We start from the raw sequence: 56,255 nt of genomic DNA on the forward strand, positions 1-56,255 counted from the left end.
CCAGCTGGCGGCGTGCCTGCTGGCCTTCGTGATCCTGTTCGTGCTGCTGGAGCGCTGGTCCCGGGGCAAGCGCCGCTTCCACCACACCTCTCACCGCTACCAGCAACTACCGGAGTACCGTCTAAGCGGTGCACGCGCCTGGGCGGCCACCCTGGCCTGCGCGCTGCCGGTGACGGTGGGCTTCCTGTTGCCCTGCCTGCTGCTGGGGTACATGGCGCTGAAGGCCGGAGACAGCGTGCTGGGCAGCGCCTTTTTCGAGTACGCCGGCAACAGCCTGCTGCTGGCAGCCGTCGCCGCCCTGATCGCGGTGGGGCTGGCGGTGGTGCTGAGCTATGGCGCCCGACTCGAACAGGGCCCGCTGACCCGCACGGCCACGCGGGTGGCCTCGCTGGGCTACGCGATTCCGGGGTCGGTGGTGGCGGTAGGCATCCTGATCCCCTTCGCCTGGGTCGACGTCCAGCTCAACCAGCTGTACAAGGCCGCCACCGGGGAGGTGATCGGCCTGATCCTCAGCGGTACCGCCTTTATCCTGATCTATGCCTATGTGGTGCGTTTTCTCGCGGTGTCGTTCAACGCCGTGGAAGCGAGCCTGGGCAAGGTCACCCCGTCGATGGACGCGGCCGCCCGCACCCTCGGCGAGACCGCCACCGGCACCCTGCGCAAGGTGCATACGCCGATCATGCGCGGCAGCCTGCTGGCCGCCGGGATCCTGGTCTTCGTCGACGTGATGAAGGAGCTGCCGGCCACCATCATCCTGCGCCCGTTCAACTTCGACACCCTGGCGGTACGAGCCCACAACCTGGCCGCTGACGAACGCCTGGCCGAGGCCTCGACAGCGTCCCTGGCCATCGTTGCCGTGGGGATCATTCCGGTGGTGCTGCTGAGCCTGGCGATGCGCCGCTCGCGCCCGGGCCAGGCCAGCGACTGACGCTGGCCCCTGCTGGATACGACTGGATACGACCCGATACGAATAGTGCCCCCCCCCCTGGTGCGCCAGGGCCAGGGGCCCTAGACGGCCTCGACGCCGGACGCCTCGGCGGGGAACACGAATACCTGGGCCGGGTCGAGACTGACCTGCACGGCCTGGCCTTCCCTCGGCAGAAAGACCCCGGGTACCCGGGCGTGCATGTGGGCCTCCTGGCCATCGATACCGTGCACGCAGAGGTGCAGCAGACTGCAACGCCCCAGCAGTCGTGCCATCAGCACGTGGCTGTGGTGGGCGTGCTGGCCGGCGCTCTCGATCTCCACCACCCTGAGCGCCTCCGGGCGCATCAGCACCTGGGCGCGGGCGCCGTCAGGCAGGTCGGTGGCGACGGGCCCCACCGCGGTATGCACATAGCCGCGCTCGGCGACGCCTTCCAGGCGATTGACGTCCCCGAAGAAGGTCACCACGAAGGGGTCGGCCGGCGCGCAGTAGAGCTCTTCCGGCGTGCCTACCTGCACCACCCGACCATCGCGCATCAGCACGATGCGATCGGCCATGAACATCGCCTCTTCGGGGTCATGGGTCACCAGCAGAGTGCCAGCGCCCACCTGCTTGAGCACGTGCAGGGTGTCATCGCGGATACGGTCCCTGAGACGCGCGTCGAGGCTCGAGAAAGGCTCGTCCAGCAGCATCAATTGCGGCGAGGGCGCCAGAGCCCTGGCCAGGGCCACCCGCTGCTGCTGGCCACCGGACAGGGTGTGCGGGAAGGCCTCGGAGTAGCCGTCCATGCCCAGCTGTGCCAGCAGCTCCAGGGCACGTTCACGGCGCGCCCGCGCCGGCATCCCCTTGAGCCCGAAGGTCACGTTGTCGAGCACGCTCAAGTGGGGAAACAGTGCCGATTCCTGGAAGGCCAGCCCCACGCTGCGCTTCTCCGGCGGCACGTGAGGACGCCCCGGTGCGGCCAGGGTCTGGCCGTCGAACTTGAGCTCCCCCTGCTGCAACGCCTCGAGTCCGGCGACGATGCGCAGCAGCGTCGTCTTGCCACAGCCCGACGGCCCGAGCAGGCACACCACCTCGCCCGGCGCGATGTCGAAGGAGGCGTCGCTGACGGCAAGCTTGCTGTCGTATCGATGCTGGATATTGCGCACAGCCAGCAGAGGATCGGCGACAACGCCTTCCTCGAAGGTCTGCTCGGAAACGGTGGCGGAGCTGGCAAGGTGTGAGGTCATGGAGGGGATCGCGTGTCGAAGGTCGGATGGACGACGGCGAAAGCCGATGGATTGGCCATGGTAACGCGAATCCTTTCGACACGCCTTCTCCTTTGCCTGTGCGATATCTCCCGCTCCAACAGGTCAGCCTCGCAGTTCTGCCGGCTCCCGAAGCAGCGGGTGCCAGGGGGCGCAGCGCCAGGCTGGAGCGCCCGATGGTCGGAGGTATCCGCCCCCGACGCAGCCCCCATCAGTACATCGATCGTGCCCCCTCCACTATGCCGAGAGAAGCACCCTACATCAGCCCAAGGAGGCACAGTGATTGACGCCGTGCCCGGGAGGTCGTTCAATACGGACACCGAATGACACGTATTATCATTCCATCCGCCACTCGAGGTCTCCGATGTCCAACGTCTCTCGTCTTGCCATCGCCATCGCCCTGGCCGGCGCTTCCGGTCTCGCCTACGCCGACGGCAGCGTCAATGTGTACTCGGCACGTCACTACGACTCCGACCAGGCCATGTACGACGCCTTCACCGAACAGACCGGCATCGAGGTCAACGTGCTGCAGGGCGATTCCGACCAGCTCATCCAGCGCATCAAGCGCGAGGGCGAGGCCAGCCCCGCCGACATCATGATGACCGTGGACGCCGGCCGCCTGTGGCGCGCCGAGGAGGAAGGCATCTTCGCGCAGGTGGACTCCGAGGTGCTCAACGAGCGCCTGCCCGAGAGCATGCGCCACCCCGAAGGCGACTGGTTCGGCTTCAGCCAGCGCGTGCGGGCGATCTTCTACAACCCCGAGACCATCGAGCCCGAGCAGGTCGACAGCTACGAGAAGCTGGCGGACCCCAGCCTCAAGGGCAAGATCTGCATCCGTTCCTCCAACAACATCTACAACCAGTCACTGCTGGCCTCGATGGTCGAGCACCACGGTGAAGAAGGTGCCGAAGAGTGGGCCCAGGGCGTGGTCGACAACATGGCTCGCGACCCCGAGGGTGGCGACCGCGACCAGATCAAGGGCGTGGCCAGCGGCGAGTGCGACGTGGCGGTGGCCAACCACTACTACTACGTGCGTCTGCTGACCTCCGACGACGCCGACGAGCGCGAGGCCGCCGAGAGCGTGCAGATCCTGTTCCCCAACCAGGAGGACCGTGGTGCCCACGTCAACGTCGGTGGTGCCGGCCTGGTCAAGGGTGCACCTAACCACGACAACGCCGTCGCCTTCCTCGAGTTCCTGGCCTCCGACGAAGCTCAGGAACTGTTCGCCGTGGGCAACCACGAATTCCCGGTGGTCGAGGGTGTCGCCGTGGACGAGGTACTCGGCTCCTGGGGCGAGTTCAAGAAGGACGAAGTCAACGTCAGCGTGCTGGGCGAGAACAACCCGGAAGCGGTCAAGATCTTCGATCGCGTCGGCTGGCGTTAAGCCCGTCCACGCCAGGCCCTCGCCGCTGACGAGGGCCTGCGCAAGAAGCACAAACGCCAAGGCCACAACGACAGGGCCCGTGCCGATCGGCACGGGCCCTGTCGTTAGTGCAGCCAATGGACCCGTCATGGGCCCAACAGCGGCAGTCAGCCGTCGGTGGACTCCAGACGCAGATCATCCGGATGCTGCCACACATCCAGGCTGCCCATACGGCGGCCGCGGTCGTTGAGGAAGGTTTCCAGCGTCACGGTGGTGTCGCTGCCGGCCCGGGAGAAGACCAGACGATCGGACGTCTCGCGGGTGGAGGTCCAGTCACTGCCCAGGCACTGGCCAAGGGCCTCACCACCGGCCACCAGGGCACCACGTGGGTCGTCACTGTCCATCCGTCCGAAACAGGAGTAGTGATCCGGGCGCTGCGCCGAGGTGATCAGACAGGAGTCGTGGAAGGCCTGGACATCGGTTTCCCAGCTGCGGGTCAGCCGAGTGTCGTCGAAGCGTCCCTTGATGTCGGTGAAATCATTGTCGGCACTGGCCACGGCCTGATTGAGGGCGTCGCAGTCGAACATCTCGGCCGCCGTCTGCGGTTGTGAGGTCGACGCACAGCCAGCCAGTGTCAGCATGGCCACAGCGGCCCATCCCATCTTTCCCCGTGTCATATCCTTGTCTCCGGCAGTGAGGCCGTGGCAACCACGACCAGATAAGCAATCCATGACCGACACCATAGCACCCGCAGTGCCATCTCGGCAGTCTGAAGACCTACTTCGCGTGACGCGAGTGACTAGGCGCTGTCCGAAAAGTCGACGAGCGAAGGTTAGACAAGGCAAAAATCGGTGAGAAAGCGCAGTTTACGGGGTGTAAATGAGCATTTTGATCCGATTTTTAACGCCGTATTACCGAGCGCAGGCACTTTTCAGACAAGCCCTAGACGGTGGTGGCGACATCCAGTTCCTTCAGCGCCTCATCCAGCATTTCGGCGAATACGGCGATGGCCAGAGGCAGCGGACGATCCTTGGCCACACACATTTCCAACTGTGCCGCAGCGATACCGCGATCCCGCAAAGGCACAAAGACAAGCTCCCCCTCGGCCAGTTCACGTGTCACATCCAGCGGATTGAGAAACGCCACCCCCACGCCCTCTCTGGCGAGCGACTTCATGCTCAGGATGCGGCCACACGCGGCAACGGCGGAGAGCCGCACGTCCTGAGTGGACAGCGCGCGTTCCAGAGTAGAGCCACGAAACATTGCCTGGTCCGGCAAGATCACCGGGACGTTCTCGAAATCCTTGAGGCGCAGCTCGCACGCCCTGGCCAGAGCGTGCCACGGCGCCATGACCGCCCCGAAACGCAATTCGAGCCGTCGCAGGGTACGCAGGCGGGGATTGGACGGCGGATTGATGCAAAGTCCGATGTCAGCCTCTCCCGACAGGATAGCGTCGATGATGGGGTCGGTAAGATCGGTGGACAGGTCGAAACGCACACGAGGATAGCGCTCCATGAAGCGCCGAATGGTCACCGGCAGCAGGCGGTCGGTCACTGACTCCACCGACGCGACCCGCACCTCGCTGGTACCGGTGCCACGGATATCGTCCAGCACCCCCAGCAGCTGACGTTCGTCCCGCTGCCACTGTCGCACCTGATAGACCAGCAGCTCGCCCGCCGAGGACAGACGCAGGCCGCGGGGAAGCCGCTCAAACAGCGGTACGCCAAGCTCGTCCTCCAGCTTGAGGATCTGGCGATTGACCGCCGATGCTGCCACATGGAGCTGGTCTGCGGCCCTGCGGATCGACCCTTGTCGGGCAACCTCATCGAAATAGCGTAGCGCGGTGGTCATCAAGGGCACGCGGTGTCTCCTGATTCGTCAGACCATGGCTGGCTCACTAATCGTTGCCATTTCGGCAACACATCTCACGAAAAACGATGATAGACGCGCACACTGACTCAGCGCTAGCTTTCACCTGAAACCCGCTGAAGAAACGCGGTTCGGCATACACCTGGACGCACACTCTTGAACGACAACAACAATGAGGCCACCCATGTCTTCTCCTCTTCACACCGATTCCGTCGATCCGGTGGATGAACGGCTGCCACTGAAGGCCGCCATCCTCTACGGCTTGCAGCACGTACTGGTGATGGCAGCCGCACCGATCACGGCGGTCTTCCTGGTCGGCCAGGCGCTGGGCTTCGGGCCTGACGTCACGGTACCGCTGATGAGCGCCACCTTCCTCGCCTGTGGCCTCGGCACCCTGCTGCAATCCATCGGGGTTCTGGGCTTCGGCGCGAGACTCCCGTTCGTGCAGGTCCCTGGCGGTGCCCCCATCGTCATCTTTCTGGCGATCGCCCAGGCCACCGATATCCAGACCGCCACCGGTGCGGTGATTCTGACCGCCTTGTTCTACTTCCTGGCACTGCCCTTCTTCACCCGAGTTCTCCGCTTCTTTCCGCCCATCGTGATCGGCACCATGCTGCTGCTGGTGGCCATCAACCTGGTCAAGATCTTCGGTGGCCTCATCGCCGGGCGCCCTGACAGCCCCGACTTCGCTGCCCCTTCGACCATTCTGCTGGCGCTGGCCACCATCGCCTGCATCGTCGTGAGTGCCAGAGTGTTTACCGGCGCCCTGCGTCGCATCTCGGTGATGATCGGGCTTGTCATGGGTGCGCTGATCGCGGCAGCCTTCGGTCACCTCAGCGTGGCGGGCATCCTCGATGGCCCCTTGATCGCCCTGCCCCAGCTCTTTCCTTTCGGCATGCCCAAGTTCGACCTGCTGGCGTCGCTGCCGCTGATCATCTTCAGCGTAGTGTCGATGACCGAGGCCACCGGCCAGACCATGGCCACCGCCGAGATCGTCGGCAAGCGAGGCGACGCCAAGGCCCTGGTTCCCAGAAACATTCGCGCCGACGCCCTGGGCTCGCTGTTCGGCGGCTGCCTCGGCACCTCGCTGATCATCACCAGCGGCGAGAATATCGGCATCATCCGGGCCACTGGCGTGCGCTCGCGCTATGTCACCATCGCCGCCGGCTGTCTGCTGATCCTGCTGGCCATGCTGGCACCTCTGGGCCGACTGGCCGCCACCCTGCCGACACCGGTGGTAGCCGGCACCGCCGTCATCGTCTTCGCCATCATCGGGGTCATGGGCATCAATATCCTGCGCCGCGTCGACTTCAATGAGCACGGCAACCTCTTCACGCTGGCCTCGGCGCTGGCCATGGGTCTGCTGCCGATCGTTGTACCGGGCTTCTACTCTGCCTTCCCGACCCACCTGCAGATCATCCTGGGTAATGGACTGGCCATGGGCACCCTCACCGCGGTGATCGTCAACCTGGCCTTCTACCACCTGGGCAGCGGCAACAGCGCCCGAGAGACCCAGCCCACCCACACCGAAGCTCCGGAGACAGATTCATGACGCTCGATCAGCAACTGCGCCAGCGACTCTCGGCCAGCGAGCTGCTGCTGTGCCCTGGCGAACTGCTTGCGAATGGAAGCATTCAGCGTGACATGGGAGTCGTGACGAGCGCCGGGCGCTTCATCGATATCGGACCCAAGGAAGCCCTGGTCGCCCGTCATCCGACGCTGCCCCCGATCGACCTGCCGGGACACCTGATGATGCCGGGGTTCGTCGACAGCCACCATCATCTGACCCAGTCACTGGGCAAGTCGCTGGTGTTCGGAGAACCCTCCGAAATCTTTCGACGCATCTGGGTGCCTCTGGAATCCAGCCTGGACGAGCGACTGCTTCACTTGTCGTCCAAACTGGCGGCGCTCGAGGCCTTGCGCGGAGGCTTTACCACTGCGGTGGACGCGGGCACCCGCAGTGCGGGGGAAATCGGCGCACTCGCCAAGGCGGCCGAAGAGAGCGGGCTTCGCTGCGTGCTCGGCATGATCTGCAATGATCGGGGCGGTAGCGCTTCGCCCCAGCAACGCAACGCCATTCTCGACCGTGCAGTGGCCCACCTGGCTGACTACCGCGACCACGCGTTGATCCATCCATCCCTGGCAATTTCCATTCCCGAAGCGGCCAGCGACGATATGCTCAATGACGTCGCCACGCTATGCCGCGACAAGGGAGCGATCTTCCAGAGCCACGTCAATGAGCACCTCCAGGCGGTCGAACGTTCTCTGGTAACGCGCTCACAGCGGCCGCTGGAGCATCTGCACGCGGTGGGCGCACTCGGCCCACAGACTCTGATCGCCCACGCCACCCTGGTCACGCCAGACGAACTCAATCTGCTGCGAGATACCGATACCGCGGTGGCCTTCAATCCGGTCGCCAGCAGCTGGAAAGGCAACGCGGTGGCGCCCGCCCTGCAGATGGCGGCGCTTGGCATCCGTTTCGGGCTCGGTACAGACGGTACCCGCAGTGATGGCTTTCGCCTGATGGATGCGGCCGAGACCAGCCAGCGAATGGCCTTCGGTCTGGCTACCGGCGACAGCTCCTGTGGCGGTGGCTGGCGCTGGCTGGAGCACGCTACCCAGGGCAGCGCCGAGTGCTGCGGGCTTGGCAGCATCACCGGCGACATCACTGTGGACAAAGCCGCCGACTTCCTGCTGGTGGACCTCGAGGTGCCTGAGATGACGCCTTCCTGGGACCGGCCCTGGGAACTTGTGCGCTACGGCAATCGGGATCAGATCGAAGCCGTGTTCACCGCTGGCCGACTGAGACTGTGGCAAGGCTGGCCAGTGGACTGGGACGCACGGGCACTGCTTGCTGAAGTCCGCGAGGTGGCTCCCGCCGCCATCAACAAGGCACCGATCCAGCGGGTCCATCCGACCTCCGAGGTGCATCGCGAGCGCCATGGAAAAGCTGGTGAAGCGACGCCCTCAAGGCAGCGAGGCAATGGGGAGCCCCGATGCTGACGACCACTACCTATGCGATCGCCGCCGTAGCCACCCTGCTGGCGTCCTTCGTCCAGGGAGCCATCGGTATCGGTTTCGCGCTGATTGTGGCCCCGGTGCTGGGAATTCTGGCACCGACTCTGCTGCCGGTGGCACTGCTGGTCCTGATGCTTCCGCTGAATCTGCTGGTGGCGCTGCGCGAGCGCGAGGCCATCGATTGGCGCGGCAGCGCCTGGATCAGCGCTGGACGATTGCCAGGCACCCTGGCCGGGCTCGCGGTGTTGATGGTGCTGAGCACTCAGGGGCTCAACCAGTTGATCGGAGCGTCCACCGTGCTCGCGGTGCTGGTCGCCCTGTTTGCTCCGGTGTTTCGACCGGGCACCGGCGCCTGCCTCACGGTGGGTGCCATCACCGGCGTCACCGAAACCGCCACCGGGGTCGGTGGCCCTCCCCTGGCCCTGCTCTACCAGCATCGACCGGGTCCCGAGCTACGCTCCACCATTGCCTGCTGCTTCGTGGTCGGCGAGGTACTGTCACTGTTGATTCTCGCCATGGCAGGTGCCGTGCAACAGACACAGCTGTGGTGGGCGCTCGCTCTTCTTCCCCCTCTGCTGATCGGAACCGTCTTGAGCCGAATCATGCACCAGCGTCTGGATGCGAAGCGCCTGCGTCAGGGCGTCCTGTTGTTTGCGCTGCTCTCCGGGCTGTTCCTGATGGTGCCGCGATAGCCAGCGTCTGTCTTTTGCGCGAGCGATCAGGAAGGCTAAGCTGACAGGGCCACTTCTCGCTCAAGGATAGGGAATGTCCGCCATCTTGCTCTGGACGCTGGTCGCCATCATCGCCACCGCCATCATCTGGAAGGGCAGCGGTCTGCTCGAACGCTCGAGCCAGCGCCTGTCGGCCTACTACCGGCTGCCGGAAATCGTTCAGGGCGCCATCGTGGTGGCGGTGGGCTCGAGCTTCCCGGAGCTGTCCACCACCGTCATCTCGACCCTGGTCCACGGCGAGTTCGAGCTCGGTGTGGCGGCCATCGTCGGCTCGGCGCTGTTCAATATCCTGGTGATTCCCGGGCTCAGCGGGCTGGCCTCGAAGTCACCGCTTCAGGCCAATCGCGACCTGGTCTACAAGGAAGCCCAGTTCTACATGATCGCGGTGGCGGTGCTGACCCTGACCTTCGCCTTCGCCGCCATCTACCATCCGGTGGAGACCTCGCCCCAGGGCGGCAGCATCCAGGGCGAGATGACCCGCTGGCTGGCCTTGATGCCGGTAGCCCTGTACGGGCTCTACCTATTTGTGCAGTACCAGGACACTCTGGATCATGAATCCGACGAGGACGTCAGCGACATCCGCCCGGGACGAGAGTGGGGACGACTGGCGCTGTCGCTGGTGGTCATCGTGGTCGGCGTCGAGGGGCTGGTGCGCGCGGCGATCAACTTCGGCGAGATCTTCGGCACCCCGAGTTTCCTGTGGGGCATCACCGTGGTCGCGGCCGGCACCTCGATTCCCGATGCCTTCGTCTCCATCCGCGCGGCACGCCAGGGACGCGGCGTCACCAGCATCGCCAATGTGCTAGGCAGCAACACCTTCGACCTGCTGGTGTGCATCCCGGCAGGCGTGCTGATCGCCGGTACCGCGGTGATCGACTTCTCGCTGGCGGCGCCGATGATGGCCGCGCTGACCTTCGCCACGGTGCTGCTGTTTCTGATGATGCGCACCCACATGATCCTGTCGCGGCGCGAGTCGATCTGTCTGCTGGTGGTCTACGCGGCCTTCGTGGTGTGGGTCTCGCTCGAGTCCTTCGGCACCATCGACCTGGTGCCGCACCTGCCCCCATCGGGCGCAGTCAGCGCCCACGCCACGACTGGATAGCGATGACACTAGGCGCCCAGACGATCGGCCAGATCGATCAACGAGGTGCAGTGGAGATCGTTGTCGGGTGAGCCATCCACCGCCTTGGGGGCGTCTTCGCCGAACTCATGGGGACGCTCGATGTAGGCGGTCTTGAGGCCGCAGCGGCGGGCGGCGTCGAGGTCGTCCTGGTGGGCGGCCACCAGCATCACCTCCTCGGGGGCCACCTCGAAGACCTCGGCCACTCCCAGGTAAGTGTCGGGATGGGGCTTGTAGGCGCGAAAGACCTCGGCGGACAGGATCAGGTCCCAGGGCAGGCCGGCGTGCTTGGCCATATTGGCGAGCAGCCCCAGGTTGCCATTGGACAGGGTGCACAGGGTATAGCCGCGCTTGAGCCGTGACAGCCCCTCGACGCTGTCGGGCCAGGGCGCCAGACGATGCCAGGCGCGGTTGAGATGGGCCCTGCCCACCTCGTCCAGTGCCAGCCCGTGGCGATCGAGCAGCTCATCGAGAATCATCCGATGCAAGTCGTCGATACGTGTCCAGCCAAGCTCGCCGGACATCACCCTGTCCATGGCCGGCCGATAGCCCGCGCGCCAGGCTCTGGCGAAGTCCGCGGGCGTCATCGATGCCGATGCAGCAGGCGACGTGAGCAAACCCAACGCCTCGACCTCCCGGGCGATGCTCCCGTGCCAGTCGACCACAGTGCCGAAGATATCGAAGGCGAGTATCTGCGGGCGTACCGGTGCTGTCGTCATGGTCGCTCTCCTTGTTTCGCGGCCGGTGGGTCTTGTCCAAAGTCGTAGCGGTACCCTACGGCGGGTACCAAGGCTTGGCCTAGCGCTTTGGGTCTGCCGCCCCGGGCGCCAACCTCGCCCTGAGCGACTCGGCAAGAAAGTCGAGAAACAGGCGTATACGCACGACCTGACGCATGTCCTGGTGGGCCAACAGCCACAGGTCCACCGCCAATGCCTCCAACTCATCTCCTACCTGTTTCAAGCCGACATCAGCATCGCCCAGATAACGAGGAAGCACCACCGCCCCCAAGCCACGCCTGGCGGCCTGCTGCCGCCCCAGCAGGCTATCGCAACGGAAGCGGACCATGGCTCGTTCGACCTTGTCTTCCATCCAAGCCGCCAGCGCCGCATCGTCGGGGCGCTGTCCCTGATCGATCCAGGCGGTAATATCTCCCGGCTCGGAGATCTCGCCATCGCGAGCCACGTAGATCGCCTGGCGGATCGAACCGACTCGCCGACCGACCAACGTCTCGGGTGGCTGGTTGGAGGGCCGAATCGCCACCTCGGCGTCGCGAGCGGCCAGATCATAGAGGGCATTGGAGACCGAGACATCAAGCACGATGGCGGGATGGCGTTGCTGGAACGCCTCGAATACCGGCATCAACAGCCCCTGCAGCAAGGAGTCTGTCAGGGTGACGCGAATGACGCCCTCCAGCCGTTGATCCCGCCCCTGGATGCGGCGCGTCACCCCTTCTACCTCCTGGTGCACGCGTGCTGCCGCCTGCGCCATCTCTTCCCCTGCCAAGGTGGGCTGGTAACCACCGGGTGAGCGCTCGAACAACAGCACCCCCAGGCGCCGCTCGATGTTTCGCAGGCGCCGAAACACGGTGGCGTGGCTGACGCCAAGCTGGCGTGCCGCCCCTGAGAGAGAGCCCGAGCGCGAAATCTCGAGCACCGTCCTCAAGTCGTCCCAACTGTTCATTTTTGCAAAGCCTGCCGACAAGAATAGGGAATTTCGTTGCACAAGTGTAAGGCATAGCCTGAACCACACCCACCGCAACGGAGTCGACCATGAATGTCCTGATCGTTCACTGTCACCCTGAACCCCAATCCCTGAACGGCGCCTTGACCGCCATCACCGCCGACACTCTGATCTCCCAGGGCCATAGGGTGGTCATCAGCGACCTGTACGCTGAAGGCTTCGATGCCATTGAACACCCTCGCCACTATCGCAATCGCCAGGATTCGCAGGTATTTAACGCACTGACGGAGCAACGCCACGCCTTCGAAGGCGGACAACTTCCCGACGACGTGGCAAGAGAAATCCAACGGCTGGAACAGGCAGAGCTGGTGATTTTTCAGTTTCCACTGTGGTGGCATGGACCACCGGCCATGCTCAAGGGCTGGTTCGATCGCGTGATGGTGTACGGAGGGATGTACTCTGGAAGTCGCCGCTATGATCACGGGCGACTCAAGGGCAAACGCGCTATCTGCGCGGTGACGACGGGATCGCCGGCGGAAGCCTTCGAGCCCGCCGGCAGAGCGGGAGACATTGTTCGGCTGATGTACCCCTTCCACTGTTCCCTGTATTACCTGGGCCTCGAAGTGCTGCCACCACAGCTCGCCTTCGGCATCCAGGGCGGCGGCCTCGCCTATCAGGAGGAGACCGCATTCTGCCGGCACCTCGAAAGCACCAAGGCCGACTGGCGGGCCAGGCTCAAGGGCCTGGAAGGGGAGTCGACGATCCCCTTCTCAGGGTGGGATGACTGGAACGAGCAAGGTCGGCTGGGCCTGCGTCATCCTCTGCGATGGCGATAGAAGCTCCGACTCGGCGCTCCAGCATCCGCGGCAACGCCTCAGTGCGCTTCATCCCAGTTGTCACCGCACTCGGCCTCGACGATCAGCGGCACGTCGAGGCTGGCGGCGTTCTGCATGCGCGTCTTGACCTCTTCCATGAAGGCCTCGGCCTGGTCCTCTCTGACCTCGAACACCAGTTCGTCATGGACCTGCATCACCATCCAGGCGTCGAAGCCGTCGCTGCCGGCCTGGTCTGCGAGCCAGGCGTCCATATCGATCATCGCGCGCTTGATGATGTCCGCCGCGGTGCCCTGCATCGGTGCGTTGATGGCGGTGCGCTCGGCGCCCTGGCGCCGGGCACGGTTCTGGGAGTGGATCTCCGGCAGGTAGAGCCGGCGTCCGAACACGGTTTCGACGTAGCCGTCTTCGGCGGCCTGGGCGCGGATGCGCTCCATATAGCGGGCGACCCCGGGATAGCGATCGAAGTAGCGGTCGATGTAGGTCTTGGCCTGGCTCTGCTCGATATGCAGCTGGCGGCCCAGGCCCCAGGCGCTCATGCCGTAGATCAGGCCGAAGTTGATCGCCTTGGCGCTGCGCCGCTGCTCGCCGTTGACCTTGTCCAGGGCCACCCCGAACACCTCGGCGGCGGTGGCGGCGTGGATGTCCTTGTCCTCGGCGAAGGCTGACAACAGGCCCTTGTCGCCGGACAGGTGAGCCATGATGCGCAGCTCGATCTGGGAGTAGTCCGCCGCCACGATGCGATAGCCCGGTCGTGCCACGAAGGCCTGGCGGATGCGCCGTCCCTCGTCGGTGCGAATCGGAATATTCTGCAGGTTGGGGTCGGAAGACGACAGCCGCCCGGTGGCGGTCACCGCCTGGTGGTAGCTGGTGTGAACCCGGCCGGTGGCCTTGTTGACCAGCTTCGGCAGCTTGTCGGTGTAGGTCGAGCGCAGCTTGGACAGGCCGCGATGCTCGATGATCACCTTGGGCAGCGGGTAGTCCAGCGCCAGCTCCTCGAGCACCGCCTCGGCGGTGGAGGGCGCGCCCTTGGGGGTCTTCTTGATCACCGGGATGCCCTGCTCCTCGAACAGGATCTGGCCGAGCTGCTTGGGCGAGCCCAGGTTGAACTCGCGCCCGGCAAGCTCATAGGCGCGGGCCTCGAGCTCGCGAATGCGCTCCCCCAGCTCCCGGCTCTGGGTGTGCAGTAGCTCCGCGTCCAGCGCCACGCCGTTGCGCTCCATGCGCGACAGTACCCGCACCAGCGGGCGTTCGAGCTCGTCGAGGACCTCGGCCAGCCGACCGGTGTCGTCCACTCGCGGGCGCAGCGTCTGGTGCAGCCGCAGGGTGATGTCGACGTCCTCGCAGGCGTAGGGCGCGGCCTGTTCCAGGGCGATCTGGTTGAAGGTCAGCTGCTTGGCGCCCTTGCCGGCGATGTCCTCGAACTTGACGGTGCCCTCGCCCAGGTACTTGAGCGCCAGCGAGTCCATGTCGTGGCGGGTGGCGGTGGAGTCGAGCACATAGGACTCGAGCATGGTGTCCACCAGGGGCCCCTTGACCGGGATGTCGTAGCGCGCCAGCACCGAGATATCGTACTTGAGATTCTGGCCGATCTTGGCGATCGCCTCGTCGGCCAGGAGCGGCGCCAGCGCCTCGAGCACCGCCTTGCGATCGAGCTGGGCCGGGGCATCGAGATAGTCGTGGCCCAGCGGAATGTAGGCCGCCTCGCCGGGCGTCAGGCACAGGCCGACACCGACGATGTCGGCCTCCATGTAGTTGAGGCTGGTGGTCTCCAGATCGAAGCAGAAGGCCTCGGCAGCGGCCAGTCGCTCAAGCCAGGCGTCCAGCTCGGCCTGTTCGAGGATCACCGTATCCTGGCGCTCGCTGGAAGGCGTCGCCTGGGCCTTGTTCTTGTTATCGCCTTCGCCTCCGTTGTCCCCCTCGGGGGTGTCGGAACCACCGGCGACATCATCGACGCCTTCATCCTGGCCTGCCAGCAGCTCCGACAGCCAGTTCTTGAACTCCAGGCGTTGATACAGCGTCTTCAGCGCCTCGCGATCCGGCGCGGCGATGGCCAGATCATCGAGGCCGAGCTCCAGCTCGCAGTCGGTCTTGATGGTCGCCAGTTCGTAGGACAGGTAGGCCTTGTCGCGGTGCTCCTCGAGCTTCTTCGGCAGCGTCTTGGCGCCACGAAACGACAGCGTCTTGACCTTGTCGAGATCGCCGTAGATGACGTCGAGCCCGCCTTCCATGCCCTGCAGCAGGCCGATGGCGGTCTTCTCGCCCACTCCGGGGACTCCGGGGATGTTGTCGACCTTGTCACCCATCAGCGCCAGGTAGTCGATGATCAGCTCCGGCGGCAGGCCGAACTTGTCCTTGACCCCGTCCACGTCGAGGGTCTCGCCCTTCATGGTGTTGACCAGGGTGATATGGCCATTGACCAGCTGGGCCATGTCCTTGTCACCGGTGGAAATCACCGCGTCGCGACCGGCGTCGGTGGCCATCTTCGCCAGGGTGCCGATGACGTCGTCGGCCTCGACCCCCTCGATGCACAGCAGTGGCAGGCCGAGCGCACGCACGCACTCGTGCAGCGGCTTCACCTGAGCGCGCAGGTCGTCGGGCATCGGTGGCCGCTGGGCCTTGTACTGGTCGTAGAGCTCGTCGCGGAAGGTCTTGCCCGGGGCGTCGAAGATCACCGCCATGGGACTGTCCGGGTAGTCCTTGATCAGCCGCTTGAGCATGTTGATCACGCCCTTGATGGCGCCGGTGGGCTGACCCTCGGAGGTGGTCAGCGGCGGCAGAGCGTGGAAGGCACGGTACAGATAGGAAGAACCGTCGACGAGAACGATGGGGATTGAGGCCATGGATCGGCGTCCCTGTAAGGATAAATGACTACGATGCCACCCATGATACGCATCCCTATCGTCTTTTGCCGGACGCTTTTGCGACCCTCGACGCGGTCACGGCCATCGCCCTGTCCTTGCGTCAGCCCCTGGCCCGCCCCACGCCCGCCCCCTGTGCCGGCCATCAGGCGTCGACCTGGGGCATCGACCTTGTTCCTTTACTTTGCGAGGGGAACCTGTGCCGACGTATCATGGTCTGATCGAACAGTGTTCCCTTTGCTTTGCCAACCGCTCATTCTCCCATCCTGGAGACCCACCATGACGATCACCCGCATTGCGAGCGCCCTCCTGCTGTCGCTGGCCCTGCTGGCCGCCGCCGCGCCGGTGCTCGCCCAGGCGCAACCCGACATCAGCGTCCGCCAGGAAGCCAACCAGACGCTGCGCGAGTACCGCGTCAACGGCAAGCTGTACGCCATCAAGGTCGAGCCCAAGGATGGCAGCGCCTACTTCCTGGTCGACCGTAACGGCGACGGCAACTTCGAGCGCCAGGGCGGCGACAACGTCGATATCCCCGGCTGGGTCCGCTGACCCAAGGCCGCTGCCTGGGCGGCGCGCCCGCCGCTGCGTCACCTAGCTGTTGATGCCCGTCTGGCAAGCGGCGCGAAAGCCCGCTGAGACCACTCCCGTAGATCACGTGCAACTCGGTGCCAAGTCGCTACAATAGGCGCCTTGGCAACCCCGGGCGAGACGATTCATGGCCGTATTCACTCCGCTTGACGACGCACAGGTCGCAGGCTTTCTCAGCCGTTTTGACGTCGGCGAACTGACGAAGCTGCAGGGCGTGCCCGCGGGCACCGAGAACAGCACCTTCTTTGTCACCACCGACCGTCGCGAACTGGTGCTGACGCTGTTCGAGCAGGGAGAGCACGAAGAGCTGCCGTTCTTCGTCGAGCTGCTCGACTTCCTCGACGAGCACCGAATCCCGGTGGCCGGGCCGATTCACGACCGTGACGGTATCGCCCTGCACGAGCTGGCGGGTCGGCCGGCGCTGCTGTTTCCGCGCCTGCCGGGTGCCCACCCCAGCGCGCCCGACGTGACCCAGTGCCGGGCGCTGGGGCAGGCGCTCGGCGAGATGCATCGTGTCTCCCGCCACTTCGGTGGACACCGTCCCAATCCTCGCGATATTCACTGGCTGTCGGCCATGCACCACAAGGTGCTGGTCTACCTCTCGCCCGAGGACCAGGCGCTGATGCAGGACGAGGTCGACGCCTATCAGGCCGCGCTGGAAAGCGCCGAGCCGCTGCCCCAGGGCGCCCTGCACGGCGACCTGTTTCGCGACAACACGCTGTTCGACGGCGAGCGCCTGGGTGGCATCATCGACTTCTACAACGGCTGCACCGGCGACCTGCTGTTCGACCTGGCCATCGTCATCAATGACTGGGCCACCGACGCCGACGGTCGCCTGGTAGCCGAGCGCCACGACGCTCTGCTCGAGGCCTACCTGGCCGAACGCCCGCTGACCGCTACCGAGCGCGAACTATGGCCGCTGATGCTGCGCCTGACCGCCCTGCGCTACTGGCTATCTCGCCTGCTGGTGGTCTACGTTGACCCGCCGGCCCACGACCTGACCCCCCACGACCCCGAACAGTTCCGGCGCATCCTGCTTGCGCGCCTGGAACATGGAGCCCTGCCCTTGCCAGATATCGAGGCCCGCCCGTGAGCCACAAGCCCGACGCCGACTCCGCCGTGCAACGCGCCCGCCGCACCTGGAACATCGACCAGTGGGGTAGCGGCTACTTTGACGTGGACGAGGACGGACAAGCACTGGTCCGCCCGCTAGGCGAGGTCGAACCCGGCCCCAGCCTGCCGCTGCGTGGCCTGGTCGACCAGATCCGCCAGGCCGGCCTGCGCCTGCCGGTGCTGATCCGCTTCACCGATATCCTGCACGACCGGGTCGAGCAGCTGTGCGCGGCCTTCGACCAGGCCATGGGCGAGGAAAACTTCGAGAGCGGCTACACCGCGGTGTACCCGATCAAGGTCAACCAGCAGCGTCGAGTGGTGGAAGAGATCCTCGCCACCAACGAGCGCGGGCGCGACCGGGTTGGCCTGGAGGCCGGCAGCAAGCCGGAACTGCTGGCGGTGCTGGCGCTGTCCGGCGATGGCCCCTCGCTGATCGTGTGCAACGGCTACAAGGATCGCGAGTACATTCGCCTGGCGCTGATGGGCGAGAAGCTCGGCCATCGGGTCTATCTGGTGGTGGAGAAGCTCTCCGAGCTGCCGATGATCCTCGAGGAGGCCGAACGCCTGGGGGTGACCCCGCGCATCGGTCTGCGTGCCCGACTGTCCTCGGTGGGCCGCGGCAAGTGGCAGGACACCGGCGGAGAGAAGTCCAAGTTCGGCCTGACCGCCGGCCAGATCCTGACCGTGGTCGAGCGCCTGACCGAAGCCGGGCGACTCGACAGCCTGCAGCTGGTGCACTTCCACCTGGGCTCCCAGATTGCCAACATCGGTGATATCCAGCGTGGCCTGCGCGAGTGCGCGCGCTTCTACCAGTACCTGCGCCAACTGGGCGCGCCGGTGGACACCGTGGACGTGGGCGGTGGTCTTGGCGTCGACTACGAGGGCACCCACTCGCGCAACTTCTGCTCGATCAACTACTCGATGCTCGAGTACGCCCGCAACGTGGTCTACGCCTTCAATCAGGTGTGTGCCGCCGAAGGTCTGCCGCAGCCGCATCTGATCAGTGAATCCGGCCGTGCCCTGACCGCCCACCACGCGGTGCTGATCACCAACGTGATCGGCGAGGAAAGCGTGGACACCGCGCCGCCGACCGAACGCAAGAGCGACGACCCCGAGGTCGAGGCGTTGTGGCGCACCCTGGACTTCCTCAAGCGCGAGCCTGAACCGCGTGGGCTGGTGGAGGCCTGGCACGACCTGATCCAGGACATGGGCGACCTGCACGACCGCTTCGTGCTGGGAGCCGCCGATCTGGCCGCCCGCGCCGAGGGCGAGAGCGTCTACTTCGCCGCCTGCGCCGCCCTGAGGTCACAGCTCGACCCACGCAACCGCGCCCACCGCGAGATCCTCGACGAGCTGGCCGAGAAACTCGCCGACAAGCTGTTCGTCAACTTCTCGCTGTTTCAGTCGATGCCCGACGTCTGGGGCATCAAGCAGATCTTCCCGGTGCTGCCGCTGTCCGGGCTCGACCGTCGCCCAAGCCGCCGTGGAGTGATTCAGGACATCACCTGCGACAGCGATGGGCGCATCGACAGCTACGTCGACGGCCAGGGGGTCGAAACCACCCTGCCGCTGCCGGAGTGGCGCGAAGACGACGAGCGCCTGCTCGGCTTCTTCATGGTCGGCGCCTACCAGGAGATCCTCGGTGACCTGCACAACCTGTTCGGCGACACCGACGCCGTCGATGCCTCGCTGGATCGCGACGGTAGGTGGCGCCTGACCAACCTGCAGTGGGGCGACCGGGTCTCTGATGTACTGGGCTACGTCAACTTCAACGCCGACGTGCTGCGCGAACGGCTCCGGGTCCAGCTCACCCGCAGCAACCTCGACCCACGCGAACAGCGTCACTTCCTCGATGATCTGTCAGAAGGGCTCGACGGCTACACCTACCTGGAGTGAGCCGATCCGCACGCCTCACTCCGTGTGAGCCTTCGCCCGGCGATGCCTACAGGTATCGCCGGGCGCCTGCTATTGGGGACTTGAGCTCTTGCGCCTGGCCCACGCTCGTGGCGAGATATGCATGAAGCCAGAGACATCTTGACCACAGGAGGACAGCGCCATCGCATCCCCGGCCCCCCATCGCCGAGACTCACAGCCCCGAGACTCACAGCGCAGCATTCCCCCCACCATGATGGCGGTGGTCACCACCGGCAACGGTGGCTACGACAAGCTCAGCTATCAACAAGTCCCGACCCCGACGCCGGGCCCCGGAGAGGTGCTGCTGCGGGTGCTCGCTGCCGGCGTCAACAACACCGAGATCAATACCCGGCTCGGCTGGTACTCCGCCAGCGTCAAGAGCGACACCCGGGCATCGGCGGACGCCTTCGATGACAGCGCCGAGAACGCCGCCGACTCCGAGGATGGCGGCTGGAATGGCGCCACTCCCTTTCCATTGATTCAGGGCACCGACTGCTGTGGCGAGGTAGTGGCCCTGGGCGCGCCGAAAGAGGAAGGTGCCAACGCCTCGGTCACGGCGGACCTGCTGGGCAAGCGGGTACTGGTACGCGCCTGCATGCGCACCAGGGGCTTCGATCACTGGGACTCGGTGTGGATGGCCTCTGACTTCGACGGAGCCTTCGCCCAGTTCGTCAAGGTGCCCGCCAGCGAAGTGTTCCCGGTGGACTGCGACTGGAGCGACGAGGAACTCGCCACCATCCCCTGCGCCTACGGCACCGCAGAGAACATGCTGCACCGCGCTGGTGTCAGCGCCGGCGACCGGGTGCTGGTCACCGGTGCCTCGGGAGGTGTCGGCTCGGCGGTGGTGCAGTTGGCCAAGCGCCGGGGCGCCCACGTCACGGCGGTGGCGGGCAGCGCCAAGCACGAGGCGATCCGCGCCCTTGGCGCCGACCGCCTGCTCGACCGCGACGATGACCTGCTGGCAAGCCTCGGCGAATCGAGCATCGACGTCGCGGTGGATAACGTTGCGGGCAAGGGCTTTGGCGGGGTGCTGGAGGTGCTCGACCGCGGCGGCCGCTACGTCTCCTCCGGTGCCATCGCAGGGCCGGTGGTGGAGCTCGACATGCGCAAGCTGTACCTCAAGGACGTGCGCCTGATCGGCTCCACCGCCTGGGACGAGCCGATATTTCCGGACCTGATCGGCTACATCGAGCGCGGCGAGATTCGTCCCCTGCTGGCCAGGACCTTCCCGCTTGCGCAGATCGTCGAGGCCCAGCAGGCCTTTCTCGAGAAGCAGCACGTGGGCAACTTCGTGCTGCTGCCGCCGCTGGACTGACGCCGAAGGCGTCGGGACTGCGGGTTAGCCAGGCGTTAACCGAGCACGCGGGTCTCGAGGGCGTGGCGCTGGCCGCTGGGCAGTGTCAGTTCGAAAGCCAGGGTCGCGCCCTTCTCCAGCTTGCCGACACCGGCCGGGGTGCCGGTCAGCACCACGTCACCCGGGGCCAGGGTGAAGTGCTGGCTCATCTCGGACAGCAGCGCCGGGATCGCGAACAGCATGTCTCGGGCCACGCCGTGCTGGCGACGTTCACCGTTCATGTCGAGGCTGAACTCGATGGCCGACCAGTCGAGCGGCGCCTCGATGGGCACGAAACGCGACAGCGGGCAGGCGCCGTCGAAGGCCTTGGCGATCTCCCACGGATGGCCCTTCTTCTTCAGTGCCGACTGGACATCACGCAACGTCAGGTCCAGCGCAAGCCCGACCCCGACCACTGCCGCCTCGGCCTGCTCTGGCGTGGCCTCACGCAAGGTCTCGCCGATCAACAGCGCAAGCTCGGTCTCGAAGTGTACGTCGGAGCGCTCGAAGGGACCGCCGATCGGCTCTTCCAGGGGCACCACACTGGTTGCCGGCTTGATGAACAGCAAGGGTGCGTCGGGTACCGGGTTGTCGAGCTCCTTGGCGTGCTCGGCGTAGTTGCGTCCAACACAGACCACCTTGCCAAGTGGCTGGGAGAAGGCGTCACCGTCGACAAAGCTCGGGACGAGAGACATGGCAGGCTCCTGAAGGCATGAAAAGGATAGGAAACGACACGGCCCAGCGAACGGGGTCGCGTGGCATGCAAAAAAGGCGCGCCCAGGGCGCGCCTTTCGAGTCTATCCCAGCCATCGCGCTCATCGCGAGCGGTGGCGACCGTCGCTTCAGGGATTGAAATCGCTGCCAGGCTCGTGGGCCAGGAAATCCGGGCGACGGCGGTTGGCCGCAAACGGCTCGACGCAGCGGTTGTCGACGCGGTTGTAGACAAAGAAGGCATTGCTGCGCGGATCCGGCGACATGTTGGCGTTGGAGCCATGCAACGTGTTGCAGTCGAACAGCAACAGCCCACCAGCGCTGCCCTTGGGCGCCTCGATACCGTTGCGATCGATCAGCTGGCGCAGGGCCTCCTGACTCGGCACCCCGATCTCCTGCTTCTGCAGCGACTTCTCGTGGTTGTTGTCCGGCGTCTCGCCGATGCACGGCACGAACACACGATGGGAGCCGGGAATCAGCATCAGCGGACCGTTGAACTCGTGGTTGTCGGTCAGCACGATGGAGGCACTCACCGCGTGCATATCGGGCATGCCGTCCTCGGCGTGCCAGGTCTCGAAGTCCGAGTGCCAGTTGAAGCCCTTGCCCTCGAAGCCTGGCTTGTAGTTGATGCGCGACTGGTGGACGTAGCTCTCGCCGCCGAGAATCTGGCGAGCGCGGCCGACCAGACGTTCATCATTGGCCAGGTGGGCGAACACCCGGGACAGATAGTGCACGGCGAACAGCGAGCGGATCTCCTTGCCGCTCGGCTCGACGATGCTGTAGTCCTTGCCCCGATAGGCGTCGTTGTCGAGCAATGCCTTGAGTTCTTCGCGAAGGCGTGCGAGCTCTTCGCCACCGAGGAAGCCGGGCTCAAACAGAAAGCCCTTCTGCTCGAACTCGTCGAGTTGCTGCTGGCTCAGCGGCCCCTGGTCGGCGCTGCCCTTGACCACCGGGCCCTGGCGGTCGACCCACAGGCTGTCCATCGGTTCGGGCAATCGCGTCGGGTAGCGGGTGGCGCGAGCCTGGCCGCTGTCGAGCCCGGCGAAACGTTGCCAGTCGAAACGCTGCTGGTCTTGTGGGTCCAGGTTGCTGCGATGCTTGGTTTGCGGATTGGACGATGTCTGCACTTCCATCCGATCACCCTCCCTTGGTATTGATCAGCTTTCAGATTCGAACTCGTACCCGCGGCGCTACTTACCTGTACACCAGCGACTTACCTGTACACCAGCGACGGCCCAGAAATGCTGCGCCACACAGGCGTCACCGACCGTCAAAGGCCATATCACCGACTGCATCAGGGGCAGCATTCAAGGCCACATCACAGGGTGCATCTAAGGCTGAACTCGAGGCTGCATTCAAGGCTGAATTCAAGGTATAGCGCCGCCCTGAAGGAGAAGGCTATCTCCCCGAGCCCAAGCTACAAAAGCCGCCTCTTGAATTCAACCCTTGCACAACTTGCGTCCAACTTTCAGCGATGCGTCACTCCTGCTACCTCGCCGGGGACAGGCTGTGTCTCGGTGAAGTAGCGCCAGGCGCCGGAGCCTGGCAGCGATGTTGGTGCCAGGTAGAGCGGTGCAGCGTCGCGATCCTGGGGGCAACCGGCGAAGGCGCTACCCGGCAGCAGCAGCCAGTCGTGGCGATTCTGATGGCCGAGGTCGGACCCTTGGCCAAGCTCGCCGCAGTCGATGTCTTCCAGATCCTTGTCCACCACCAGCATCCAGCGCCGCGATGGTGCCTCGGCGAGCCAGGCCATGGCGGCAGGAAGCTCTTGCTCGATGGGCGTCATGTCGCCGAAGTGAACGCTTGGCGTGCGCGAATGCAGCAGGATCTCCTCATCGAAGTTCAACAGCGCGATCTCACCGGCCGGCCCCACCAGCTCCGCCACCCTGGCCATCATGTCCCGGGGCGAGCGCTCCGGGTCCATCCAGACGTAGCCTTGGGTACTCCACCACCCCCACAGGCACCACAGGAACAGGGTCACGGCGACCAGGCCTCGGCGCGGCCTCAACACAAGCGCCAGGCACAGAGCCAGGCCCCCCAGCGCCAGCCACTCCCACCAGGGAGTGATCCCGTAGCGATGGGCCAGACGCTCCAACGGCGCGACATCGCAGAGCCCTAGAAGGCCCGCCAATCCCAGCAGCCCGCCAAGCAGGATGACGGCTCCAAAGCCCGCGCGATTGAGGCCGATCCGCCTGGCAAGCGCCGGCAGCAGTGGCGCCAGCGCCAGCACCATCAGCGGCAGGGTCGGCAGCATATAGACGCCGCGTTTACCCGGTGACAGCGAGAAGAAGACCACGATCAACACCACGGCGCTTACAGGCAGCAGCGTACGCGCATCACCGCGGCGAATGCGTCGCCACCAGTTGGGAAAGGCCCAGGGGAAGGTCAGCACCAGCGGCATCCAGGCCCAGGGCAGCACCTGGGCGATGTAGTAGTACCAGGGGCGCAGGTGAGCCCAGGCGTCGGCGTAGCGCTCACCGGTCTGCTTGAACAGAATATTGTCACGATAGGCCGCCAGGCTCGGGTCGTCGCTCAGGCTGGTGATCAGGATCATCGGCAACCCCCAGGCCAGCACCACCGCGAGCAGGCACCCCAGTCCCTCGAGAAGGTCGCGAAGGCGGAGCGACGTCAGCCGGCCAGCCCCCCTGTTACCGCTGACACCGCCGCGCCCCAACCACCACCAGGCGGGCAGCAGCGCCAGCGGCAGAAAGCCCACCCCCTTGGTCAGGATGCCGGCCCCCATGGCCGCAAAGCCCGCCCGCCACCACCAGCGAGAGGGCCCCAGCAGGGCATGGCGTAACAGTCCGTAGGCGCCCAGGGTGGTAAAGAAGGTCAACAGCATGTCGATCTGGGCGGTCTTGGCCTGCAACACAAACTGCAGGGTCGCCAGGGTGGCAATGCCCGCCAGCAGACCAATGCGCGGGCCGTATAAACGCCGACTCAGATCCACGATCAGCGCCAGGGTGCCGAGCCCGGCCAGCAGCGACGGCAGCAGAAAGCCGATTCGCATCGAGCCGGTCAGCCAGATGCCCAGGGCGCTTGCCCACATGAAGATCGGCGGCTTGTCAGCGTAGAGTTCACCGCCGCGATGGGGGATCCAGAAATCTCCGGTCACCAGCATCTCGATGGCATTCAAGGCGAAACGGGGCTCATCGGCGGGCCAAGGGTCGCGCCAGCCGAGACCGAGTGCCAGCAGCAGGACGGCGAAGGCGCAGAAGGCCAGCCAACCGGCCCAGGACAGGCGAAGAGGCATTCTCAAGGGGGGCATGACGCTATCCTCCGGCACGCAACGACGTCGATTCGATGGAAGACGGCGCCGGTTCGCCCGGCCGCTGCGAGGATCTGCCGATGGTATTGTTGCGCAGCAACATCACATTGCGCAGATAGATAAAGAGCCCGGCCCCCTGCCCAAGAATAAACACCGGGTCTCGGCGATGTATGGCGTAGACCAGCAGGGTCACCCCCCCGGCCAGGCTGAGAAACCAGAAGGCCACCGGCACCACGCTGCGTTTCGCCCTCTCACTGGCGATCCACTGCACGACAAAGCGCGCCGAGAACAGCGCCTGGCCGAGAAAACCCACCGCCAACCACCAGGACAGCGTCATTGCGACGGCCCTGCGGCGGCCTGGTTCAGGGTAACGCTGCTGCTTGAGGCCGTACTGCCAAAGACGACACGGGGCAGGACAACATCGAGACCGTCAGGCATCGGCTGCTGCCGACCAGTTTTGCTGACGGTGGTGTCCGTCGCAAAGGCCAGCTCCCCATGCCACAGCGTCGTCCCGACCCGAGGCGGGTCGAGCGCATCATCGACACCACGACAGTCCACCGGTAGCCGGCAGCGATGTTGCAGCCAGCGCACTCCGACCAGATCGATGATGCCGACCCACAGGCGGTTGCCGAGACCATAGTGGGAACGCCCCGCCCCCCGGGGGCGGTGATTGACGGGGCGGGACAGACAACGCCCGCCCTGGGCAGTGACCAGGGCGGGCAGAAAGCGATGCATATGATCGAAGTACGGTAGCGAAAGAAACGCCTGCCGGCGGATCACCTTGAGACCACAGCCGCTATCCGGCGAGCCATCGCCGAGCAGTCGTGCTCGAACCGCGTTGGCCACCCTAGAAGACAGCCGCTTGAGCGCGGAGTCCTGGCGCGTGACGCGATGGCCGCCCACCAGGTCCACCCGCGCCGCCTTTGCGGCTTCCAGCAACGCAGGAATATCGGCGGGGTCATTCTGGCCATCGCCGTCCAGGGTCGCCAGCCACTCGCCTCGGGCATGCCTCGCTGCCTGCCATAGGGCGGTGCTCTGACCCGCGCTATCGCAATGGCGAAGTGGCCTCAGCGAGTCCTGACGGTGCGCCCGCGTCACCAGCAGCGGCCAGGTATCATCGTCAGAGCCATCGTCTACCACGATGACCTCGTAGGCCTGGTGCGACAGCGCCCGTTCGACTTCATCGAGCAGCGTGGGCAGGTTGGCGGCTTCGTTATGGGCGGGGATAACTACCGACAGGGTTATAGCGTGCATGGGATTCGCCTCGGACTGGGGAATACCGTCACCTTGCCCGGCGATACTTAAGCCACCCTTAATTCATAAATGCCGCCCTTGGTCACGACGTCACCGAGACGTCACCACGCTCACAGCGTCGCAGGAGCCTCCAGGCGAGACACCTTCATCGATCTCCTGTGCGAGACGACGTGCCACCGCATACTCGATGTCCGAAAACCGTTCCACCTGAGGTACCCTGAAGGCACCACTGCATCGAGGTAGCCATGTTGCGTTTCCAGCAAGAGGACCCCGCCGCCCCCGCCATGGCGGCGATGATCCGCGCCCACCGCCGCGGGCTGAAGAAACTGGCGCCCACCTCGCCGCCGGAAAGCCGCCATGCCCTGACCCTGGATGAACTGAAGGCGCCGGAGGTGACCCTGTGGGGGCTGTGGGAGGATGACGATCTGGTCGGCTGCGTCGCCCTGAAGGAAGTCAGCCACGACCATGGCGAGATCAAGTCCATGCGGACGGCACCAAGCCACCTTCGCCGGGGTCTGGCCTCCTTGATGCTCGACAAGGTGATCGAGGAGGCCAGACTGCGTGGCTATCGCCGGCTGAGCCTGGAGACCGGCTCACAGCCGGGCTTCGCTCCGGCTCGCCAGTTCTACACGCGTCACGGCTTTACCCCCTGTGCGCCCTTCGCCGGCTATGTCGAGGATCCCAACAGCGTCTACATGACCTTGGCCGTCATCGATGACGGGCGGGATGACGGCCTGGATGGCGAGCTGAAGGAGGCCAGCCGATGAGCGCAAGTGATGACGCCAGTCCCGACAACAGCGCCACACCGTTGCCCCTCGACAGTGCCGACACCCGCGAGCTGTCCTGCGCCGAAGCGGTAACCTTCGACAGTGGCGATACTCGCTGTCGCGGCTGGTGGTTTGAAGGTGTCGACGATGGTGCGGTGGTGGTCATGGCCCACGGTCTTGGTGGCACGGTGGCAGGCGGCCTTGTCGGCTACGCCCAGGCCCTGCATCACGCCGGCCACAGCGTGCTGGTCTTCGACTATCGTCACTTCGGCCGCTCCGACGGCGAGCCTCGCCAGCTGCTCGGCATCAAGCGCCAGCAACAGGACTACACGGCCGCCATCGACTATGCCCGGAGCCGGGCACCGGCCCTCCCGCTGGTGCTTTGGGGTACGTCATTCTCGTCGGCCCATGTCATCACTCTGGCGGCTCGTCGCGACGATGTCGCCGCGGTCATCGCCATGAACCCGATGCTCGACGGCCGGGCCTCGTCGCTGCTCAAGCTCAAGGACGCAGGGCTTGGCACTTTCCTGCGCATGACCGGGGTGGGGCTCGCCGACCTTGCCAGGGGCTGCCTCGGCCGGGCTCCTTGGTACCTGCCACTGGCCGGCGAGCCGGGGACCCTGGCCGCGCTCTCCGCCCCGGACGCCCTGACGGGGATCCTGTCGTTTGTCGATGACGACTTCGACAATCGCATTGCACCACGCGCCCTGCTGGGGCTTGGGCTCTACCGTCCGGTCACCCGGGCCCGCCAGGTTCACTGTCCGGTGCTGCTGCAACTTTGCCTGCGTGACAGCGTCGCGCCGATCGCCCCCGGCTACCGGCTGGCCGAAGCACTGGGATCACGGGCCACTCTCAAGACCTACGACACCGGCCACTTCGAGATCTACGAGGGTGACTGGCGGGCGGCCTTCGCCGACGACCAGCGGGAATTTCTCGCCCAGGCGCTGGCGCAGTCGCCGGCGCCAGCGCCCACGGCCCACGCCACCGAATCGCCTCAGCACACTCCAGACGAGACCGACCCGCCGCCCGCCCGGTAGCCTGGCTATACTGGCGACGACACCTGACTGGCCACGCCCGAGGGCATGCGAATGCGCCACTACCCCTGCCAACGCTGTGACAACCGCCTGTTCTTCGACAATACCCTCTGCCTGGTATGCCACTCCGAACTTGGCTGGTGCCCGGGTTGCCATGCCCTGGTGACGGTCGATCTCCAGCCCGATGGTCGCTACCGTTGCGTCGACGACACCTGCGCTACGCTACTGGTCAAGTGCCACAACTATTCCGTGGAAGGGGTCTGCAACCGCATGATCACCAGCGAGGAGGCCGACCGTGGCATGACGCTGTGTGACTGCTGTCGCCACAACCAGGCCATCCCCGACCTGTCGGTGCCCGGTCATCGTGAACGCTGGGCCAAGCTCGAGAGTGCCAAGCGCCGGCTTTTCTACACCCTCGACCTGCTGGGGCTGCCCCACGAGGTAGATGGCCGCCGCGCCAACCCGCCGCTGGCCTTCGCCTTCCTCGCCGACGAAGTGGCGGCGGAAGGCGACTGGCACTCCAGCGACGAGGGCATGCCGGTGTTCACCGGTCACGCCGGCGGACTCATCACCATCAACGTCAAGGAAGCCGACGACGTCGAGCGCGAGCGCCTGCGTAACGACTTCAATGAGGCCCACCGCACCCTGATCGGCCACTTCCGCCACGAGATCGGACACTATTACTGGGAGTTGTTGATCAAGAATCGGGACGAGCCTGCCTACATCGAGGTATTCGGTGACCACAACAACCCCAGCTACAGCGAAGCCCTCGATCGCCACTATCAGCAGGGACCACCGAATGACTGGCGCGGCCGCTTCGTGTCGGCCTACGCCACCATGCACCCCTGGGAGGACTTCGCCGAAACCTTCGGCTTCTACCTGGACATGGTCGCCATCCTCGATACCGCCGGACACTTCGGCATCACCCCCACCGGCTTCGACGAGGACCTCGAAGCGATGTTGACCACCTTTCGCCGCCTGAGTCTCGGCTTCAACGAGATGAATCGCGAGATGGGGCTGCTCGACCTGGTGCCCGAGGTGATCACCCCGACCATCGCCTGCAAGCTTTGCTATATCCACGACATGGTGCTGGCAGCGCGACGACAGCAGTGAACCGCCCGGTGCCCACCTAGCACCACCATGCGCCCCTCCCTTTCCAGGAGGGGCCGCAATGCTTGGCAAGGTCCGGCTTGGCTAGATCCGGCCTGGCAAGATCCACCTTGGCTAGATTCAGCAGTGGCTCAGGGCAGGCGGGCCATGGGATACCTGGCCCGCCTGGCTTCACGCCTGGTCGCTGGCCGCCAGTAGCTCGCCATCGCCCAGGTCATCGAGGGTCGGGAAGTAGGTGCGGGCGATCGCCGTATGCAGCTCGGCAAAGCCCTGTTGCAGCACGTCGATAAAGTCGTGCAGGGCCTCGGGGGAGCGCACCAGGGCACGGACGTCGGCCTCGGCCACATCGGCCAGCACCAGCGTCGCCGTGGCCAGGGCGCGCTCATGTCGTGGCAGCGAGCGCAGCGCGCGAATACTGTCCTTGAGACTGCGCGACACCGAACGCGGGAACAGGGAGTCCTGCACCAGGAAACGCAGCACGTCGGTGGCCCTGACCCGGCAGCGCACGTGCTGTCGATACATCTGGTAGGCCGTCAACGACTTGAGCACGCTCATCCACTGCAGGTGCTCGAACGGACGAATCTCGTCGCTATCACGCTGCAGCAGGTTGGCCGAGCGCACATCGATGATGCGGGTGATCATGTCGGCCCGTTCGAGCTGGCGCCCGAGCATCATGAAGGTCCGTGATCCACCGTAGCTGAGGGTGCCCTCGATCAACCCGATCAACGTCTGACAGCCACGAATCACCAGCTTCAGAAAGCGCTCTCGGCGTCCCGGGCCGAGGCCCGCATCGGCATGGGCACTGGCGGTCATGTAGAGCTGGTTGATTTCTTCCCATACCTCCCGCGGTACCACGTCCCGCGTGGTGCGCAGATTCTCGCGGGCCTGGGCAAGGGCGGACAGGATCGAGCCGGAGTAGCGTCGGTCGGCACACAGGAACTGCACCACGTTGCGATCGTTGGGCTCGTCGTAGAGGGTCTCGAACACCTCGGCGCCCCCGGTGATATCGACCATCGCCGCCCATCCCAGCGGTTGGCGGTAGGGCATGTCGAGCATCAGGTGACTGGAGACGTTGATCAGCCGGGCGGTATCTTCGGCACGCTCGATGTAGCGGGCCATCCAGTACAGGTTTTCGGCGACTCTGGAAAGCATCAGCATGGTCTCAGTCCTCCCCCGTCTCGACGATCCAGGTGTCCTTGCTGCCGCCCCCTTGGGACGAGTTGACCACCAGCGAGCCCTTGACCAGGGCCACACGGGTCAAGCCACCGGTGGTAACGTAGGCACCGTCCTGGCCCGACAGGATGAAGGGGCGTAAATCGACGTGGCGCGGCTCGGGCCGGCCATCGAACAGCGTGGGGGTGGTGGACAGGTTCAGCATGGGCTGAGCCATGTAGTTGCGTGGGTTCTCCTGGATCAGCCTGGCGAAGGCATCACGCTCGGCCTGGGAGGCCTGAGGCCCCATCAACATGCCGTAGCCGCCGGACTCGTTGGCGGGCTTTACCACCAGTTCATGCAGGTGCTCCAGCACATAGCGGCGGTCTTCCTCGAGCATGCACAGGTAGCTCGGCACATTGGGCAGCAGCGCCTCCTGATCCAGGTAGTACTTGATCAGTTTCGGCACGAAGGCGTAGACCACCTTGTCATCGGCGACACCGGCCCCCGGGGCGTTGGCCAGCGCCACCTTGCCGCTGCGCCAGGCCCGCATCAATCCGGGTACGCCCAGTACCGAGTCCTTGCGAAACGCCTCCGGGTCGAGGAAGGCGTCGTCGACGCGGCGGTAGATCACGTCCACACGGGTCAGCCCCTGGACGGTGCGCATGTAGACCACGTCGTCGTCATCGACCAGCAGATCCGGCCCCTCGACCAGCTGCACGCCCATCTGCTGGGCCAGGTAGGCGTGCTCGTAGTAGGCCGAGTTGTAGATACCCGGGGTCAGCACCACCACCTGGGGATCGTCCCAATGGCGTGGCGACATGCCCGCCAGCATGTCGTAAAGCTGGGGCACATAGTCGTCGACCGGATGAATCTTGCCCGAGGCGAACAGCTCCGGCAGCACGCGCTTGGTCACGTTGCGATTCTCGAGCATGTAGGACACCCCGGACGGTATCCGCAGGTTGTCCTCCAGCACGTAGACGGTGCCGTCGCCACCACGCACCAGATCGGAGCCGCAGATATGCGCCCAGACCCCGTGGGGCGGATCGATCCCTACACACTGGGGGCGAAAGTTGACGGATTGCTCGAGCACCGCCGCCGGCAGCACGCCATCCTTGACGACCTTCTGGTCGTGGTACAGGTCGTCGATGAACAGGTTGAGCGCCTCGACCCGCTGCTTGAGGCCTGCCTCGGTGCGTCGCCACTCGTCGGCGGGGATGATGCGAGGCACGATGTCGAAAGGCCAGGCGCGGTCGATCATGCTGCCCTCGGAATACACCGTGAAGGTGATCCCCATGGTGCGAATGGCGATCTCTGCTGCGTTTTTGCGCTCTTCCAGCTCGTCAGGAGCAAAGCCCGCGAGCACGTTACACAGCATCTTGGCCGCCTCCCGCGGCATCCCGGGCGTCGCCACCAGTTCGTCATAGAACCCTGCGCAGTCGTACTGCTGCCAATCCACATGGCTCATCGGCACACCCTCGATTGTTTTCGGCATCCGGCGACCCGACAACGACGATGGCACCCCCGCCTTCGACCGTACCGGGTCCCTCCTTGCTGTATAGCAAGCTCTGTACCAGGCCGCCGAGAATAGGACACAGCGCCGCGCCTTCTCGCCGGACCGACGGGCGCAATTGAGCAGTTTGGACAAAAAGCGACCACTTGCTCCTGCCGAAAGTGCGCCACGAGCCAGCAAGAAGGGGCAGCGAGCACCGATCTGGTGCAATCCGGGCGGCACCTGACGAGCGTGAGCGGCAGCTATCATCAGCCCTTGCGACGCCGGTCGAAACCCCCTGTTGCTGACGACGCCCACCTTTCGAGCTTGAGCAATCAGCAGGAGTCGGGTACATCTTGTCGCCACGGTTCGGGGGGGATATCGTCACCTTCTGCAACATTCGCCTACACCCAGGAGCCTCCTCGCTTCCCATGCCTGCCTCTTCTCGTTCCGCCCTCCCTGGCTCGTGCGCACCGCTGTCCTGCCCTGCTCAAGACAGCGGCGCCAGGCGGTGCCGTGTGGCCAGCCTTGGCAGGGGTGTCACGGCGGGATCCGGCAGATGATCTATCGACTTCGCCACACCACGCGCTACCACTACAGCGAGATCGTGACACTCAGCGAGAACGAGGCCTGCCTGATGCCCCGTGAGATGGCCTACCAGCAGGTTGCCTGGGCGCATTTGTCGATCTCGCCGGGCGAGTCGCTACGCCAGAGCCGACAGGACGCCTTCGGCAACCATATCGCGCTGTTCGCGGTCGACACCCCCCATACCCAGCTCGAGGTCACGCTGGAGGCGCAGGTCATGACCTCGCCTCGCGCCACACCGCCGCAGGCCATCATGGGCTGGGAGCGGTGTCGAGAGCGGTTGGCAGACCGCCACCAGCCAGGTTTCCGCGAAGCACAGCCGTTTCTTGAAAACTCCGCCTATATCGAGCGCCGCCCGCTGCTCGCCGCCTGGGCCGAAGACTGTTTTCCCGCTGGTGGCGATCTGGTGGACTGCGTGGAGCGCTTGAACCGTCGCATCTATGAGGAATTCCGCTACGACAGCGAGTTCAGCGACATGGAGACGACACCGTCCCAGGTGCTCCAGCATCGCCGTGGGGTATGTCAGGACTTCGCCCACCTGGCCATCGCCACCCTGCGCTCGGTGGGTCTGGCCGCGCGCTACGTCAGCGGCTACCTCGAGACGCTACCGCCTCCAGGACAGCCTCGACTGATGGGCGCCGACGCCTCCCACGCCTGGTTCTCCGTGCTGATACCCGGCTGGGGTTGGCTCGACTTCGACCCCACCAACGGTGTGCGCGCCGGCGAACGACACCTGTTGCTTGGCTGGGGCCGCGACTACGAGGACGTGGCGCCGCTCAAGGGCGTGGTGACCGGTGGTGGGCGCCAGCGCCTCGAGGTGGAAGTGGACGTTGTTCCCGCCGGGGAAGTCGCGGCCACCGGACCGACCTCCGCCAGCCCTGGCGATCACCCGGCAGCGCCGATAGCCGGCTGATTCGCTGTCCTTTATATTGCGCAGGCTCTGCCCGGCCTTGCCCTGCCCTGCCCACCGTCTTCTCAGGAGAGATTCCATGCAGGACCTGTTGATCTGGATTGCCACCGGCTTCGGCCTGGGCTATTCCCCCTGGGCGCCGGGGACGGTCGGCTCCCTGATCGGACTACCGGTCGCCTGGTGGCTGTTCCGGCTGCCGCTCGGCACGCGCCTGGCCGTTACCCTGACGCTCCTCGTGCTGGCCGTTCCCGTCTGCCACTTCGCTTCGCTGTGGCTGGGCGGCGGCGACCTGCCCCAGATCGTGCTCGACGAATGGGTGGCCCTGCCCATCGCGGTGCTGGCCTTCTCGCGCTACCGACGACGCATCATCCTGCCGCTGGGCTATCTACTGTTTCGCCTGTTCGATATCTCCAAGCTGTCTCCGGTACGCGAGATCGAAGGTATTGGCGGGGGACTCGGCATCGTCGCCGACGACGCAATGGCGGCATTGTATGCAGCCCTCACCCTGATACTGCTGGTGCGCCTGACCCGCCGCTACTGGCAGCGAGATCCCGAGCAGTCCTCTTAAGCCAATAGCGGCCTGCCAATGCCGAGCGCTGCTTCCTATATCCACAGCCCTGACACAAAAAAACCGCCCTCGACGGGCGGCCAAACGGGACAGGGGTCTATCGAAACAGTGACCGGGGGAACTCGTGCCCGGCCTCTGGCGACCAGTGCAGCAGATGTTGCACTGGCGTCAGTCACTCAGCATCGGTTATTCAGGGATCAGCACGCTGTCCACCACGTGGATCACCCCATTGCTGGCCTTGATGTCGGACTCCACCACGGCGGCATTGCCTACGCTTGCCGAGCCTTCCTGGGCGTCGATGGCCATGTCGGTTCCCTGCAGGGTGGTCACCTCGGATGACTCCTCCAGTGACACTTCTCCTTCCACCATGTGGTAGGAAACGACCTCGACCAGACGTCGGTGGGAGGCCTTGTCGTCGCTCATCCACTCATCGAGTTGTCCTGGCTGCAGGGTGCCGAAGGCTTCGTTCGTTGGAGCAAAGAGCGTATAGGTTTGATCTCCCTGTAGCGGCTCGTCGAGGCCAGCCTTCTCGACAGCATCAAGCAATGTCGAGAAACGTCCGTCGGCCTGGGCGACTTCGAGCAGATTGCGTGAGGGATCCTGCTGTTGCTGCTGATCCGCTTCGGCCACCCCGCCAGCGAGCAGCGCTACGCCGAGCACGCAGCTCGGCAGGAACGACGTTGCGGCAGACATTGCTTTTTTCATGCTCTCGCCTCCTTGCGGTGATTGCTCCGAGATGTCGCGTCGCCACTGCGCGCCTTCCGGGAACCTCTCTGTCGGGGCTGTTCAACCAGGACGACGCAGTTCATGTACAAAAATTAGATCAAGAACAAGTAACGTACAAGAAAAAGTTTTACGACAGCTTTCGTCACTCTGATCATCAAGGCGTCATCTTTTGACGTCATGATATGGGCGCTGCTCGGAAAGACGGTAATGACGGCGAAATGTCGATACGCTTCCGGCGACAGAAAACCTATACAATACTTGCATATCAAGCCTGGCGATGAGAACCTTTCGTACCGTTGAGGCTCGGCCAGGAGGGCCATACGCAGCCTCGCTTCCACAACGGAACGAACGACGGCACGTCATGCGCCAAGGAGGGCGACCCGTGTACTACCCGATTTCCTGTACCCGCTGTGGCCACGACCTGGCCAGCACACCGGGACCTGTAACGGCTCAGCCCAATGACTGGGAAGAGCTGAACTGCACCGAGTGCGGTGAGTTTCATGCCACCCTGGGCGCCTGGGAAGAACAGCAGACGCCCGACCGCCTGCGCTTTCTCAACAAGTCTCGCAGCCTGATGATGGCCATGCGACGTGAGCACGATGCCTTGATCGAGCAGCAGCACACCAAGGGAGAGCGAGTCGCATGATCACCGTCGCCCTGGACCTGAGCTGCACCATCTGTGGCCACTCCCGCTTCACGCTGCCTGTTGGTCAAGACGACGGCGACAGCGTTCACTGCGCCAACTGCACCGCCTACAAGTGCAAGGCCATGGACCTGGAGCGCGCGCTAATGGCGACTCTGCCAACGTCCATGCCTGCAGTACCGACTTCCTCTGGCGCCGCCCAGGCGGTACCCGCCTGAGCGATGGCTTGAGAGACAGCGTTTCAGCGCCCCGCTTTTCGCCGACGCGTCCTGGCGATTCACGCCGCCCCTTCCGGGGCGGCGTTTTTAATGGAAGGCAGCGTAGCCGCGTCTTTGCTTTCTTCCTTTCCCCCCTTGCCACCATGGCGGCGACCATCGAGACCGCTATCGAGGCAACTATCGAGGCCAGTGCGGGCCACGGCCCAGGTTTGGGGTATCATTCGCCCGCTAGCGAACGGCCGTCAGGCTTCAACCTCCCCTAGAAGAGGACCAGCCCTCCGCGGTAACGCCACGCTCGCCGGCACTCTCACGCCCCCTGGACACGTGGCTCATGACGAGCCGGAGACCCCATGCAAGAGACCGCCCTTACCGACCCTTCTCCCAAGGCAAACCGTTTTGCCCGCACCCGCGCACTGCCGACCATTGCTCTGTGCGCCCTGATCTACGCCTCGACCCTGGCCGTCGGCTACCACATCAACGCGGCGGTGTTGACGATCCTCAGCATGATCGTGCTGTGCCTGCTGCGGATCCCCGTGGCCATCGCTCTGATCAGCGCCGCCATGCTAGGCGCGCTGCACGCCGGGCTGTCGATGAACGACGCCATCGGCGCCTTCAATGACAACCTGCTGGTCGGCGCCCAGGTCGGCCTGACCTACGTGATGATCGGCGCCTTCGCCGTGGCGCTGTCACGCTCGGGCCTGCTCGAACTGCTGGCCGATGCTATCTCGGCGCGCCTCGGCAGCGACGAGCAAAGTACCCGCAAGGGCGTGAAGTGGACGCTGTTCGGCCTGTTCATCGTCGCCTCACTGATGTCGCAGAATCTGGTGCCGGTGCACATCGCCTTCATTCCGATCCTGCTGCCTCCGCTGCTTGTGGTGCTCGATCGCCTGCGAGTCGACCGCCGCGCCGTGGCCTGCATCTTGGCCTGCTCGATCAGCGCCAGCTACCTGCTGCTGCCCACCGGCTTCGGTGCCATCTTTCTCAACGAGATCCTGCTGGCCAACGTCAACAGCGTCGGCGCGGACTACGGGCTGACCGCCACCGCCGACATGGCCCCCAAGGCCATGGCACTACCGGTGCTGGGCCTGGTCGCGGGGCTGCTGGTGGCCGTTTTTATCAGCTATCGCCGCCCGCGCGACTACGTCACACCAAGCACCGCCGCCGCCGCCAGGCCCGCCTCGCCGGCTCGCCTGAAGCCGCTACAGCTGGTCATCACCTTGGGAGCCCTGGCGGTGGCCCTGGTCTTTCAGCTCAAGTTCGACTCGCTGTTGCTCGGAGCCATGGTCGGTTTTCTGATCCTGGGGGTCTCCGGTATCTTCCGCTGGCAGGAGCAGGATGACGTCTTCACCGACGGGCTGCGGATGATGGCGCAGATCGCGGTCATCATCACCGTCGCCTCCGGCTTTGCCGGCGTGCTGACCGCCACCGGCGAAATCGAGCCTCTGGTAGCGGCGTCGGCCGAACTGATCGGCGGCAACATGGCGCTGGGCGCAGCGGTGATGCTGGTGGTGGGACTGTTCATCACCATCGGCTTCGGCGACTCCTTCGCCAGTGTGCCGATCCTGGCACCCATCTACCTGCCGCTGGCGCTGACCCTGGGCTTCGACCCGCTGGCGGCGATGGCCTTGCTGGGCGCCTCGGCGGCCCTGGGCGACGCTGGCTCGCCGGCCTCGACCATCACCCTGGGCGCCACCGCCGGGCTTAACGCCGATGGCCAGCACGACCACATTCGCGACAGCGTTATTCCGACCTTCCTGCACTGCAACATCGGCATGCTGGTGTTCGCCTGGATCGCCGCCATGGTGCTGTAATGCGCAGCACCTGACACCAAGCCTCGCAGCAATGGCAAAGGCCACCCCTCGGGTGGCCTTTTGCACGGCACCAGGCCAAGCGCAGATAACAGGGCGCGGCCGTTCAGGCCAGCGACTGCGACTCTGCCACCTCGATCAAGCGCCGGACCGCCGGCAGGCTGGCGTCCCTGCGCCAGACCAGCATCAGCGGCAGCACTATATCCAGATCCTCCAGGGGAAAGCTGACCACGCCTTCCGGGGCCCCGGCCATGGTCATTTCCGGCAATATCGTGCAGCCCATGCCCGCCGCCACCAGGCACAGCATGGTGGCGTTGTCGGTGCCTTCCTGCACCACGTGGGGGGTGAAGCCACGTCGCTGAAAGGCATGGATCAGCTTGTCGTGATAGACCGGTGTCGCGCTGCGCTCGAACCAGATGAAGTCTTCACCGGCCAGGTCCGCCAGTCGAGAGGGGGGATGCTGCGCCAGGCGTGATCCTTCGCTGGCTACCAGCACAAGACGATCTTCATAGAGGCAGTGGCTGTCGAGCTGATCATCATCGTCAGGGGGAAAGAACAGCATCCCCGCGTCCAGCTGATGATGGCGCAGCGCCTCCACCTGGGGCGCGGACAGCAGCGACTGTACCTTGAGGCTGACGTCCGGGTAACGCTGGCGATACCCGTTGAGCAGCTTGACGATCTGAGGCACCCACAGGTGCATGACGGTGACGCCCAGACGCAGCTGTCCGAGCTGTCCATCGGCAATCCGACGAGCATCGAGCTTGGCTGTCTCGAACTCTCGCAACAGTCGTCGCGCTTCGCCGTGAAAGGCAACCCCCGCAGCGGTCAAGCTTACGCCCTGCCGTGATCGCTCCAGCAGGGTGGCTCCCACCGACTCCTCCAGCAGCCTGAGCTGGCGGGTCAAGGCCGGCTGGGCCAACGGGATCTTTCTTGCCGCGCTGGAAATCGCGCCCTCCTCGACCACCGTCAGAAAGTAGCGCAGCTGCTTGAAGTCCATGTTCGATCCTTGTTGAGTGGGGCCACCACGCCAGTACCAGGATTCACCCAAGTCGACGGCTCATACGGCAAATCCATACAATAAAAGCATGGAAATATAAAAATAATAATATTTTATCTATGACATACCGCCAACCATGATGAAGGACACAATCAACAAGCGTCCGGAATCTCATGACCCAGCCTATCGACCCCACCTTCTTCGACGACCAGCACAGCAGTCTGACCGAACTGCGCCAGCACTTTCATCGGCATCCGGAGCTCGGCTTCAAGGAACACGCCACCTCCGCGCGTGTCTGCGATGAACTCGAGCGGCTCGATATCCCCTTCGACCACGGCCTGGGCGGCACCGGTGTCGTGGCCACCATCAGAGGGCTTGGCCCTGACAACGGTCGCCGTATTGGCCTGCGCGCCGACATGGACGCGCTGCCGATTCAGGAGGCAAGCGACCACGGCCATGTCTCCGAAGTGCCTGGTGTCATGCATGCCTGCGGCCACGATGGCCACACCACCATGCTGATCGGCGCCGCTCGCTACCTCGCCCGCCACCGCGATTTTTCCGGCACCATCCAGCTGGTGTTCCAACCGGCGGAAGAAGGCCTGGGCGGTGGACGAGCGATGGTCGAGGAGGGGCTGTTCGAGCGCTTCCCCATGGATGCGATCTACGGCCTGCACAACTGGCCGGCTCTGCCCCTGGGGCAGGTGGCGATTCGCCCGGGCCCGATCATGGCCGCCACCGATCGCCTGGATATCTGCATCCGCGGCAAGGGCGGCCACGGCGGGGTGAACCCACACCTTTCTACCGACCCGGTCAGAATGGCCGGCGCTCTGATCCAGGCCCTGCACAGCGTGGTCTCGCGCGATGCCGACCCGCTGTCTCCAGCGGCACTGAGCTTGTGCGGCATCAAGGGAGGTGAACTCGACGGCTTCGCCATCATTCCCGACGAGGTCCGACTGAGCGGCACGGTGCGAACCCTCGACAGCGCTACCCAGGATCGCATCGCCGAGGCCATCCAGCGCACCTGCGATGGTGTGGCGGCGACCTACGGCGGCGAGATAGACGTCGATCACCAGCGCATCTTTCCGGCCACGGTCAATCACCCGGCCGCGACCGACCACGTCATCGCCACCGCGAAGGAACTGCTGGGAGAGACCGCACTGGAGCGCGACGTGAATCCCAGCCTTGGTGGTGAAGACTTCGCCTTTATGCTCGAAAAGTGCCCGGGAGCCTACTTCTTCCTCGGCAGCGCCGAATCGGACACCACCCCGCCGCTTCATAACGCTCGCTACGACTTCAACGACGCCATCATTCCCGTGGGCAGCCGACTGCTGGTTGCCATCGCTCTTGGCGCCTTGAACGACCATCGCTGAGGCGATGCCGACAACGACCACACTCAACAACAAGAGGTCTTCCCATGAACCACCAAAAAGGCATGCCTTCCAAGGGCCTGCTGATCTACTTCGTGCTGTGCACCCTGGCCATGGTGTGGCCGGGTGCGCTGATCGCCAATCGCATCGATCCGATGGTGCTCGGCATGCCGTTCTTCATGTTCTGGTACGTGGCCTGGGTCTTCGCGCTGTTCGTGGGCCTGTTGATCGCCTATCGCAAGGATACCGGCGAGGAGGCAGACCATGAGTGATTCTCTGCTGATCACCGCCATGACGGTGGGCTATCTGGTCATCGTGCTGCTGGTGGGCCTGCGCGCAAGGCGTGGCCAGGGCTCCTCGCTGGAAGGCTACGTGGCGGGCGGTCGCCATATGGGCCTGCTGGTGCTGTTCTTCATCCTCGGTGCCGAGATCTTCTCCGCCTTTGCCTTCCTCGGTGCACCTGGCTGGGCCTACAGCAAGGGCGCCCCGGCGTTCTATATCATCGCCTACCTGACGCTGGCGGTAATCGTGTGGTGGCTGATCGCGCCGCATATCTCGTGGCTGGGTCGCCGCCACGGCTTTCTGACCCAGGCCGAGTTTCTGTCGGCCTGCTACCCCACTCCAAAGAATGTGCTGGGCCTGGTCATCGGTGTCGTCAGCGTGCTGGCGATGATTCCCTACCTGACCATCCAGATCGCTGGTGCCGGCATGCTGTTCGAAGCGGCGACCTCCGGCACCATTCCGTTCTGGCTGGGCAGTCTACTGGCCTGCGGCGTGGTGGCCGCCTACGTCTACGCCAGCGGCCTTCAGGGCATCGGCTGGACCAACCTGATGCAGGGCCTGATGATGGTCGTCATCGCCTGGGCGCTGGGGCTGACCACGGCCGAGCAGTTCTTTGGCGGCGTCGGTGAAATGTTCCAGCAGATCAAGGACCAGGCGCCGGAATATCTGACCATGCCCGGCGCCACCGGGATGGGCTGGGGCGCCTTCTCCACTGCGGTACTGGTCAGCGCGCTGGGCTGCGTGATGTGGCCTCACATCTTCATGAAGTTCTACAGCGCCAAGGACGTCAGGACGCTCAAGCGTGTCTTTGTGCTCTACCCGCTCTACAGCTACCTGCTGGTACCGCTGCTGATCATCGGCTTCGCCGGCATCGTGCTGCTCGCCGACACGCCACTGGATTCGCCTGACCGGGTGCTGCTGACCATCGTGGTGGAACTCGCCGACCTGCCCGCCTGGGTGATCGGACTGGCACTGTCCGGCGCCTTGGCGGCGGCCATGTCGACCGCCGCCAACCTGGCCCACACCTCGGCCACCATCCTGGTACGTGACGTGGTCCAGTTCACGCCCAGGATGCGCGCCCTGCCCGAGCACAAGGCGCTGTCACTGACGCGCTACGGGGTCATCGCGATATCGCTGATGGCGTACCTGCTGGCACTGGCCAACCCCGGCTCGCTGGTCAGCCTGCTGCTCGGAGCCTACGGCATTATTGTGCAACTGCTGCCGATGCTGCTGGGTGCCCTGTTCTGGCGTCGCGCGTCCCAGACCGCGGCCTTTATCGGGCTGAGTGTCGGCGCCGTCATCACCCTGCTGCTGCAATTCGGCATCGATGCGCCTTTCGGCTGGCACCCGGGCTTCTGCGGGTTGGTGGTCAACTCGGCGATCTTTGTCGTCATCAGCCTGATGCGCAAGTCGCGCGAGTCTCGCTCGCCGGTCGAGTGCCTGTCACCCCAGGTCTGATAGACCCTCGTCGATGACCTGCTCCAAGCGCCAGCGGCCCGATACCGGGCCGCTGGTGTCGTGTCAGGTGACGCTGTCGCCCCCCGTGGCCACCCTCGCGTGTCTTCTCGTTTCCCCTCGTGGTCAGCCCCATCATTGATTTTATAGACACCTGGTCTAAAATCATTGCATGACCAATCCGACGATAGCCAGGCGCCGGGGGCGACCGCCGAAGACCGACTACAGCGTCGGCGCCACCCAGGGCGACGCCAGAGCGGCGCTGATCGCCAGCGGCCTCGAGACCCTGACCGAACACGGCTTTCTGAGCGCGGGGCTCGACGGCATGCTCAAGCGTGCCGGGGTGCCCAAGGGTTCCTTCTATCACTACTTTGCCAGCAAGGAAGCCTTCGGCCAGGCGGTGCTCGAGCGCTACGCCCGCTATTTTGCCGACAAGCTCGACCGCCATCTGCAAGACGATTCCCGGCCACCACTCGAGCGCGTGCAGGCCTTTGTCGACGATGCCAAGGCCGGCATGGCACGCCACGACTATCGCCGTGGCTGTCTGGTGGGCAATCTCGGTCAGGAGGCGGCTGGCTTGCCGCCGGACTACCGCGAGCGGCTGATCGCCACGCTCGCCGACTGGCAACGACGTCTCGCCGCTTGCCTGGAAGAAGCCCGCCACCACGGCGATATCGCCTCCGACAGGGACCCTGACCGGCTGGCCGAGGCCTTCTGGATCGGCTGGGAGGGCGCCATCATGCGCGCCAGGCTGGAACGCAGCCCGCGCCCGATCGATGTGTTCACCGACAGCTTCTTTTCGGGCCTGGACACCCAACGCCAGGGTCGTCCGTCGCCATGAACTGAACTGAGCCGACCTGACTTGACAATAGTCCGACACTGAACCGAGAGCCCGCTCCTGCGGGGTCGTATACGGCGCCCTGATACTGCTTGCGCCAATTTATAGACAAACCGTCTAAAAAGGAGACCGCCATGTTCGACGCCATCGTGATCCGCAAGGAAGGCGACACTCAGAAGGCCGCTATCGAGTCACTGGATGACCAGGCCCTGCCCGAGGGCGACGTGACCGTGAACGTCGACTACAGCACCCTGAACTACAAGGACGGGCTGGCCATCACCGGCAAGGGCCCGGTGGTCAAGTCCTTCCCCATGGTCCCGGGTATCGACCTTGCCGGCGTGGTGGAAGCCTCGCAGCACCAGGACTTCCAGCCGGGTGACCGGGTGGTCCTGAACGGCTGGGGCGTTGGCGAGAAGCACTGGGGCGGGCTGGCCCAGAAGGCTCGGCTGAACGGCGACTGGCTGATCCCGCTGCCCGAAGCCTTCAGCACCAGAAACGCCATGGCCATCGGCACCGCCGGCTACACCGCCATGCTCTCGGTACTAGCGCTGGAGCGCCACGGGGTGACCCCGGACCAGGGCGAGGTGCTGGTCACCGGCGCCAGCGGTGGCGTCGGCAGCTTTGCCATCACCCTGCTGGCCAAGCTGGGCTACGAAGTCGTTGCCTCCACCGGCAAGGTCGAGGAGGCGGACTATCTGAAGGCACTGGGCGCCACCTCGATCATCGACCGCGTCGAGCTCGAACAGCCCGGAAAGCCCCTGGCCAGGGAACGCTGGGCGGGTGCCGTCGACAGCGTCGGCAGCCACACCCTGGTCAATGTGCTGGCCTCGACCCGCTACGGCGGCACGGTGACCTCCTGCGGCCTGGCCCAGGGCATGGACCTTCCCGCCACGGTGATGCCCTTCATCCTGCGTGGCGTGACCCTGGCCGGCATCGACAGCGTGATGCAGCCCAGAGAAGTTCGCCTGGAAGCCTGGCAGCGCCTGGCCGAGCTGATGCCTGAAGAGCGTCTCGACGACATCGCCAGCGAGATCCCGCTGAGCGAGGCCATCACCACCGCAGAGCGCCTGATGGAAGGCAAGGTCAGAGGCCGCGTGGTGGTCGCCACCCGCTAGGCCCGATGACACGTGCCCTGCTGGCCGTCGCCGGCAGGGCGCCTGATGTTGCTTTCCTCGGCGCTTTCTCGGGCCTTACCTGACGCTAACCTAACGCTTACCTGGCGCTGTCTTGGCTTCCTGCCGGCTCGCCTACAGGCACCAACACACCAACGCATATTCCATATGCGGAATTTTATTTCTACATAAGGAATTTTCTTGACGCCCTCAGGGTCGCTTCCTAGGCTGGTTTGAACTTGACGAGGAATCAGCCATGAGCACCGATGGGAATTTCATCAACAACGACTTTGTCAGCGTCCCTCAGGCCAGCATGATCCCGGTCTACTGCCCCGCCACGGGAGCGATGGTGGGCGAGGTACAGGCCGCCACCAACGCCCAGGCGATGGAAGCTGTCGAGGTCGCGGCCAGGGCCCAGAAGCACTGGCGCAGGCTGACCAGTGCCGAGCGGGCGGTACATATGCAGCGCCTGGCCGACGCCCTGATGGAGCGTCGCGAGGCCATTGGGCGGGCGCTGGCCGAAGAGTCGGGAAAGAGCCTCGAGGACGCCACCAACGAGGCGGTATACGCGGCCGATATCACCCGCTACCACGCCGAATGGGCGCGACGGATCGAGGGCGATATCGTGCCCAGTGACACCCCTGACGAGAGCCTGCTGCTCACTCGGGAGCCGATCGGCGTGGTGGCCTGCCTGATTCCCTTCAACTACCCCGTCTTCACCCTGCTGCGCAAGATTGCACCGGCGATGATCACCGGCAACAGCGTGATCGTGCGCCCGAGCAACAACACTCCGCGTTCGGCCTTCGAAATTGCCCGGGCCGTCCAGGCGGCCGAGATCCCGCCGGGGGTGGTCAACATCCTGAGCATGGACCACGCCACCGCCGAGGCCGTGTGTACTCACCCAAGGGTCGGCATGATCACCCTCACCGGCAGCGTCGGCGCCGGCCGCAAGGTGCTGGAGTACTCCCAGGTCAATATCGCCAAGTCGTCGCTGGAACTGGGTGGCAAGTCACCGGCCATCGTCGAGCCCGACGCCGACCTCGAGCAGGCCGCCCGTCAGATCGTGGCCTCCAAGACCACCAACTGCGGCCAGCTGTGTACCGCCATCGAGCGAGTCTACGTGCATCAGTCCATCGCCGAGCCCTTCATCGCCCTGCTCAAGGCCAACATGGAGGCCTGCACCTTCGGCAATCGTGCCGAGGACCCCAGCCACATGGGCCCCCTGATCAACGAGAACACCCGCCTCAATGTCCACCAGATGGTCGAGCGTGCCATCGACGACGGCGTCACCCTGGCCACCGGCGGCGCGATTCCCCCTGGCCCCGGACACTTCTACCCGCCGACCCTGCTGACCGACTGCCGCCAGGACATGGAGATCGTCCAGGAAGAGATCTTCGGCCCGGTACTGCCGGTGCTGACCTACGCCAATGTGGATGAAGCCCTGGCGCTGGCCAACGACCACCAGTTCGGCCTTGCCTCGGTGGTGTTCACCGAGAACTACCGCACCGCCATGAAGGTGGCCCACAACATCGAGGCAGGCGAGGTCTACATCAATCGCACCCCATCGGACCCCTACCAGGGCTACCACGCCGGCTGGAAGCGTTCGGGCCTCGGTGGCGACGACGGCAAGCACGGCATGCTGGACTACACCCAGACCCGGCTGGTGGTATTGAACTACTGACGCCATCCCGCGCCACCCCACACCCAAGCCCATCACCGCCGCGTCTACGCCGGGCGGTCGGCCGCTTGCTGCCCTTCTCAGAGGACTCGCCGTTCATGAAAGTCGTCAGTTGTGAAAGCCATGTGGTCGCCACACCTCCGCCCCACATCGGCGGCATGTACTGGATCTTCGTCAAACTGGGAACCGCCTGTGGCATCGAGGGCGTCGGCGAGGTCTATGCGGCGACCTTCCACCCGCAAGTGGTGGTCGCCGCCATCGAGGACGTGTTCGAGCGCTACCTGAAGGGACGGGATCCCCACCATCTGGAACGGCTGTATCGCGAGACCTACTCGAGCGGCTTCACCCAGCGCCCGGACCTGACCATGATGGGGGTGCTCAGCGGCCTCGAGATGGCCTGCTGGGACATCGTCGGCAAGGCGGCCGGCCAGCCGGTACATGCACTGATCGGCGGCAAGCTCCACGATCGGCTGCGCTCCTACACCTATCTCTACCCCCGTGCCCCCGGCGGCGACTATGACTACGACAATGTCGAGCTGGCGGTGGAGTGCGCCCTGGAGCAGAAGGCCCTCGGCTTTACCGCGCTCAAGTTCGATCCGGCGGGCCCCTACACCGCCTACTGCGGGCATATGCTGTCACTGGAGGCGCTGGAAAAGAGCGCAACCTTCTGCCAGCGCATCCGTGAGGCGGTCGGCAACGGCTGCGACCTGCTGTTCGGTACCCACGGCCAGATGACGCCGGCCTCGGCGATCCGCCTGGCCAAGCGCCTCGAACCCTTTGACCCGCTGTGGTTCGAGGAGCCGGTGCCACCCGGCCAGAGCGAGGCCATGGCCAGGGTCGCTGACCATACCTCCATCCCGGTGGCCACCGGTGAGCGGCTGACCACCAAGTACGAGTTCCATGACCTGCTGCGCCACCAGGCCGCCTCGATCCTGCAGATGAACCTTGGCCGGGTCGGCGGCATCCTCGAAGGCAAGAAGATCGCCGCCCTGGCCGAGGTCCACTACGCCCAGATAGCGCCCCACCTGTACAACGGCCCGGTGGGTGCGGCGGCCAGCATTCAGCTCGCCGCCGCCACACCCAACTTCCTGATCCAGGAGAGCATCGGCACCTGGGACGGCTTCCACGCCGAGGTGCTCGAAGCCAAGATCGAGTGGAGTGACGGCTTTATCATTCCCTCCGATCGACCGGGGCTCGGGGTGGAACTGGACATGGCGGTGGTCAGGGCCCACTCACCCTACACCGGCAAGCGCCTGCACCTGAGCATGGACGCCACGCCCTACGATGTCGTCCAGCAGTCCTGCACCCGCTGGAAGACCCGACCGGAGGCCTGAGGCGATGGACTACGACTTCATCATCGTCAGTGCAGGTTCCGCAGGCTGCGTGCTGGCCCACCGGCTGAGTGCCAGCGGACACCACAAGGTACTAATCGTCGAGGCCGGCGGCCGTGACAGCTCCCCCTGGCTTCGGGTGCCGGTGGGCTTTGCCAAGACCTACTATCACCCCGGCTACAACTACATGTACTACAGCGCCGAGGAGCCGGCGTTGGCCAACCGGCGGATCTACACACCCCGGGGCAAGGTCCAGGGAGGATCGGGCTCGATAAACGCCATGATCTATGTGCGAGGCCAGCCATCGGACTTCGATGACTGGGAGCGCGCGGGTAACCCGGGGTGGGGCTACCAGGCGCTGTTGCCCTATTTCAGGAAACTCGAGCAGCACCCTGCGGGCGATACCGAATTCCACTCGAGCCAGGGACTGATCGGCATCACCCCGCTCAAGGAAATCGCCCATCCGATCTGCCAGTCCTACCTCAGGGCTGCCGATGAACTCGGCTACCCGCTCAATGACGACTTCAATGGCGCCTCCATCGAAGGTGCCGGCCTCTATGAGACGAACATCCGCCGAGGCCGTCGCGATTCCAGCAACACTGCCTACCTGAAGCCGGCGCTCGAGCGCTCCAATCTCACCCTCAAGCACGTCAGCCAGGTTCAACGGGTGCTGTTCGACGATCAGCGTCGCGCCAGCGGCATTGAATACCGAGAGCAAGGCCAGTTGAAGACCCTGCGCGCACGCCGCGAGGTGATCGTCTGCGCCGGTGCGGTGGACTCGCCAAAGCTGCTGATGCTCTCGGGACTCGGGGACAGCGAGAAGCTGCGACAACACGGGATCGCAGCGCTCCAGCAGCTGCCCGGCGTGGGCCGAAACCTGCAGGATCACCTGGCCGTCAGCTACTTCTATCGCGCCAACTGCCGGACCCTGAACGACGACTTCAACTCTCTACCCGGCCTGACCAGGGCAACGATGAGGTACCTGATCAATCGCAGCGGCCCGCTGGCGATGAGCGTCAACCAGGCCGGCGGCTTCTTTCGCGGCCATGCCGACGAACCCGTGCCCAATATCCAGCTCTACTTCAACCCGCTGTCCTATCGCATCCCGGCACCGCCGGACACGACACTGACCGCGGATGCCTACTCAGGCTTCCTGCTGGCCTTCAATTCCTGCCGTCCCGACAGTCGTGGCACCATCGAGCTGGCCAGCGCCGATGCCAATGAGCCGGCGGTGATCCGGCCGAACTATCTGGGAACCCGGCGAGATCAGGACGAGGCCATTCAGGGCAGCCGGCTCATTCGCGCGCTGGCCGAAACGGCGGCCCTGGGTGCCGTCATCGACGCCGAGGTCACTCCGGCGGATGCCGTCCACGATGACCAAAGCATGTTAGAGTACTTTCGCGCCAACGCAGGCTCCATCTATCATCTGTGCGGTACCTGCGCCATGGGGCCCGACCCTCGCGAGGCGGTGGTCGATGGCAGTCTCAGGGTGCATGGCGTGTCCGGGCTCAGGGTCATCGACGCCTCGATCTTTCCCAACATCACCTCGGGTAACCTCAATGCACCGGTGATGATGGTGGCGGAAAAGGGGGCCGACCTGATCCTTCAGGACCACCCGATCTGAACGACGCCCAGGAGCCACATCGCCCCTGGGTCTGACCGGACGAGTCATCTGCATTCGTCCTCGCATTCGCGTTTTGGAGACCGCGGCTGATCATGAATTCGGAAAGGACCTCGGAAAAGACCAAGGCTCCGGCGGTCGATCATAGCGTCATGATCCTGGACCTGCTGGCGGCCACCAGCTATCCCATGACGCTTTCGGAAATCTGTGACGCTACCGGTATCTCGCCGGCCACCGGTCACCGTGTCATCAACGCCCTGCTTCACCACCAGCTGGTGGCCCAGGATCCAAGCCGCAAGAAGTCCTACTGCATCGGCTCACGCATCTTCCAGATATCCTCCACCATCTATAACAAGCAGAGCCTGATACCCTACTTCTATCCGATCGCGGAAATCCTGAAAAACGAAATCCACAAGACCATCTTTCTGTGCGTGCCCATCGGCAACAAGGTCGTGGTGGTGTCCAAGATCGACGGTGCCAGTGGCGCAAGCTTCAACCTTTACGTCGGCAAGACCATGGCGTTGCACGAAGCCGCCAGTGGCAAGATCATCCTGGCGATGCGCGACGAGGACTCCTGGCAGGGCTATCTCGCCGACGAGCTTGGTCTTGCTCCCGAGAACAAGGGGGTGAAAGGCGTCATGGCGGAACTGGGGCGGGCCCATCGGCTCGGTTACGCCACCTCCAACGGCGCGCCTGAGCAGGGCGTCAGCTGCATCGCCGCACCGGTGCTCAACCTGCGCAACGAGCCCATCGCAGCGATCAGCGCCGCCATCAGCAGCGACACCCTGAGCCCCCAGGACGCGCGCCGCTACTCCAAGAACCTGGTGCAGGCCGCGCGCCAGCTGTCGTCCCGCGTTGTCTGACGTCCCGCGTCATCGGACACCCGCGGCACCGCTGCCGCTGGATCGCCTGCCGCCCTTGAGTGCGCTGAAGGGATTCGAGGCCGCGGCGCGACTATCAAGCCTGCGCGCCGCAGCCGAGGAGCTGCACCTCTCCCACCCCGCCATCGCCAACCAGATACAGCGTCTGGAGCAGAGCCTGGGGACGAAACTGTTCGCCCGCCGGGGTCGGCATATCGAGCTCACAGAGTCCGGTCGACGTTTCTACCCTGTCGTGCGCGACGCCATGGAAGCTCTGATCCAGGGCGCCGAAACACTGCGTCGCCAGCCCTGCCTTGAACCCCTGCGCGTGCAGGTCTATGTGACCACCTCGATCCGCTGGCTGGCCCCACGACTGGCACAATTTCACCAGCGCTATCCCGAGACCGAACTGAGGATCAAGACCTACAGCCTGGACTGGACCTTCGACAGCGCCCACGCCGATATCGCCATCCTCTTCCGTGATGGCCCGCTGCCCTCTCGACTTGACTGGACACCGCTGTTTCCCTCGACGCTGACCCCTGTGTGCAGCCCGTCGCTGGTGATGGGGCATTCGTTGCCGCTATCCCCCGAGGCGCTGCAGGCCTTCCCCCTAATCAGCGTCTACACCGAGAGCTGGAGCTGGCAGGGCTGGTTCGACACCCAGTCGCCTTCTGCCACACGGCCCGCGCCGCCACGCGCCCTTCAGGTCGACACCCTGGCCGCGGCGCTCGAGATGGCCGCCCGAGGTGAAGGCGTCGCCCTGGTCAATGGCCCCTTCGCCGAGGATGACCTGGCGACGGGTCGGCTGATCAACCCGGCGGGCAAGGTACAGCCCGCCAGCGGCGAATGGGGCATCGCCTACCCCTCCCATCTGGCCGACGATCCGCGAGTGGAGGCCTTCAGCACCTGGCTGCTGAGTCAGCGGGGCTGAGTCGCCTTCACTCAACAAAAGTGACCAATCACCAAGAAAAGATGAATTGTCGTCTGCCCCCGCCGTGCCTAGCGTGAAGCCTACCTGCAGCATTTCATCCGCCACCGCGCAAGGATCTCACTGCAAGGTGATCGGCTCACCGGCATGAGATGACATCCCATGAACATCGGCTTTATCGGACTTGGCAACGTCGGCGGCAAGCTCGCCGGCAGCCTGCTGCGCAACGGCTATCACGTCACGATCCGCGACCTCGACCCCGAGATCACTCGACGCTTCATCGACCAGGGCGCTGCCGCCGCCAGCAGCCCCAGAGCAGTGGCCGAGGCCAGCGATATGATCATCACTTGCCTGCCATCTCCTCGCGCCTGCAGCGCGGTAATGGAAGCCGAGGATGGGGTCATCGCCGGGCTCTCTGCCGGCAAGGTGTGGCTGGAGATGAGCACCACCGATGCCCAGGAACTGGTACGCATCGCCGCCAGGGTCGCCGCCACCGGCGCCCTCGCCATGGAGACACCGGTCTCCGGCGGCTGCCACCGCGCCGCCACCGGCAACATTTCGATCTTCGCCGGCGGTGATCGCGACACCTTTGAACGGGTGTTGCCGGTGCTGACCACCCTGGGGCGTCGGGTCCTGCACACCGGACCTCTGGGCACGGCCTCGATGCTCAAGGTACTGACCAACTACCTCGCCACCGCCAATCTGTGTTCGGTGGCCGAGGCCTTGACCGTGGCTCGCAAGGCCGGCCTGGACATGAACACCACCTTCGAGGCCATCCGTATCTCCTCGGGCAATTCCTTTGTCCACGAGACCGAATCCCAGGTCATTCTCAACGGTAGCCGCGATATCAGCTTCACCATGGATCTGGTGCTCAAGGACGTGGGCCTGTTCGACGCCCTGGCCAGAAGCCTCTAGGTGCCCCTCGAGATATCGCCGCTGCTGCTCGACATCTTTCAGGATGGCCAAGAGCGCTATGGCTCCCGTGAGTGGTCATCCAACATCATCCGGCGCCTCGAGGACGACTGCGGCGTCGAGGTGCTCGGCGACGGCTTCCCCGCCGAACTGACCGACACCGAGCCGGAAGAGGTCGGCCATGAAGTGGTCGTGCGCGGCAGGTCCGGAGAAAGGGCTGCCAGGCTGACCGCGACGGCATACGCCGGTCTTGATCATCATCCGAGCCAACGAGGACCTCGCCATGCACTACAGAGAACACTTCTTTATCGATGGCCGCTGGCACACGCCCAGCGACAGCGAGCGCTTTGGCATCCTCGACCCTGCCACCGAGAATCTGTGCGCCTCGGTGCCAAGAGCGCACCGAGCGGACATCGACGCCGCCGTCGAGGCGGCGCGGCGCGCTCTGCCCGACTGGTCGGCGACCCCCGCCGGGCAACGGCGCGAGATACTTCTCGCCGTCGCCGACGAGATGCAAAGGCGCCACGCAGACCTGGTCGAGGCGCACGTCATCACCCTGGGCTGCCCGGTCCAGATCACACCCGCCATGCACGTGGATGGCCCCATCGAAGGCATGCGCTACTACGCCGAGCGGGCCTTGCGTTTCGAAGAGATCGAACGCCGCAATGGCGTCGCCATCGTCCGCGAGCCGGTCGGCGTGTGCGCGCTGATCAACCCCTGGAACTACCCACTGCATCAGCTGGTCGGCAAGCTGGCCCCGGCCCTGGCGGCAGGCTGTACCGTGGTCACCAAGCCGGCCGAACAGACGCCTCTGCAGGACTTCATCATGGCCGAGATCTTTCACAGCGTCGGCCTCCCCGCCGGGGTCTTCAACCTGGTGACGGGCTCCGGCAGCGAGATCGGCCCTCTGCTGGCGAGCCATCCCGAGGTCGACATGGTGTCCTTCACCGGCTCCACCCGCGCCGGTATCGAGGTGGCCATCAACGCCGCCGCCGGGGTCAAGCGAGTGTGTCAGGAGCTGGGGGGCAAGTCGCCGCTGATCATCACCGCGGACGCGGACCTGCCCCGGGCGGTGCGCTTCGGGGTGGAAAACGTGATGGCCAACAGTGGCCAGACCTGCGACGCCTTCACCCGCATGCTGATACCACGCTCACGTCTGGCCGACGCCGAACGCATCGCCCTAACGGTCGCCCGGGAGCAGGTGGCAGGTGACCCGGCGGACACCGCCACCACCATGGGGCCGCTGGTGTCCCGACGCCAGCGCGACAGCGTACGCCAGCACATTCAGCAGGGTATCGCCGAGGGAGCCCGCTTGATGCTGGGTGGTACCGAGGCCCCTGAGGGGCTGGAGCAGGGCTACTATGTTCGCCCCACCCTCTTCAGCGACGTCAGCAACCACATGGCAATCGCACGATCAGAAATCTTCGGCCCGGTGCTGTGCATGATTCCCTACGACGACCTGGAACAGGCCATCGAGATCGCCAACGACACGCCCTATGGGCTGTCTTCCGCCGTCTACGCCGCCAGCGCCGAAGCCGCCCTGCCCATCGCCCGCCGCCTCAAGGCCGGCCAGTGCTACCTGCAAGGGGCGGAATTTTCCTTCGATGCCCCCTTCGGCGGCTACGGCCAATCCGGCAACGGTCGCGAATGGGGCGAAGAGGGCCTGGAGGAATATCTGGAAACCAAGGCCATCCTGGGGGGCTGAGGGCTTGTCACTACGCCTCTCTCTGAAAAAGATCTGAACAAGACTTTGCCCAAACTTCTGACATTTGGTCAGGTTTCCACCCAATCGACTCCGTAGCCGTACATGCCAGCCATTAGCCGCCAGGATGATTGCCATCTCCTTCCATTACTGGCTCTCGCCAGTCGGCGGCTGATATCCCATGAACCACCAGCACGACCACAGCTACAAACTGCTGTTCAGCGAACCTAGAGTCATTCGAGACCTCCTGACAGGCTTCATCAAGGAGGACTGGATAGCGCATCTCGACCTCGACTCACTGGAGAAGGTCAGCAGCAGCTTTGTCAGCGACGACTTGCGCGATCGGGAGTCCGACGTCATCTGGCGCGCACGCTTCGGCGATGACTGGATCTACGTCTATCTGTTGATCGAATTCCAGAGCACCATCGATCCCTTCATGGCGCTGCGCATCATGACCTACGTGGGCCTCCTGTATCAGGACCTGATCAAGCAGCAGAAGCTCTCGCCCCACGCCAGGTTGCCCCCGGTGCTGCCCGTCGTGCTCTACAATGGAGAGAAGCGTTGGAACGCCGCCGTCGACGTATCGGACCTCGTTCAGAGCGTGCCCAGGGAGCTGGAGCGATACCGCCCACGAATGCCCTATCTTCTGCTGGACGAAGGCGCCATCGTGGACTCGGAGCATTGGTCGCCGGAGGCACGCAACGTGGTAGCCGCCATATTTCGACTGGAACACCACCGTGGCACCAGGGAGGCGGTCGAACTGATCGGGTTGCTGGCAAGATGGCTCGAAGCGCCGGACCAGACTCGTCTGCGCCGTCACTTCGCCATCTGGATCAAGCGCGTGCTGCTGCCCAACTGGATACCCGATAGCGAAGGAACCGAGTGGCAGAATCTCAACGAACTCAATGAGGTACACAACATGCTGGCCGAGCGTGCAAAACGATGGCCCGAGCAGTGGAAGCAACAGGGTCTTGAAGAAGGCCGCCAGGAAGGCCGCAAGCAAGGACGTCAGGAAGGACGTCAGGAAGGACTGCAGGAGGGCGAACAAAAGGGCGAACAGAAAGGTGAACAGAAGGCTCGCCTGGAGGTCGCCCGCAACATGATCGAGCGGACTCAGCTGGACGACCAGACGGTGGCGGATCTGTCGGGGCTGGACATCGCGCAGGTGAGGACGCTGAGAGACGAACTCAAACGCTAGGTGTGAAAACCCGCCAGGTTGTTCACGGAACGGGCCAGCCGGCCAACGCGAGACTGATCATTCAGGAAGGCATGTGGTCGGTGCCAGTTGTACTGATGAAGCCAGGCGCGCAGCTGCTGGCCTCGCTCCTCCGAGCTCCGTAAGACCAGGGATAGGCCCACTCGCGCTTGAGAATACGTGCCACCGTGCTTTAGCCAATCTCCAGCGCCTGGGCAATCTGCCAATAGGTCTAGCGTTGCCGGCGGCGCTCGGCGATCTGTTCCACCGGCGTTGCGTCTGATGCCAAAGCACTTCGAGCAGGGCGTGCGCGGACGCAGTTTCCGAGTACACCGCCTTCAATGCGGTTTTTCCTAGAACCGAGGTTCATCCGCGACCCGACACCTAGGCGCTGTCCGAAAAGTCAACGAGCGAAGGTTAGACAAGGCAAAAATCGGTGAGAAAGCGCAGTTTACGGGGTGTAAATGAGCATTTTGATCCGATTTTTAACGCCGTATTACCGAGCGCAGGCACTTTTCAGACAAGCCCTAGCGCCTGTTGCGGCCCTTCCATGTATCCAGCCATCGGCGTAGACGGTGCCAACGGTGATTTACAGCTTCACCGGCACTATCGAGGCCACCTTCAACTTCCTCCATCACCGGGTCGAGATGGCGCCGCCTGAAGCGCACCCAGGCTCGCCACAGGAAAGCGACAGCGCTTCCCATCAGCACCAGAAAACCGTATGTAAACCAATTGAATGGCTTGTCATTCGGGCCTTCGACCGACTCAATCGAGACAGCATTAGGAAAGATGGAAAAGAATTGGTTGCGCCAACCGTAATGCATGATAGATACCCATTGTGGATCCGCCCGCGTCGAAATTCGGTCACTGGCCTCCGTATAAAGATTGGCGGTGTCGAACTTGAAGTAAGGTGGCCAGCTCCAGCCGGTATCCTCATTGCGATAGACGATCGCTTTACCACTGGGGAAAACTGCTTGTATGAACTGAACATCACGATTTTCCAGCGTATTGGTCAAATCATCCGGATCAGACCAAAAGATGCGCGTCCAATCATTGATATCCTGTCGCTTCTCGTAGGTATCGACGATACGAACGACGTCATACTGGGGAAGGCTATAATGCATAACCGCTCCGACCATCAGCCAGAAAACACCCCAGAAACTCCACTTCACGATTGCCATTGACTGCCCCCTAGAAAAAATTGATAACAAACACCAAAACAGTCATCAACGTGACGGGAAAGATATAAATCAAGGATATCAATATAGGCCGCCAGCGGCGACGATACCGACGCATCGATCTGCGCACAAAGACTCTCTCGTCACCCGCTGAAGAACGCCTTTTCCATTCATCTTCAAGCCCCTTGCGCCAACGAAAAAAAAGGTAAACATTGACAATGATATAGCAGAACGTCATAAGCACCATGACGACCAGGATCAGGCGAGCAAAAGCAATCACGCATTATTCCTTGTTACTGCCAAATAGCATGGCGCGAGCGGAGTCTTTATCGGAGATATACTCACGAACAATAGCATCGACGGAAAAATCTCTGACCTCACGCGGCCAGCTGCGGTAGCGGCGATAGAACTCATCCTTGTGACAGATGTAGAGCTGTAGAACGTCATTCGGAACCAGTTCCGCCAGCAGCATATTGACCAGATCCTTCACCGGCGTATCAGCAGCACGAAGGGTGGCAAAGTAGGCGGGATGACTTATGCCAACCTTTGGCCTTGTTCCACCGGCCTCTGCCCACCGGACAATGGACGCCAGCCCTTCATACTCCATGGGTAGTGAGACACCACTGCGGGCCGCAAGACGACGTAGTCGAGACCCGGCATGTCCAGTTGAATCAACAGATTTTTTCTCCAACTCCAGACCAAGCATAAGGTCCAGCTTTCGGCGCAGGACAGCAACACCCTCATCGCCTGGAAACTTGACGACAGTCTCGACGAGCTCGTTGTCGCTCAAAAAACGGGCCACATCACGTCGATCATCGAGCAGCATTACAAGCGCCGACGGCAGCTGGCGCCGGTACTTCTCTTCGCGCACAACAACACTCGGCTTCTCCATATCTTGAAAGATATACAGACCGCCAAACAAAGACGTCCAGAAATTCCTCTGCTCGAAGACAGCATGCTGGAGCTGGACCGGGTTCCGCGTGACATCACCAGTACAACGAGCAACTTCGATCATTTCGTTGATCAGTTGTTCATTGAACCAGCCATCCTTCTCATCGTGGAAACGATCCACCAGCCTGGCAAGGTGGCCCGCCTTGGCAATGGTGCCATTCGTCGTGTCCGCAACCACCTTGATTTGACGAATATCGAAAAGGTCCCGGGGGCTCTCGACACTGAAAACAGAATTCTCCAATTCACCGGCTATGGCGTCGGTCGCTGTCAAGGCAAATAGTTGTCGTTCGTTCTCTCTGATAAATCGGTTCAAGATTTGTCGACTGGTGGAAAAATGGGCGTTGAGCAAGGGGCATCGGCCTTGTTCGTTACTCAATAGAATGAATTGACGATTGACTCCGCCATGATTCAAGTACTGATGATCACCCAACTCTGAACCAACTTCCGGGGAATACCCGGAAACATCAACATGAAACTCGGAAAGCTGGGTGGTCGCACCAGTCAGGTGCTCGAGTGCTCTGTTGTAGCGATCCACCAACACAGGCGAGTCGACGTGGAAAAGATTGGAATACATCAGACCACTTTCGATCAGCCGCTGCATAGGATCACCCTCTGCCATCCTGGAAGCGACGCTGAGCTTCTTGACGACGTTCCATATCACGTACCAAGGCATCAATCGCTGCTTCATCGGAGCTTCCTGCATAGCGAAACTCGCTGTCGGCGTAGCGATTGATTTCCTGAAGGACCATGTTTGAAGTGATCGGGACACGAAGCTCTGAAATCATCGCCTTCTTCGTTTCATAGTCCTTGGCCAGAAAGACATCCGGAACCTCCATCCACTCATCAGGTATATCGAAATCCATCGAGCGAACTTTAACCGCGTCGCTTATGTTTTTTATTGCGCGGCCGGTAAATCTCTCATCAACCTGCTGAATCTCCCTCAGATATGTCCCCAAAGCAGCAACTGAATCAATATCGCCGAATTTCTCGAAAAGTCGTTCAAAAAT

General features: G+C 64.1%; 52 protein-coding genes and 1 pseudogene (2 of these 53 cut by a window edge). 32 read left to right on the top strand and 21 right to left on the bottom strand.

All coding sequences use genetic code 11. The features are described 5' to 3' along the window. Window positions 1-928 carry the 3' portion of an ABC transporter permease gene (locus KUV74_RS04995; RefSeq protein WP_231498506.1) on the top strand. The gene continues 728 nt to the left of window position 1, outside the view, so only the last 928 of its 1,656 coding nucleotides appear in the window; its start codon lies off the left edge, out of view; its stop codon occupies window positions 926-928. Window positions 929-1,008: 80 nt separating this feature from the next. Here the strand turns inward: KUV74_RS04995 and KUV74_RS05000 are convergent, their stop codons facing one another. After that, on the bottom strand, window positions 1,009-2,154 hold the full coding sequence (locus KUV74_RS05000) for an ABC transporter ATP-binding protein (RefSeq protein WP_222515751.1): 1,146 nt from the start codon (window positions 2,152-2,154) through the stop codon (window positions 1,009-1,011). A gap of 382 nt (window positions 2,155-2,536) precedes the next feature. On the opposite strand from KUV74_RS05000, the gene KUV74_RS05005 reads away from it, so the two are divergent. Then, entirely contained in the window at window positions 2,537-3,556 is a 1,020-nt protein-coding gene (locus KUV74_RS05005; RefSeq protein WP_222515752.1) for a Fe(3+) ABC transporter substrate-binding protein, read from the top strand. A 146-nt stretch (window positions 3,557-3,702) separates the two neighbouring features. On the opposite strand, the gene KUV74_RS05010 is transcribed toward KUV74_RS05005, so the two are convergent. Together KUV74_RS05010 and KUV74_RS05015 are read right to left on the bottom strand one after the other, a co-directional pair. After that, on the bottom strand, window positions 3,703-4,212 hold the full coding sequence (locus KUV74_RS05010; protein ID WP_146164618.1) for a hypothetical protein: 510 nt from the start codon (window positions 4,210-4,212) through the stop codon (window positions 3,703-3,705). A gap of 265 nt (window positions 4,213-4,477) precedes the next feature. Beyond that, window positions 4,478-5,386 carry a LysR family transcriptional regulator gene (locus KUV74_RS05015; RefSeq protein ID WP_261395131.1) on the bottom strand — a complete coding sequence of 303 codons (909 nt, stop codon included), beginning with the start codon at window positions 5,384-5,386 and terminating at the stop codon, window positions 4,478-4,480. A 202-nt stretch (window positions 5,387-5,588) separates the two neighbouring features. On the opposite strand from KUV74_RS05015, the gene KUV74_RS05020 reads away from it, so the two are divergent. From KUV74_RS05020 to KUV74_RS05035, 4 genes are all read left to right on the top strand, one after another. Beyond that, complete coding sequence (locus KUV74_RS05020; RefSeq protein ID WP_108131132.1) at window positions 5,589-6,956, top strand: uracil-xanthine permease family protein; 1,368 nt, start codon at window positions 5,589-5,591, stop codon at window positions 6,954-6,956. Beyond that, window positions 6,953-8,407 carry an amidohydrolase family protein gene (locus KUV74_RS05025; RefSeq protein ID WP_108131131.1) on the top strand — a complete coding sequence of 485 codons (1,455 nt, stop codon included), beginning with the start codon at window positions 6,953-6,955 and terminating at the stop codon, window positions 8,405-8,407. The genes KUV74_RS05020 and KUV74_RS05025 overlap by 4 nt, the downstream gene beginning before the upstream one ends. Next, window positions 8,401-9,114: a sulfite exporter TauE/SafE family protein gene (locus tag KUV74_RS05030; RefSeq protein WP_197037042.1), complete on the top strand. Its 714-nt coding sequence runs from the start codon at window positions 8,401-8,403 to the stop codon at window positions 9,112-9,114. Before KUV74_RS05025 ends, KUV74_RS05030 begins: the two co-directional genes overlap by 7 nt. 73 nt (window positions 9,115-9,187) lie before the next feature. Then, complete coding sequence (locus tag KUV74_RS05035) at window positions 9,188-10,255, top strand: sodium:calcium antiporter (protein WP_124804999.1); 1,068 nt, start codon at window positions 9,188-9,190, stop codon at window positions 10,253-10,255. An 8-nt stretch (window positions 10,256-10,263) separates the two neighbouring features. Here the strand turns inward: KUV74_RS05035 and KUV74_RS05040 are convergent, their stop codons facing one another. Then, complete coding sequence (locus tag KUV74_RS05040; protein ID WP_222515754.1) at window positions 10,264-10,992, bottom strand: haloacid dehalogenase type II; 729 nt, start codon at window positions 10,990-10,992, stop codon at window positions 10,264-10,266. A gap of 79 nt (window positions 10,993-11,071) precedes the next feature. After that, entirely contained in the window at window positions 11,072-11,953 is an 882-nt protein-coding gene (locus tag KUV74_RS05045) for a LysR family transcriptional regulator (protein WP_222568347.1), read from the bottom strand. Between the two features lie 89 nt (window positions 11,954-12,042). On the opposite strand from KUV74_RS05045, the gene KUV74_RS05050 reads away from it, so the two are divergent. After that, window positions 12,043-12,789, top strand: coding sequence for an NAD(P)H-dependent oxidoreductase (locus KUV74_RS05050; protein WP_222515756.1), 747 nt, complete (start codon window positions 12,043-12,045; stop codon window positions 12,787-12,789). Window positions 12,790-12,827: 38 nt separating this feature from the next. Here KUV74_RS05050 and polA read toward each other — a convergent pair whose 3' ends face one another. After that, on the bottom strand, window positions 12,828-15,629 hold the full coding sequence (gene polA / locus KUV74_RS05055) for a DNA polymerase I (protein ID WP_222515757.1): 2,802 nt from the start codon (window positions 15,627-15,629) through the stop codon (window positions 12,828-12,830). Between the two features lie 297 nt (window positions 15,630-15,926). Between polA and KUV74_RS05060 the strand changes: the two genes are divergently transcribed. The 4 genes from KUV74_RS05060 (at window position 15,927) to KUV74_RS05075 (ending at window position 20,577) form a co-directional block, all read left to right on the top strand. Continuing rightward, on the top strand, window positions 15,927-16,196 hold the full coding sequence (locus tag KUV74_RS05060) for a DUF2782 domain-containing protein (RefSeq protein WP_222515758.1): 270 nt from the start codon (window positions 15,927-15,929) through the stop codon (window positions 16,194-16,196). 166 nt (window positions 16,197-16,362) lie between these two features. Then, window positions 16,363-17,328: a homoserine kinase gene (locus KUV74_RS05065; RefSeq protein WP_045992627.1), complete on the top strand. Its 966-nt coding sequence runs from the start codon at window positions 16,363-16,365 to the stop codon at window positions 17,326-17,328. After that, window positions 17,325-19,244: a biosynthetic arginine decarboxylase gene (speA, locus tag KUV74_RS05070; protein WP_222515759.1), complete on the top strand. Its 1,920-nt coding sequence runs from the start codon at window positions 17,325-17,327 to the stop codon at window positions 19,242-19,244. The genes KUV74_RS05065 and speA overlap by 4 nt, the downstream gene beginning before the upstream one ends. Window positions 19,245-19,473: 229 nt before the next feature. Continuing rightward, a complete protein-coding gene (locus KUV74_RS05075) occupies window positions 19,474-20,577 on the top strand; it encodes an alcohol dehydrogenase family protein (RefSeq protein WP_222515760.1) in 1,104 nt (367 codons plus the stop codon). Between the two features lie 35 nt (window positions 20,578-20,612). Here the strand turns inward: KUV74_RS05075 and KUV74_RS05080 are convergent, their stop codons facing one another. From KUV74_RS05080 to KUV74_RS05100, 5 genes are all read right to left on the bottom strand, one after another. Then, window positions 20,613-21,290, bottom strand: a complete 678-nt coding sequence (locus KUV74_RS05080) for a fumarylacetoacetate hydrolase family protein (RefSeq protein ID WP_108131123.1) — start codon at window positions 21,288-21,290, stop codon at window positions 20,613-20,615. Between the two features lie 147 nt (window positions 21,291-21,437). After that, complete coding sequence (gene thpD, locus KUV74_RS05085) at window positions 21,438-22,439, bottom strand: ectoine hydroxylase (RefSeq protein WP_083970389.1); 1,002 nt, start codon at window positions 22,437-22,439, stop codon at window positions 21,438-21,440. A 335-nt stretch (window positions 22,440-22,774) separates the two neighbouring features. Next, complete coding sequence (locus tag KUV74_RS05090; protein WP_222515761.1) at window positions 22,775-24,574, bottom strand: ArnT family glycosyltransferase; 1,800 nt, start codon at window positions 24,572-24,574, stop codon at window positions 22,775-22,777. Between the two features lie 4 nt (window positions 24,575-24,578). Next, window positions 24,579-24,911, bottom strand: a complete 333-nt coding sequence (locus KUV74_RS05095; protein WP_045992623.1) for a lipid-A-disaccharide synthase N-terminal domain-containing protein — start codon at window positions 24,909-24,911, stop codon at window positions 24,579-24,581. Further along, complete coding sequence (locus KUV74_RS05100; RefSeq protein WP_124805009.1) at window positions 24,908-25,828, bottom strand: glycosyltransferase family 2 protein; 921 nt, start codon at window positions 25,826-25,828, stop codon at window positions 24,908-24,910. Before KUV74_RS05100 ends, KUV74_RS05095 begins: the two co-directional genes overlap by 4 nt. 245 nt (window positions 25,829-26,073) lie before the next feature. On the opposite strand from KUV74_RS05100, the gene KUV74_RS05105 reads away from it, so the two are divergent. From KUV74_RS05105 to KUV74_RS05115, 3 genes are read left to right on the top strand one after another with little or no spacing between them, the layout of a single operon-like run. Beyond that, complete coding sequence (locus KUV74_RS05105) at window positions 26,074-26,595, top strand: GNAT family N-acetyltransferase (protein WP_108131119.1); 522 nt, start codon at window positions 26,074-26,076, stop codon at window positions 26,593-26,595. After that, window positions 26,592-27,632 carry an alpha/beta hydrolase gene (locus tag KUV74_RS05110; RefSeq protein WP_124805010.1) on the top strand — a complete coding sequence of 347 codons (1,041 nt, stop codon included), beginning with the start codon at window positions 26,592-26,594 and terminating at the stop codon, window positions 27,630-27,632. The genes KUV74_RS05105 and KUV74_RS05110 overlap by 4 nt, the downstream gene beginning before the upstream one ends. A gap of 51 nt (window positions 27,633-27,683) precedes the next feature. Next, the gene (locus KUV74_RS05115) at window positions 27,684-28,742 is read left to right on the top strand and encodes a putative zinc-binding metallopeptidase (protein ID WP_124805011.1); all 1,059 of its coding nucleotides are present in this window, start codon (window positions 27,684-27,686) and stop codon (window positions 28,740-28,742) included. A gap of 168 nt (window positions 28,743-28,910) precedes the next feature. On the opposite strand, the gene KUV74_RS05120 is transcribed toward KUV74_RS05115, so the two are convergent. Both KUV74_RS05120 and KUV74_RS05125 read right to left on the bottom strand, forming a co-directional pair. Further along, window positions 28,911-29,897 (bottom strand): alpha-E domain-containing protein, encoded by a 987-nt coding sequence (locus tag KUV74_RS05120; protein WP_231498416.1) that lies wholly within the window; start codon window positions 29,895-29,897, stop codon window positions 28,911-28,913. 4 nt (window positions 29,898-29,901) lie between these two features. After that, on the bottom strand, window positions 29,902-31,359 hold the full coding sequence (locus tag KUV74_RS05125; RefSeq protein WP_222515762.1) for a circularly permuted type 2 ATP-grasp protein: 1,458 nt from the start codon (window positions 31,357-31,359) through the stop codon (window positions 29,902-29,904). 583 nt (window positions 31,360-31,942) lie between these two features. Between KUV74_RS05125 and KUV74_RS05130 the strand changes: the two genes are divergently transcribed. Together KUV74_RS05130 and KUV74_RS05135 are read left to right on the top strand one after the other, a co-directional pair. Beyond that, a complete protein-coding gene (locus KUV74_RS05130) occupies window positions 31,943-32,881 on the top strand; it encodes a transglutaminase family protein (RefSeq protein WP_222515763.1) in 939 nt (312 codons plus the stop codon). Between the two features lie 76 nt (window positions 32,882-32,957). Then, the gene (locus KUV74_RS05135) at window positions 32,958-33,446 is read left to right on the top strand and encodes a phosphatidylglycerophosphatase A (protein WP_045992618.1); all 489 of its coding nucleotides are present in this window, start codon (window positions 32,958-32,960) and stop codon (window positions 33,444-33,446) included. Between the two features lie 186 nt (window positions 33,447-33,632). Here the strand turns inward: KUV74_RS05135 and KUV74_RS05140 are convergent, their stop codons facing one another. Next, entirely contained in the window at window positions 33,633-34,151 is a 519-nt protein-coding gene (locus tag KUV74_RS05140) for a fasciclin domain-containing protein (RefSeq protein ID WP_108448412.1), read from the bottom strand. 403 nt (window positions 34,152-34,554) lie between these two features. Here KUV74_RS05140 and KUV74_RS05145 point away from each other — a divergent pair, with 403 nt between their 5' ends. The 3 genes from KUV74_RS05145 to KUV74_RS05155 all read left to right on the top strand — a co-directional run bounded on the left by KUV74_RS05145 (window position 34,555) and on the right by KUV74_RS05155 (window position 36,844). Further along, window positions 34,555-34,818 carry a hypothetical protein gene (locus tag KUV74_RS05145; RefSeq protein ID WP_045992616.1) on the top strand — a complete coding sequence of 88 codons (264 nt, stop codon included), beginning with the start codon at window positions 34,555-34,557 and terminating at the stop codon, window positions 34,816-34,818. Then, window positions 34,815-35,033 carry a hypothetical protein gene (locus KUV74_RS05150; RefSeq protein ID WP_108448410.1) on the top strand — a complete coding sequence of 73 codons (219 nt, stop codon included), beginning with the start codon at window positions 34,815-34,817 and terminating at the stop codon, window positions 35,031-35,033. The genes KUV74_RS05145 and KUV74_RS05150 overlap by 4 nt, the downstream gene beginning before the upstream one ends. 473 nt (window positions 35,034-35,506) lie before the next feature. Next, window positions 35,507-36,844: a Na+/H+ antiporter family protein gene (locus KUV74_RS05155; RefSeq protein WP_222515827.1), complete on the top strand. Its 1,338-nt coding sequence runs from the start codon at window positions 35,507-35,509 to the stop codon at window positions 36,842-36,844. Window positions 36,845-36,947: 103 nt separating this feature from the next. On the opposite strand, the gene KUV74_RS05160 is transcribed toward KUV74_RS05155, so the two are convergent. Beyond that, window positions 36,948-37,838 (bottom strand): LysR family transcriptional regulator, encoded by an 891-nt coding sequence (locus tag KUV74_RS05160; protein ID WP_045992614.1) that lies wholly within the window; start codon window positions 37,836-37,838, stop codon window positions 36,948-36,950. A gap of 173 nt (window positions 37,839-38,011) precedes the next feature. Between KUV74_RS05160 and KUV74_RS05165 the strand changes: the two genes are divergently transcribed. The 11 genes from KUV74_RS05165 (at window position 38,012) to KUV74_RS05215 (ending at window position 50,225) form a co-directional block, all read left to right on the top strand. Beyond that, a complete protein-coding gene (locus KUV74_RS05165; RefSeq protein WP_045992613.1) occupies window positions 38,012-39,208 on the top strand; it encodes a M20 aminoacylase family protein in 1,197 nt (398 codons plus the stop codon). A gap of 44 nt (window positions 39,209-39,252) precedes the next feature. Next, window positions 39,253-39,477: a DUF3311 domain-containing protein gene (locus tag KUV74_RS05170; protein ID WP_045992612.1), complete on the top strand. Its 225-nt coding sequence runs from the start codon at window positions 39,253-39,255 to the stop codon at window positions 39,475-39,477. Continuing rightward, complete coding sequence (locus KUV74_RS05175) at window positions 39,470-40,945, top strand: sodium:solute symporter (protein WP_222515764.1); 1,476 nt, start codon at window positions 39,470-39,472, stop codon at window positions 40,943-40,945. Before KUV74_RS05170 ends, KUV74_RS05175 begins: the two co-directional genes overlap by 8 nt. Window positions 40,946-41,114: 169 nt before the next feature. Next, window positions 41,115-41,783, top strand: a complete 669-nt coding sequence (locus KUV74_RS05180) for a TetR/AcrR family transcriptional regulator (RefSeq protein WP_045992610.1) — start codon at window positions 41,115-41,117, stop codon at window positions 41,781-41,783. Between the two features lie 131 nt (window positions 41,784-41,914). Beyond that, a complete protein-coding gene (locus KUV74_RS05185) occupies window positions 41,915-42,895 on the top strand; it encodes an MDR family oxidoreductase (RefSeq protein ID WP_222515765.1) in 981 nt (326 codons plus the stop codon). 253 nt (window positions 42,896-43,148) lie between these two features. Continuing rightward, window positions 43,149-44,573 (top strand): aldehyde dehydrogenase, encoded by a 1,425-nt coding sequence (aldA, locus tag KUV74_RS05190; RefSeq protein ID WP_222515766.1) that lies wholly within the window; start codon window positions 43,149-43,151, stop codon window positions 44,571-44,573. 95 nt (window positions 44,574-44,668) lie between these two features. Continuing rightward, complete coding sequence (locus KUV74_RS05195) at window positions 44,669-45,904, top strand: mandelate racemase/muconate lactonizing enzyme family protein (RefSeq protein ID WP_222515767.1); 1,236 nt, start codon at window positions 44,669-44,671, stop codon at window positions 45,902-45,904. A gap of 4 nt (window positions 45,905-45,908) precedes the next feature. Further along, on the top strand, window positions 45,909-47,525 hold the full coding sequence (locus KUV74_RS05200) for a GMC family oxidoreductase (protein ID WP_222515768.1): 1,617 nt from the start codon (window positions 45,909-45,911) through the stop codon (window positions 47,523-47,525). Window positions 47,526-47,617: 92 nt separating this feature from the next. Beyond that, on the top strand, window positions 47,618-48,385 hold the full coding sequence (locus KUV74_RS05205) for an IclR family transcriptional regulator (protein WP_222515769.1): 768 nt from the start codon (window positions 47,618-47,620) through the stop codon (window positions 48,383-48,385). Beyond that, the gene (locus KUV74_RS05210) at window positions 48,378-49,313 is read left to right on the top strand and encodes a LysR substrate-binding domain-containing protein (RefSeq protein WP_222515770.1); all 936 of its coding nucleotides are present in this window, start codon (window positions 48,378-48,380) and stop codon (window positions 49,311-49,313) included. The genes KUV74_RS05205 and KUV74_RS05210 overlap by 8 nt, the downstream gene beginning before the upstream one ends. Window positions 49,314-49,472: 159 nt before the next feature. After that, complete coding sequence (locus tag KUV74_RS05215; protein ID WP_261395091.1) at window positions 49,473-50,225, top strand: NAD(P)-dependent oxidoreductase; 753 nt, start codon at window positions 49,473-49,475, stop codon at window positions 50,223-50,225. A 75-nt stretch (window positions 50,226-50,300) separates the two neighbouring features. Here KUV74_RS05215 and KUV74_RS20790 read toward each other — a convergent pair whose 3' ends face one another. Further along, a complete protein-coding gene (locus KUV74_RS20790) occupies window positions 50,301-50,483 on the bottom strand; it encodes a hypothetical protein (RefSeq protein WP_261395092.1) in 183 nt (60 codons plus the stop codon). Window positions 50,484-50,505: 22 nt separating this feature from the next. On the opposite strand from KUV74_RS20790, the gene KUV74_RS05220 reads away from it, so the two are divergent. Beyond that, window positions 50,506-51,927, top strand: a complete 1,422-nt coding sequence (locus KUV74_RS05220; RefSeq protein WP_222515771.1) for an aldehyde dehydrogenase family protein — start codon at window positions 50,506-50,508, stop codon at window positions 51,925-51,927. A 178-nt stretch (window positions 51,928-52,105) separates the two neighbouring features. Beyond that, window positions 52,106-53,122, top strand: a complete 1,017-nt coding sequence (locus KUV74_RS05225) for an Rpn family recombination-promoting nuclease/putative transposase (protein ID WP_222515772.1) — start codon at window positions 52,106-52,108, stop codon at window positions 53,120-53,122. On the opposite strand, the pseudogene KUV74_RS21030 reads toward KUV74_RS05225, so the two are convergent. From KUV74_RS21030 to KUV74_RS05245, 5 genes and pseudogenes are all read right to left on the bottom strand, one after another. Beyond that, a pseudogene (locus KUV74_RS21030) lies at window positions 53,119-53,288 on the bottom strand (IS481 family transposase); the annotation flags it as partial. The gene KUV74_RS05225 and the pseudogene KUV74_RS21030 sit on opposite strands and share 4 nt — an antisense overlap. Window positions 53,289-53,646: 358 nt before the next feature. Then, window positions 53,647-54,300, bottom strand: coding sequence for a DUF1523 family protein (locus KUV74_RS05230; RefSeq protein ID WP_108131099.1), 654 nt, complete (start codon window positions 54,298-54,300; stop codon window positions 53,647-53,649). Between the two features lie 10 nt (window positions 54,301-54,310). After that, window positions 54,311-54,577 carry a hypothetical protein gene (locus tag KUV74_RS05235; RefSeq protein WP_222515773.1) on the bottom strand — a complete coding sequence of 89 codons (267 nt, stop codon included), beginning with the start codon at window positions 54,575-54,577 and terminating at the stop codon, window positions 54,311-54,313. Between the two features lie 3 nt (window positions 54,578-54,580). Further along, on the bottom strand, window positions 54,581-55,936 hold the full coding sequence (locus KUV74_RS05240; protein WP_222515774.1) for a DUF6638 family protein: 1,356 nt from the start codon (window positions 55,934-55,936) through the stop codon (window positions 54,581-54,583). Beyond that, window positions 55,854-56,255 carry the end of an AAA family ATPase gene (locus KUV74_RS05245; RefSeq protein ID WP_222515775.1) on the bottom strand. 1,542 nt of this gene lie beyond the right edge of the window, so the window shows 402 of its 1,944 coding nt (coding positions 1,543-1,944); the start codon falls outside the window, past its right edge — the gene reads right to left on this strand; the stop codon is at window positions 55,854-55,856. The genes KUV74_RS05240 and KUV74_RS05245 overlap by 83 nt, the downstream gene beginning before the upstream one ends.

This window comes from Halomonas sp. DP1Y21-3 (genome assembly GCF_019801245.1).
Taxonomy (GTDB): Bacteria; Pseudomonadota; Gammaproteobacteria; order Pseudomonadales; family Halomonadaceae; genus Halomonas; species Halomonas litopenaei.

What these genes read in the sequence shown, in the direction of transcription:
- KUV74_RS05000 (WP_222515751.1), bottom strand. Translation starts at nt 2,154, where the DNA reads ATGACCTCACACCTTGCCAGCTCCGCCACCGTTTCCGAGCAGACCTTC.
- KUV74_RS05005 (WP_222515752.1), top strand. Translation starts at nt 2,537, where the DNA reads ATGTCCAACGTCTCTCGTCTTGCCATCGCCATCGCCCTGGCCGGCGCT.
- KUV74_RS05010 (WP_146164618.1), bottom strand. Translation starts at nt 4,212, where the DNA reads ATGACACGGGGAAAGATGGGATGGGCCGCTGTGGCCATGCTGACACTG.
- KUV74_RS05015 (WP_261395131.1), bottom strand. Translation starts at nt 5,386, where the DNA reads ATGACCACCGCGCTACGCTATTTCGATGAGGTTGCCCGACAAGGGTCG.
- KUV74_RS05020 (WP_108131132.1), top strand. Translation starts at nt 5,589, where the DNA reads ATGTCTTCTCCTCTTCACACCGATTCCGTCGATCCGGTGGATGAACGG.
- KUV74_RS05025 (WP_108131131.1), top strand. Translation starts at nt 6,953, where the DNA reads ATGACGCTCGATCAGCAACTGCGCCAGCGACTCTCGGCCAGCGAGCTG.
- KUV74_RS05030 (WP_197037042.1), top strand. Translation starts at nt 8,401, where the DNA reads ATGCTGACGACCACTACCTATGCGATCGCCGCCGTAGCCACCCTGCTG.
- KUV74_RS05035 (WP_124804999.1), top strand. Translation starts at nt 9,188, where the DNA reads ATGTCCGCCATCTTGCTCTGGACGCTGGTCGCCATCATCGCCACCGCC.
- KUV74_RS05040 (WP_222515754.1), bottom strand. Translation starts at nt 10,992, where the DNA reads ATGACGACAGCACCGGTACGCCCGCAGATACTCGCCTTCGATATCTTC.
- KUV74_RS05045 (WP_222568347.1), bottom strand. Translation starts at nt 11,953, where the DNA reads ATGAACAGTTGGGACGACTTGAGGACGGTGCTCGAGATTTCGCGCTCG.
- KUV74_RS05050 (WP_222515756.1), top strand. Translation starts at nt 12,043, where the DNA reads ATGAATGTCCTGATCGTTCACTGTCACCCTGAACCCCAATCCCTGAAC.
- polA (WP_222515757.1), bottom strand. Translation starts at nt 15,629, where the DNA reads ATGGCCTCAATCCCCATCGTTCTCGTCGACGGTTCTTCCTATCTGTAC.
- KUV74_RS05060 (WP_222515758.1), top strand. Translation starts at nt 15,927, where the DNA reads ATGACGATCACCCGCATTGCGAGCGCCCTCCTGCTGTCGCTGGCCCTG.
- KUV74_RS05065 (WP_045992627.1), top strand. Translation starts at nt 16,363, where the DNA reads ATGGCCGTATTCACTCCGCTTGACGACGCACAGGTCGCAGGCTTTCTC.
- KUV74_RS05075 (WP_222515760.1), top strand. Translation starts at nt 19,474, where the DNA reads ATGATGGCGGTGGTCACCACCGGCAACGGTGGCTACGACAAGCTCAGC.
- KUV74_RS05080 (WP_108131123.1), bottom strand. Translation starts at nt 21,290, where the DNA reads ATGTCTCTCGTCCCGAGCTTTGTCGACGGTGACGCCTTCTCCCAGCCA.
- thpD (WP_083970389.1), bottom strand. Translation starts at nt 22,439, where the DNA reads ATGGAAGTGCAGACATCGTCCAATCCGCAAACCAAGCATCGCAGCAAC.
- KUV74_RS05090 (WP_222515761.1), bottom strand. Translation starts at nt 24,574, where the DNA reads ATGCCCCCCTTGAGAATGCCTCTTCGCCTGTCCTGGGCCGGTTGGCTG.
- KUV74_RS05095 (WP_045992623.1), bottom strand. Translation starts at nt 24,911, where the DNA reads ATGACGCTGTCCTGGTGGTTGGCGGTGGGTTTTCTCGGCCAGGCGCTG.
- KUV74_RS05100 (WP_124805009.1), bottom strand. Translation starts at nt 25,828, where the DNA reads ATGCACGCTATAACCCTGTCGGTAGTTATCCCCGCCCATAACGAAGCC.
- KUV74_RS05105 (WP_108131119.1), top strand. Translation starts at nt 26,074, where the DNA reads ATGTTGCGTTTCCAGCAAGAGGACCCCGCCGCCCCCGCCATGGCGGCG.
- KUV74_RS05110 (WP_124805010.1), top strand. Translation starts at nt 26,592, where the DNA reads ATGAGCGCAAGTGATGACGCCAGTCCCGACAACAGCGCCACACCGTTG.
- KUV74_RS05115 (WP_124805011.1), top strand. Translation starts at nt 27,684, where the DNA reads ATGCGCCACTACCCCTGCCAACGCTGTGACAACCGCCTGTTCTTCGAC.
- KUV74_RS05120 (WP_231498416.1), bottom strand. Translation starts at nt 29,897, where the DNA reads ATGCTGATGCTTTCCAGAGTCGCCGAAAACCTGTACTGGATGGCCCGC.
- KUV74_RS05125 (WP_222515762.1), bottom strand. Translation starts at nt 31,359, where the DNA reads ATGAGCCATGTGGATTGGCAGCAGTACGACTGCGCAGGGTTCTATGAC.
- KUV74_RS05130 (WP_222515763.1), top strand. Translation starts at nt 31,943, where the DNA reads ATGATCTATCGACTTCGCCACACCACGCGCTACCACTACAGCGAGATC.
- KUV74_RS05135 (WP_045992618.1), top strand. Translation starts at nt 32,958, where the DNA reads ATGCAGGACCTGTTGATCTGGATTGCCACCGGCTTCGGCCTGGGCTAT.
- KUV74_RS05140 (WP_108448412.1), bottom strand. Translation starts at nt 34,151, where the DNA reads ATGAAAAAAGCAATGTCTGCCGCAACGTCGTTCCTGCCGAGCTGCGTG.
- KUV74_RS05150 (WP_108448410.1), top strand. Translation starts at nt 34,815, where the DNA reads ATGATCACCGTCGCCCTGGACCTGAGCTGCACCATCTGTGGCCACTCC.
- KUV74_RS05160 (WP_045992614.1), bottom strand. Translation starts at nt 37,838, where the DNA reads ATGGACTTCAAGCAGCTGCGCTACTTTCTGACGGTGGTCGAGGAGGGC.
- KUV74_RS05165 (WP_045992613.1), top strand. Translation starts at nt 38,012, where the DNA reads ATGACCCAGCCTATCGACCCCACCTTCTTCGACGACCAGCACAGCAGT.
- KUV74_RS05170 (WP_045992612.1), top strand. Translation starts at nt 39,253, where the DNA reads ATGAACCACCAAAAAGGCATGCCTTCCAAGGGCCTGCTGATCTACTTC.
- KUV74_RS05175 (WP_222515764.1), top strand. Translation starts at nt 39,470, where the DNA reads ATGAGTGATTCTCTGCTGATCACCGCCATGACGGTGGGCTATCTGGTC.
- KUV74_RS05180 (WP_045992610.1), top strand. Translation starts at nt 41,115, where the DNA reads ATGACCAATCCGACGATAGCCAGGCGCCGGGGGCGACCGCCGAAGACC.
- KUV74_RS05185 (WP_222515765.1), top strand. Translation starts at nt 41,915, where the DNA reads ATGTTCGACGCCATCGTGATCCGCAAGGAAGGCGACACTCAGAAGGCC.
- aldA (WP_222515766.1), top strand. Translation starts at nt 43,149, where the DNA reads ATGAGCACCGATGGGAATTTCATCAACAACGACTTTGTCAGCGTCCCT.
- KUV74_RS05195 (WP_222515767.1), top strand. Translation starts at nt 44,669, where the DNA reads ATGAAAGTCGTCAGTTGTGAAAGCCATGTGGTCGCCACACCTCCGCCC.
- KUV74_RS05200 (WP_222515768.1), top strand. Translation starts at nt 45,909, where the DNA reads ATGGACTACGACTTCATCATCGTCAGTGCAGGTTCCGCAGGCTGCGTG.
- KUV74_RS05205 (WP_222515769.1), top strand. Translation starts at nt 47,618, where the DNA reads ATGAATTCGGAAAGGACCTCGGAAAAGACCAAGGCTCCGGCGGTCGAT.
- KUV74_RS05215 (WP_261395091.1), top strand. Translation starts at nt 49,473, where the DNA reads ATGAACATCGGCTTTATCGGACTTGGCAACGTCGGCGGCAAGCTCGCC.
- KUV74_RS20790 (WP_261395092.1), bottom strand. Translation starts at nt 50,483, where the DNA reads ATGATGATCAAGACCGGCGTATGCCGTCGCGGTCAGCCTGGCAGCCCT.
- KUV74_RS05220 (WP_222515771.1), top strand. Translation starts at nt 50,506, where the DNA reads ATGCACTACAGAGAACACTTCTTTATCGATGGCCGCTGGCACACGCCC.
- KUV74_RS05225 (WP_222515772.1), top strand. Translation starts at nt 52,106, where the DNA reads ATGAACCACCAGCACGACCACAGCTACAAACTGCTGTTCAGCGAACCT.
- KUV74_RS05230 (WP_108131099.1), bottom strand. Translation starts at nt 54,300, where the DNA reads ATGGCAATCGTGAAGTGGAGTTTCTGGGGTGTTTTCTGGCTGATGGTC.
- KUV74_RS05240 (WP_222515774.1), bottom strand. Translation starts at nt 55,936, where the DNA reads ATGAAGCAGCGATTGATGCCTTGGTACGTGATATGGAACGTCGTCAAG.